This is a genomic window from Pseudomonas sp. PvP001, assembly GCF_040546375.1.
Lineage (GTDB): Bacteria > Pseudomonadota > Gammaproteobacteria > Pseudomonadales > Pseudomonadaceae > Aquipseudomonas > Aquipseudomonas coleopterorum.
The window spans coordinates 3,885,159-3,941,324 of the sequence record NZ_JBEPNQ010000001.1; the positions used below are offsets into that span (position 1 = coordinate 3,885,159).

General features: G+C 57.7%; 53 protein-coding genes, 1 tRNA gene and 5 pseudogenes (2 of these 59 running past the window's edge). 30 read left to right on the forward strand and 29 right to left on the reverse strand.

All coding sequences use genetic code 11. The features are described from left to right. Positions 1–535 carry the 5' portion of an alpha/beta hydrolase gene (locus tag ABMD26_RS17815; protein WP_354310996.1) on the reverse strand. 419 nt of this gene lie to the left of the window's left edge, so only the first 535 of its 954 coding nucleotides appear in the window; the start codon lies at positions 533–535; the stop codon falls past the left edge of the window. 139 nt (positions 536–674) lie between these two features. Between ABMD26_RS17815 and aroC the strand changes: the two genes are divergently transcribed. The 3 genes from aroC to ABMD26_RS17830 are packed head-to-tail and all read left to right on the forward strand — an operon-like array spanning position 675 to position 3,516. Further along, positions 675–1,766, forward strand: coding sequence for a chorismate synthase (aroC, locus tag ABMD26_RS17820; protein WP_056843750.1), 1,092 nt, complete (start codon positions 675–677; stop codon positions 1,764–1,766). Between the two features lie 5 nt (positions 1,767–1,771). Next, positions 1,772–2,950 (forward strand): MFS transporter, encoded by a 1,179-nt coding sequence (locus ABMD26_RS17825; RefSeq protein ID WP_320522762.1) that lies wholly within the window; start codon positions 1,772–1,774, stop codon positions 2,948–2,950. Between the two features lie 20 nt (positions 2,951–2,970). Then, on the forward strand, positions 2,971–3,516 hold the full coding sequence (locus ABMD26_RS17830) for an acireductone dioxygenase (RefSeq protein WP_354310999.1): 546 nt from the start codon (positions 2,971–2,973) through the stop codon (positions 3,514–3,516). A gap of 137 nt (positions 3,517–3,653) precedes the next feature. On the opposite strand, the gene ABMD26_RS17835 is transcribed toward ABMD26_RS17830, so the two are convergent. After that, a complete protein-coding gene (locus tag ABMD26_RS17835) occupies positions 3,654–3,932 on the reverse strand; it encodes a DUF3509 domain-containing protein (protein ID WP_043185483.1) in 279 nt (92 codons plus the stop codon). 355 nt (positions 3,933–4,287) lie between these two features. Here ABMD26_RS17835 and ABMD26_RS17840 point away from each other — a divergent pair, with 355 nt between their 5' ends. The 10 genes from ABMD26_RS17840 to ABMD26_RS17885 all read left to right on the forward strand — a co-directional run bounded on the left by ABMD26_RS17840 (position 4,288) and on the right by ABMD26_RS17885 (position 13,802). Beyond that, on the forward strand, positions 4,288–4,809 hold the full coding sequence (locus tag ABMD26_RS17840; protein WP_049862127.1) for an ankyrin repeat domain-containing protein: 522 nt from the start codon (positions 4,288–4,290) through the stop codon (positions 4,807–4,809). A gap of 64 nt (positions 4,810–4,873) precedes the next feature. Further along, on the forward strand, positions 4,874–5,404 hold the full coding sequence (locus ABMD26_RS17845; RefSeq protein WP_122743653.1) for a hypothetical protein: 531 nt from the start codon (positions 4,874–4,876) through the stop codon (positions 5,402–5,404). A gap of 90 nt (positions 5,405–5,494) precedes the next feature. After that, on the forward strand, positions 5,495–5,686 hold the full coding sequence (locus tag ABMD26_RS17850) for a PLDc N-terminal domain-containing protein (protein ID WP_043185491.1): 192 nt from the start codon (positions 5,495–5,497) through the stop codon (positions 5,684–5,686). Positions 5,687–5,885: 199 nt separating this feature from the next. Further along, entirely contained in the window at positions 5,886–7,985 is a 2,100-nt protein-coding gene (locus ABMD26_RS17855) for an LTA synthase family protein (RefSeq protein ID WP_354311003.1), read from the forward strand. A gap of 177 nt (positions 7,986–8,162) precedes the next feature. After that, positions 8,163–8,399, forward strand: coding sequence for a hypothetical protein (locus ABMD26_RS17860; protein WP_049862124.1), 237 nt, complete (start codon positions 8,163–8,165; stop codon positions 8,397–8,399). A 220-nt stretch (positions 8,400–8,619) separates the two neighbouring features. Further along, positions 8,620–8,961, forward strand: a complete 342-nt coding sequence (locus ABMD26_RS17865; RefSeq protein ID WP_049862123.1) for a ribonuclease E inhibitor RraB — start codon at positions 8,620–8,622, stop codon at positions 8,959–8,961. Positions 8,962–9,337: 376 nt separating this feature from the next. Continuing rightward, positions 9,338–10,747: a circularly permuted type 2 ATP-grasp protein gene (locus ABMD26_RS17870; RefSeq protein WP_049862122.1), complete on the forward strand. Its 1,410-nt coding sequence runs from the start codon at positions 9,338–9,340 to the stop codon at positions 10,745–10,747. A 12-nt stretch (positions 10,748–10,759) separates the two neighbouring features. Then, entirely contained in the window at positions 10,760–11,710 is a 951-nt protein-coding gene (locus ABMD26_RS17875) for an alpha-E domain-containing protein (RefSeq protein WP_049862121.1), read from the forward strand. After that, positions 11,707–12,540, forward strand: a complete 834-nt coding sequence (locus tag ABMD26_RS17880) for a transglutaminase family protein (RefSeq protein ID WP_049862120.1) — start codon at positions 11,707–11,709, stop codon at positions 12,538–12,540. Before ABMD26_RS17875 ends, ABMD26_RS17880 begins: the two co-directional genes overlap by 4 nt. Positions 12,541–13,076: 536 nt before the next feature. Continuing rightward, positions 13,077–13,802 carry an amidotransferase gene (locus ABMD26_RS17885; protein ID WP_354311007.1) on the forward strand — a complete coding sequence of 242 codons (726 nt, stop codon included), beginning with the start codon at positions 13,077–13,079 and terminating at the stop codon, positions 13,800–13,802. A 37-nt stretch (positions 13,803–13,839) separates the two neighbouring features. On the opposite strand, the gene ABMD26_RS17890 is transcribed toward ABMD26_RS17885, so the two are convergent. The 3 genes from ABMD26_RS17890 to ABMD26_RS17900 all read right to left on the reverse strand — a co-directional run bounded on the left by ABMD26_RS17890 (position 13,840) and on the right by ABMD26_RS17900 (position 16,368). Further along, on the reverse strand, positions 13,840–14,811 hold the full coding sequence (locus ABMD26_RS17890; protein WP_056843743.1) for a magnesium and cobalt transport protein CorA: 972 nt from the start codon (positions 14,809–14,811) through the stop codon (positions 13,840–13,842). A gap of 60 nt (positions 14,812–14,871) precedes the next feature. After that, positions 14,872–15,594 (reverse strand): lysophospholipid acyltransferase family protein, encoded by a 723-nt coding sequence (locus ABMD26_RS17895; protein WP_354311009.1) that lies wholly within the window; start codon positions 15,592–15,594, stop codon positions 14,872–14,874. Positions 15,595–15,678: 84 nt separating this feature from the next. Next, positions 15,679–16,368 carry a crotonase/enoyl-CoA hydratase family protein gene (locus tag ABMD26_RS17900; RefSeq protein ID WP_049862116.1) on the reverse strand — a complete coding sequence of 230 codons (690 nt, stop codon included), beginning with the start codon at positions 16,366–16,368 and terminating at the stop codon, positions 15,679–15,681. A 213-nt stretch (positions 16,369–16,581) separates the two neighbouring features. On the opposite strand from ABMD26_RS17900, the gene ABMD26_RS17905 reads away from it, so the two are divergent. Next, positions 16,582–16,671 (forward strand) — tRNA-Ser (locus ABMD26_RS17905). Positions 16,672–17,078: 407 nt separating this feature from the next. On the opposite strand, the gene ABMD26_RS17910 is transcribed toward ABMD26_RS17905, so the two are convergent. Together ABMD26_RS17910 and ABMD26_RS17915 are read right to left on the reverse strand one after the other, a co-directional pair. After that, positions 17,079–18,047, reverse strand: a complete 969-nt coding sequence (locus ABMD26_RS17910; RefSeq protein ID WP_354311011.1) for a DUF932 domain-containing protein — start codon at positions 18,045–18,047, stop codon at positions 17,079–17,081. 566 nt (positions 18,048–18,613) lie between these two features. Beyond that, the gene (locus ABMD26_RS17915) at positions 18,614–19,156 is read right to left on the reverse strand and encodes a hypothetical protein (protein WP_354311013.1); all 543 of its coding nucleotides are present in this window, start codon (positions 19,154–19,156) and stop codon (positions 18,614–18,616) included. A 1,462-nt stretch (positions 19,157–20,618) separates the two neighbouring features. On the opposite strand from ABMD26_RS17915, the gene ABMD26_RS17920 reads away from it, so the two are divergent. Further along, on the forward strand, positions 20,619–20,831 hold the full coding sequence (locus ABMD26_RS17920) for a helix-turn-helix transcriptional regulator (RefSeq protein ID WP_354311015.1): 213 nt from the start codon (positions 20,619–20,621) through the stop codon (positions 20,829–20,831). Between the two features lie 358 nt (positions 20,832–21,189). Continuing rightward, a complete protein-coding gene (locus ABMD26_RS17925) occupies positions 21,190–22,302 on the forward strand; it encodes a YagK/YfjJ domain-containing protein (RefSeq protein ID WP_354311017.1) in 1,113 nt (370 codons plus the stop codon). A gap of 78 nt (positions 22,303–22,380) precedes the next feature. Here the strand turns inward: ABMD26_RS17925 and ABMD26_RS17930 are convergent, their stop codons facing one another. Beyond that, on the reverse strand, positions 22,381–22,716 hold the full coding sequence (locus tag ABMD26_RS17930) for a toxin-antitoxin system YwqK family antitoxin (RefSeq protein WP_354311019.1): 336 nt from the start codon (positions 22,714–22,716) through the stop codon (positions 22,381–22,383). 91 nt (positions 22,717–22,807) lie between these two features. Between ABMD26_RS17930 and ABMD26_RS17935 the strand changes: the two genes are divergently transcribed. Beyond that, positions 22,808–23,970 (forward strand): IS3 family transposase gene (locus ABMD26_RS17935; RefSeq protein WP_354311021.1). Its coding sequence is split into 2 segments (ribosomal slippage): positions 22,808–23,060 and positions 23,060–23,970, totalling 1,164 coding nucleotides; the frame shifts between segments, so codons are not numbered across the junction. A gap of 388 nt (positions 23,971–24,358) precedes the next feature. Here the strand turns inward: ABMD26_RS17935 and ABMD26_RS17940 are convergent. Next, the gene (locus tag ABMD26_RS17940; protein ID WP_354311023.1) at positions 24,359–24,922 is read right to left on the reverse strand and encodes an AraC family transcriptional regulator; all 564 of its coding nucleotides are present in this window, start codon (positions 24,920–24,922) and stop codon (positions 24,359–24,361) included. 136 nt (positions 24,923–25,058) lie between these two features. On the opposite strand from ABMD26_RS17940, the pseudogene ABMD26_RS17945 reads away from it, so the two are divergent. Next, a pseudogene (locus ABMD26_RS17945) lies at positions 25,059–25,403 on the forward strand (SDR family NAD(P)-dependent oxidoreductase); the annotation flags it as partial. A 263-nt stretch (positions 25,404–25,666) separates the two neighbouring features. On the opposite strand, the gene ABMD26_RS17950 reads toward ABMD26_RS17945, so the two are convergent. From ABMD26_RS17950 to ABMD26_RS17970, 5 genes and pseudogenes are all read right to left on the reverse strand, one after another. Continuing rightward, on the reverse strand, positions 25,667–26,116 hold the full coding sequence (locus ABMD26_RS17950; RefSeq protein ID WP_354311025.1) for an SRPBCC family protein: 450 nt from the start codon (positions 26,114–26,116) through the stop codon (positions 25,667–25,669). Positions 26,117–26,182: 66 nt separating this feature from the next. Then, positions 26,183–26,516: pseudogene (locus ABMD26_RS17955) on the reverse strand (hypothetical protein). A 464-nt stretch (positions 26,517–26,980) separates the two neighbouring features. Then, a complete protein-coding gene (locus ABMD26_RS17960; RefSeq protein WP_354311027.1) occupies positions 26,981–27,502 on the reverse strand; it encodes a hypothetical protein in 522 nt (173 codons plus the stop codon). A gap of 279 nt (positions 27,503–27,781) precedes the next feature. Further along, positions 27,782–28,018, reverse strand: coding sequence for a hypothetical protein (locus ABMD26_RS17965; RefSeq protein ID WP_354311029.1), 237 nt, complete (start codon positions 28,016–28,018; stop codon positions 27,782–27,784). Positions 28,019–28,063: 45 nt separating this feature from the next. Next, the gene (locus ABMD26_RS17970) at positions 28,064–28,285 is read right to left on the reverse strand and encodes a PLD nuclease N-terminal domain-containing protein (RefSeq protein ID WP_354311031.1); all 222 of its coding nucleotides are present in this window, start codon (positions 28,283–28,285) and stop codon (positions 28,064–28,066) included. 449 nt (positions 28,286–28,734) lie between these two features. On the opposite strand from ABMD26_RS17970, the gene ABMD26_RS17975 reads away from it, so the two are divergent. Continuing rightward, a complete protein-coding gene (locus tag ABMD26_RS17975) occupies positions 28,735–29,025 on the forward strand; it encodes a hypothetical protein (protein WP_354311033.1) in 291 nt (96 codons plus the stop codon). A 44-nt stretch (positions 29,026–29,069) separates the two neighbouring features. On the opposite strand, the pseudogene ABMD26_RS17980 reads toward ABMD26_RS17975, so the two are convergent. Then, positions 29,070–29,234: pseudogene (locus ABMD26_RS17980) on the reverse strand (histone-like nucleoid-structuring protein, MvaT/MvaU family); the annotation flags it as partial. Between the two features lie 682 nt (positions 29,235–29,916). Between ABMD26_RS17980 and ABMD26_RS17985 the strand changes: the two are divergent. Next, a pseudogene (locus tag ABMD26_RS17985) lies at positions 29,917–30,347 on the forward strand (DUF3100 domain-containing protein); the annotation flags it as partial. Here the strand turns inward: ABMD26_RS17985 and ABMD26_RS17990 are convergent. The 4 genes from ABMD26_RS17990 to ABMD26_RS18005 all read right to left on the reverse strand — a co-directional run bounded on the left by ABMD26_RS17990 (position 30,321) and on the right by ABMD26_RS18005 (position 33,581). Continuing rightward, on the reverse strand, positions 30,321–31,304 hold the full coding sequence (locus ABMD26_RS17990) for an NAD(P)-dependent oxidoreductase (RefSeq protein ID WP_354311035.1): 984 nt from the start codon (positions 31,302–31,304) through the stop codon (positions 30,321–30,323). The pseudogene ABMD26_RS17985 and the gene ABMD26_RS17990 overlap by 27 nt on opposite strands. A gap of 10 nt (positions 31,305–31,314) precedes the next feature. After that, entirely contained in the window at positions 31,315–32,706 is a 1,392-nt protein-coding gene (locus tag ABMD26_RS17995) for an NAD(P)/FAD-dependent oxidoreductase (RefSeq protein ID WP_354311037.1), read from the reverse strand. A gap of 172 nt (positions 32,707–32,878) precedes the next feature. Beyond that, entirely contained in the window at positions 32,879–33,220 is a 342-nt protein-coding gene (locus tag ABMD26_RS18000; RefSeq protein ID WP_354311039.1) for a RidA family protein, read from the reverse strand. A 10-nt stretch (positions 33,221–33,230) separates the two neighbouring features. Further along, positions 33,231–33,581, reverse strand: coding sequence for a cupin domain-containing protein (locus ABMD26_RS18005; protein ID WP_354311041.1), 351 nt, complete (start codon positions 33,579–33,581; stop codon positions 33,231–33,233). Positions 33,582–33,811: 230 nt separating this feature from the next. Between ABMD26_RS18005 and ABMD26_RS18010 the strand changes: the two genes are divergently transcribed. The 6 genes from ABMD26_RS18010 to ABMD26_RS18035 all read left to right on the forward strand — a co-directional run bounded on the left by ABMD26_RS18010 (position 33,812) and on the right by ABMD26_RS18035 (position 40,458). Next, the gene (locus ABMD26_RS18010) at positions 33,812–34,729 is read left to right on the forward strand and encodes a quaternary amine ABC transporter ATP-binding protein (protein ID WP_354311043.1); all 918 of its coding nucleotides are present in this window, start codon (positions 33,812–33,814) and stop codon (positions 34,727–34,729) included. Positions 34,730–34,756: 27 nt separating this feature from the next. Then, positions 34,757–35,710 (forward strand): glycine betaine/L-proline ABC transporter permease ProW, encoded by a 954-nt coding sequence (gene proW, locus ABMD26_RS18015; protein ID WP_354311045.1) that lies wholly within the window; start codon positions 34,757–34,759, stop codon positions 35,708–35,710. 56 nt (positions 35,711–35,766) lie between these two features. Then, positions 35,767–36,795: a glycine betaine/L-proline ABC transporter substrate-binding protein ProX gene (proX, locus tag ABMD26_RS18020; protein ID WP_354311047.1), complete on the forward strand. Its 1,029-nt coding sequence runs from the start codon at positions 35,767–35,769 to the stop codon at positions 36,793–36,795. 86 nt (positions 36,796–36,881) lie between these two features. Beyond that, positions 36,882–38,222, forward strand: coding sequence for a dimethylsulfonioproprionate lyase DddP (dddP, locus tag ABMD26_RS18025; RefSeq protein WP_354311050.1), 1,341 nt, complete (start codon positions 36,882–36,884; stop codon positions 38,220–38,222). A gap of 29 nt (positions 38,223–38,251) precedes the next feature. Then, positions 38,252–39,448 (forward strand): formaldehyde dehydrogenase, glutathione-independent, encoded by a 1,197-nt coding sequence (gene fdhA / locus ABMD26_RS18030; protein WP_354311052.1) that lies wholly within the window; start codon positions 38,252–38,254, stop codon positions 39,446–39,448. A 71-nt stretch (positions 39,449–39,519) separates the two neighbouring features. Then, a complete protein-coding gene (locus tag ABMD26_RS18035; protein ID WP_354311054.1) occupies positions 39,520–40,458 on the forward strand; it encodes an ornithine cyclodeaminase family protein in 939 nt (312 codons plus the stop codon). Here ABMD26_RS18035 and ABMD26_RS18040 read toward each other — a convergent pair. After that, positions 40,451–41,014: a LuxR C-terminal-related transcriptional regulator gene (locus tag ABMD26_RS18040; RefSeq protein ID WP_354311056.1), complete on the reverse strand. Its 564-nt coding sequence runs from the start codon at positions 41,012–41,014 to the stop codon at positions 40,451–40,453. The two genes, ABMD26_RS18035 and ABMD26_RS18040, sit on opposite strands and share 8 nt — an antisense overlap. A 352-nt stretch (positions 41,015–41,366) precedes the next feature. Between ABMD26_RS18040 and ABMD26_RS18045 the strand changes: the two genes are divergently transcribed. Further along, positions 41,367–42,227: a DMT family transporter gene (locus ABMD26_RS18045; protein ID WP_354311058.1), complete on the forward strand. Its 861-nt coding sequence runs from the start codon at positions 41,367–41,369 to the stop codon at positions 42,225–42,227. Positions 42,228–42,326: 99 nt separating this feature from the next. Here the strand turns inward: ABMD26_RS18045 and ABMD26_RS18050 are convergent, their stop codons facing one another. The 4 genes from ABMD26_RS18050 to ABMD26_RS18065 all read right to left on the reverse strand — a co-directional run bounded on the left by ABMD26_RS18050 (position 42,327) and on the right by ABMD26_RS18065 (position 47,341). Then, a complete protein-coding gene (locus ABMD26_RS18050) occupies positions 42,327–43,454 on the reverse strand; it encodes an FAD-binding oxidoreductase (RefSeq protein ID WP_354311840.1) in 1,128 nt (375 codons plus the stop codon). Positions 43,455–43,459: 5 nt separating this feature from the next. Beyond that, positions 43,460–44,716: an aromatic ring-hydroxylating oxygenase subunit alpha gene (locus tag ABMD26_RS18055; RefSeq protein ID WP_354311060.1), complete on the reverse strand. Its 1,257-nt coding sequence runs from the start codon at positions 44,714–44,716 to the stop codon at positions 43,460–43,462. 131 nt (positions 44,717–44,847) lie between these two features. Then, positions 44,848–45,786, reverse strand: coding sequence for a LysR substrate-binding domain-containing protein (locus ABMD26_RS18060; RefSeq protein ID WP_354311062.1), 939 nt, complete (start codon positions 45,784–45,786; stop codon positions 44,848–44,850). A 103-nt stretch (positions 45,787–45,889) separates the two neighbouring features. Beyond that, the gene (locus ABMD26_RS18065) at positions 45,890–47,341 is read right to left on the reverse strand and encodes an aldehyde dehydrogenase family protein (RefSeq protein ID WP_354311064.1); all 1,452 of its coding nucleotides are present in this window, start codon (positions 47,339–47,341) and stop codon (positions 45,890–45,892) included. Positions 47,342–47,559: 218 nt separating this feature from the next. Between ABMD26_RS18065 and ABMD26_RS18070 the strand changes: the two genes are divergently transcribed. Further along, on the forward strand, positions 47,560–48,585 hold the full coding sequence (locus tag ABMD26_RS18070; protein ID WP_354311066.1) for a GlxA family transcriptional regulator: 1,026 nt from the start codon (positions 47,560–47,562) through the stop codon (positions 48,583–48,585). On the opposite strand, the gene ABMD26_RS18075 is transcribed toward ABMD26_RS18070, so the two are convergent. The 4 genes from ABMD26_RS18075 to ABMD26_RS18090 all read right to left on the reverse strand — a co-directional run bounded on the left by ABMD26_RS18075 (position 48,582) and on the right by ABMD26_RS18090 (position 52,776). Beyond that, positions 48,582–49,364 carry an NAD(P)-binding domain-containing protein gene (locus tag ABMD26_RS18075; protein WP_354311068.1) on the reverse strand — a complete coding sequence of 261 codons (783 nt, stop codon included), beginning with the start codon at positions 49,362–49,364 and terminating at the stop codon, positions 48,582–48,584. The two genes, ABMD26_RS18070 and ABMD26_RS18075, sit on opposite strands and share 4 nt — an antisense overlap. A gap of 10 nt (positions 49,365–49,374) precedes the next feature. Continuing rightward, entirely contained in the window at positions 49,375–50,694 is a 1,320-nt protein-coding gene (locus ABMD26_RS18080; RefSeq protein WP_354311069.1) for an NAD(P)/FAD-dependent oxidoreductase, read from the reverse strand. A 199-nt stretch (positions 50,695–50,893) separates the two neighbouring features. After that, positions 50,894–51,997, reverse strand: coding sequence for a mandelate racemase/muconate lactonizing enzyme family protein (locus ABMD26_RS18085; protein ID WP_354311071.1), 1,104 nt, complete (start codon positions 51,995–51,997; stop codon positions 50,894–50,896). After that, positions 51,994–52,776, reverse strand: coding sequence for a zinc-binding dehydrogenase (locus ABMD26_RS18090; protein ID WP_354311073.1), 783 nt, complete (start codon positions 52,774–52,776; stop codon positions 51,994–51,996). The genes ABMD26_RS18085 and ABMD26_RS18090 overlap by 4 nt, the downstream gene beginning before the upstream one ends. 38 nt (positions 52,777–52,814) lie before the next feature. Here ABMD26_RS18090 and ABMD26_RS18095 point away from each other — a divergent pair. Together ABMD26_RS18095 and ABMD26_RS18100 are read left to right on the forward strand one after the other, a co-directional pair. Continuing rightward, positions 52,815–53,426: pseudogene (locus ABMD26_RS18095) on the forward strand (MFS transporter); the annotation flags it as partial. A 57-nt stretch (positions 53,427–53,483) separates the two neighbouring features. Next, positions 53,484–54,461, forward strand: coding sequence for a dipeptidase (locus ABMD26_RS18100; RefSeq protein ID WP_354311075.1), 978 nt, complete (start codon positions 53,484–53,486; stop codon positions 54,459–54,461). Positions 54,462–55,453: 992 nt separating this feature from the next. Here the strand turns inward: ABMD26_RS18100 and chrA are convergent. Beyond that, positions 55,454–56,166: the 3' portion of a chromate efflux transporter gene (chrA, locus tag ABMD26_RS18105; protein WP_354311077.1), read on the reverse strand. The gene runs 505 nt beyond the window's last position; 713 of the gene's 1,218 nt are visible here — the last part of the coding sequence; the start codon falls outside the window, past its right edge; the stop codon is at positions 55,454–55,456.

Sequence of the window (56,166 nt, forward strand, 5' to 3'; positions counted from 1 at the left end):
GTTCGCGCAGCACTTCACCCAGGGGCCGGCCGCTGCCCGACAGCGACACCACCGCGTTGGCGCCGGCGCGTTGAGCCGCCAGAGTGGCGATCAGTGCACCCTCGCTGTGACCAAGAATGACCAGTGGGCCGAAACGCGGGTCGCGCTTGAGTAGCGCGCTCCAGGCCACCGCATCGTCGACGTAGCCCGTCACGCTCAGGTCGCGCTCGTCGGGCGTGGCCTTGCGGCCGGTTGCCACACCGCGTTTGTCGTAGCGCACGCTGGCGATGTTGTTCTGGGCCAGCAGCAGGGCAAGCTTCTTCAGGCTGTCGTTGCGCCCGGCTTCGGGATTGTTGCCGTCGCGGTCGGTGGGGCCGGAACCGGAGATCATCAGCACAACAGGGACCGGCCGGTCGGCGCGGGGCACCAGCAGCGAGCCGTACAACGTGCCTTGAGCCGTCTGCAACTCGATCGGGCGCCTGGCGATGTCGGGCGTGGCGGCCAGTGCAGCGGCGCTGCTGGCGAACAGGAACACGGCAAGCAATCGGAACATCATCTGCAACATCATCGAGCCACTATCCAGGGAAGTGCGATTTGGACTGGGGCGTCTGGCTAAGGTTCAGGGATGAACTGGCCGTCGACCCTGCGTATACTGGCGCCCTGTCTGATTCGGTTGATTTCGCGGAGCGCCCTGCATGTCCGGCAATACCTACGGCAAGCTGTTCACTGTCACCACCGCTGGCGAAAGCCATGGCCCGGCGTTGGTCGCCATCGTCGACGGCTGCCCGCCAGGCCTTGCGATCTCCCTGGACGACCTGCAGCGCGACCTGGATCGCCGCAAGCCGGGCACCAGCCGGCACACCACCCAGCGCCAGGAGCCCGACGAGGTCGAGATCCTCTCCGGCGTGTTCGAAGGGCGGACCACCGGTACCTCCATCGGCCTGCTGATCCGCAACACTGATCAGAAATCCAAGGATTACTCGGCAATCAAGGATCTGTTCCGTCCCGCCCATGCCGACTACACCTACCATCACAAGTACGGCGAGCGCGACTACCGCGGTGGTGGCCGCAGTTCGGCGCGCGAAACCGCCATGCGTGTGGCGGCCGGGGCGATCGCCAAGAAGTACCTGGCCACCCAGGGCATCCTGATTCGTGGCTACATGAGCCAGCTGGGCCCGATCCAGATTCCCTTCAAGAGCTGGGATGGCGTGGAAGACAACGCCTTCTTCAGCCCCGACCCGGACAAGGTGCCGGAGCTGGAGGCCTACATGGACCAGTTGCGCCGAGACCAGGACTCGGTCGGCGCGAAGATCACCGTGGTCGCCGAAGGTGTGATGCCCGGTCTGGGCGAGCCGATTTTCGATCGTCTGGACGCTGATCTGGCCCATGCATTGATGAGCATCAACGCGGTCAAGGGTGTGGAAATCGGCGCCGGTTTCGCCAGCGTGGCCCAGCGTGGCACCGAGCACCGCGACGAGATGACGCCCGAGGGCTTCCTCAGCAATCACGCAGGCGGGGTGCTGGGCGGCATTTCCTCGGGGCAGCCCATCGTCGCTCATCTGGCCCTCAAGCCGACGTCCAGCATCACCACGCCAGGACGCTCGATCGATGTGCACGGCCAGCCGGCCGACATCATCACCAAAGGCCGCCATGACCCGTGCGTAGGCATCCGCGCCACGCCGATTGCCGAAGCCATGATGGCCATCGTATTGATGGACCACCTGCTGCGTCATCGTGGGCAGAATGCCGACGTCAAGGTCGACACCCCGGTGCTGGGCCAGCTTTGAGCGCCGTGCCGTCGCCTGCGGGACATGCAGTCCCGTATTGGCGACTGTCCACCTTCTACCTGTTCTACTTCGCCCTGCTGGGGTCGACGGCGCCGTTCCTGGCGCTGTACTTCCATCACCTGGGCTTCGACAGCGCGCGCATCGGTGAGCTGGTGGCGATTCCGATGCTCATGCGCTGCGTGGCGCCCAATCTCTGGGGCTGGCTGGGCGACTACACCGGTCGGCGACTGGCCATCGTGCGCATCGGCGCGGTGTGTACGCTGGCCAGTTTCTCGCTGATCCTGCTGGACACCAGCTACGCCTGGCTGGCGCTGGTCATGGCGCTGCACGCTTTCTTCTGGCACGCGGTGCTGCCGCAGTTCGAAACCCTGACCCTGGGTCATCTGCAGGGCCAGACGGCGCGCTACAGCCAGATCCGCCTGTGGGGCTCGATCGGCTTCATCCTCACCGTCGTCGGCTTGGGCCGGGTGTTCGAAAGCCTTAGTCTGGATGCCTATCCTTATACCCTGCTGGCCATCATGGCCGGGATCGTCGTGGCCAGTGCCTGGGTGCCCGATGCGCCGGTTGGCGACGGCCCGCGTCGGACGCCGGGGGACGGTTTCATGAAGCAACTGGTTCGCCCTGGCGTACTGGCGTTCTACGGATGCGTGGGGCTGATGCAGCTCAGCCACGGTCCGTACTACACGTTTCTGACCCTGCACCTTGAACAGTTGGGATACAGCCGCGCGGTGATCGGCATGTTGTGGGCGGTCGGCGTGGTGGCCGAGGTGTTGATGTTCCTGGCCATGAGCCGGATCCTGGCGCGGTTTTCCCTGCGCCACGTGTTGGTCGCCAGTTTCCTGCTGGCTGCGGTGCGCTGGCTGTTGCTGGGCAGTTTCGCCGAGCACCTGTGGCTGCTGGTGCTCGCCCAACTCATGCACGCGGCCACCTTCGGCAGCTTCCATGCCGCGGCTATCCATTTCGTGCAACGCAGCTTCGGCATCCATCAACAGGGGCAGGGGCAGGCCCTGTACGCAACGTTGGCCGGTGTCGGTGGCGCTCTGGGTGCTCTGTACTCTGGTTACCTGTGGCAACCGCTGGGTGCCACCGGCACGTTTGCCCTGGCTAGCCTTGCCGCATTCGCCGCCGCCCTGATCATGCTCAAACGCTCGCCTGCGACGCTCCCGCCCGCAGCCAGCCACTGACACCCATTCGAGGATTCTGCATGAGCCGCCTGACCGTCTACCACCGTAGCACGCCCGACATCCCCAACAAGGTGTTGAGCCACCCTGAAGACATCGCCGCGACCCTGGCCGAGCTGGGCATCGGCTTCGAGCGCGCCGAAGCGACGCTTCCCGTGTCTTGGGAGGCGAGCGCGGAAGAGGTCATCGCGACCTGCCGCAGTGAAGTGGATGCCTGGATGGCCAAGGGTGGCTACATGAGCGTAGACGTCGTCAGCATTGACGAAGATCACCGTCCGCAGGCCTCGAGTCAGGCCGAGCTTCTGCGTGAGCACCGGCTGGAGGGAGAGTGGGTCCTGTGCGTGGTGGCCGGGCGTGCCCAGTTGAGCGTGCACGCCGGTGACTACGTGTATGCCGTGCTCTGCGAACGTGACGACCGGATCACGGTACCGGCAGGCGTGGCGCATTGGCTGGACCTGGGCGAACGTGCACGGTTCCTCGGCCTCCGTATCCTCTCCGATTCCCATGGCTGGCGACCCGATTACGTGGATCAGCCTGTGAATGACCTGTTTCCGCAGCTGGATCACTGATTCCGGTTTCGTCCAGGCAAAAAAAAACCCGGTACCAGGATGCGCCAGGTATCGGGTTTTGCAATAAACAGAGCAGAGGAAACAGAGGTGTATCAGTCAGGCCAAGCCAAGCTTGCCAGGTAGATCAGCTGCGCTGATCAGGCCGAATGGTAGGTCGGCAGGGCGAAGCGGTTCTGACTTTGCAGCATGTTGATCGCTGGCAGCTGACTGGCTTCACCGGCCAGATCGCGGCGGATGGCGCTGATGACCCAGGTCAGTTGCTCAGGGGTGTGCAGTTGAGCGTAGGAAATCGAACGCTTGATCTGTTTGCCATCGGTGTCACGCAGGGTCAGCAGGACCGCACCATCCGGGCGTGGCTGGGTGGTCACTTCGTACTCGGAGAAAACGGAAACGAATTTTTCGTGGAGGAAGTTCATGTGCAGCTCCTAGCAAGTTGGCAGGCATGTCTAGGTAGTTGCAGCGAGTGTGCCAAGTCTCTTTAAAAATAAAATCCTTATAAATCAGCAACTTGAGAATTAGGCTTTTTTTGCCCTCCGTGCAATTTGCATGAACGGCCATTTGGCATGCTGCATTTTGCGCGGCGGAGTAAGGCGAGCGATGAGTCGTTGCGAGGGAGTGAGGCGCGCGCGATGGATTTTTTCCCATGGCGCTACTGTCTATGACCACAAATCGCCAATAAATTCCCGATTCGCGGGTGATAGCCAGGCTCTGTTGCAGGCTTGAACCCAAGCGGGAACACTGTCTACCGTGATCCATTGCCAGGAGGTTTCCATGACCCAGCCCGAAGCTCGCCAAATGAACGATGAAGAAGCCGCCGAGTTCGCCGAACAGGTGTTCGATGTTGCCCGCAACGGTGACGCACAGATGCTCGAGCGTCTGCTGGAAAAAGGCCTTCCTCCCAATCTGCGCAACCATAACGGCGACACCTTGTTGATGCTGGCGACCTATCATGGTCACCTCGATGCCACACGGGTGTTGCTCAGGTACAAGGCGGATCCGTTGATTGCCAATGACAAGAACCAGTTGCCCATGGCCGGTGCCGCCTTCAAGGGTAACCTGCCGATCGTGCAGTTGCTGATAGAGGAGGGCGCCCCCGTCGATGGCGCTTCGGCTGACGGACGCACGGCGCTGATGATGGCGGCCATGTTCAACCGCACGGAAATGGTGGAGTACCTCTTGGCGCAAGGGGCCAACCCGGCTGCGGTGGATGCTCAGGGCATCAATGCGCTGGGCGCCGCACGCGCCATGGGTGCCAAGCTGACCATCGAACAGCTGGAGAAGCTGGCCGCCTGATACCCGTCTGGCTGATTTGCGGCTATCCTTGCGGCCATTTTTCCAGCGCCGCAGGGGTTGCCTCATGAAACAGTCACTTGTCGAACTCATCGGCAAAATCAGTTCCGGCTGCATGCGCGATGACGACATCGGTCGCATCGCCGATGAGGCCGCCCAGGCCTACGCCGACCCCCAGGCGTTCCTCACTGCCAATCCCGACATCAATTACGACGACAGCTTTCCGATTCCCCTGGGCGAATGGGTCGTGGTGGGCAGCCTGCCCGACACGGTGATCTTCCAGGCCGATACCTACCCCGAGCTGCTGCAGCAGATCATCGATTCGTTCGGGCCCGACGTCACGTTCAACATCAAGCCCAAGCAGCTGAACAAGATCGACGCGTTGACCGCACTCAATCGTATCCAGGTGCAACTGGCTGCCATGAGCAAGGATCAGGGAGGGTACGTGCTGTTCGATTTCAGCCAGCCACTGGATGATGAATTGCAGATGGTGCTGGTGTACGGCAAGGATGCCGATCGGGTCGCGGAACTGGGGGCCGAGTTGCACATCAGGGCCGTGCCCGCCCTGGAAGCGTTGCGCGTGGCGATGCACGTCTGAACGCAGCCTTCACCTTTCGCACGGCGGCCACGGAACCCCTGCGACACGCCGCTATCCTAGTTGATGCATGCCATCCACAAGGAGTATCACATGGGTTCCACTTTCAATAGCCTGATCGGCCTGATCATCCTCGCGCTGGACATCTGGGCGGTCATCAACGTCATCAAGAGTGGTGCCTCGACCGGGGCCAAGGTCCTGTGGGTACTGCTGATCATCCTGCTGCCGGTACTGGGCCTGATCATCTGGGCCATCGCCGGTCCACGCGGCAACGTGCGGGTCTGAATCAAACAGGTCGAACCCGCAACGGGTTCGACCTGCCTGCCCCGGCGACGTATCATCCTCGGCCCGACCGCCGTTTCGCGGCCGATGCGTAGCATCTGAACGGAATTTTCACCTGTCTTCACGGACAATCCGCGCCCAGATTTATCCTACGCACTTCCAACAGATCCCAACAATAGACCTCAACGGACCTTTCCTACACATGGCTACTCCGGACGCCTTGAGTCAAAAGCAGGCCGCGCGCGGCAAACTGCAACCGACCGTCAAATCGCACCTGGCTTACACGCTGCTCAGCGGCCTGGCGATCATGCTGATGCTCAGCGGATTGCGCCTGGCATTGCTGATGTACAACCGCGAGATGATCGGTGATACCCCAACCAGCACCTTCGTCGAAGCCTTCTTCAATGGCTTGCGCTTCGACCTGCGCCTGGTGGTGTACCTGCTGATTCCACTGCTGCTGGCCGTGCTCAGCGCCCGCGCCATGCGCTGGCGCGGGCTGTTCCGGGCATGGCTGACCATCGCGTCCAGCGTGGTGCTGCTGTGCGGCCTGATGGAAATGGACTTCTACCGCGAGTTTCACCAGCGCCTCAACGGCCTGGTGTTCCAGTACGTGAAGGAAGACCCCAAGACCGTGCTGAGCATGATCTGGTACGGCTATCCGGTGGTGCGCTACCTGCTGGCCTGGGCCTTCGTCACCTGGCTGCTGAGCCTGGTGTTCAAGGGCTTCGATCGCCTGACCCGTCCGCGGGTCGCGGCGCCCGCCAATGCCGGCCGTTCGGTCGCACCGTGGTACGCACGGGTGGGCGTGTTCGTGGTGATCCTGCTGATTGCCGTGGTCGCCGCTCGCGGCACCTTGCGCCAGGGCCCGCCGCTGCGCTGGGGTGATGCCTACACCACCGACTCGAACTTCGCCAACCAGCTGGGCCTCAACGGTTCGCTGACGCTGATCGCTGCCGCTAAAAGCCGTATGTCCGAGGACCGCGACAACATCTGGAAGGCGACCCTGCCGCAGGATCAGGCGCAGACCACCGTGCGGGACATGCTGCTTACCCCCCATGACACCCTGGTGGACAGCGACACCGCCGCCGTGCGCCGCAACTTCCAGCCGCCTCAGGGCAACACCCTGCCGATCAAGAACGTCGTGGTGATCCTGATGGAAAGCTTCGCCGGTCATTCGGTGGGCGCGTTGGGCGCCGAAGGCAACATCACGCCTTACTTCGACAAGCTGGCTCAGGAAGGCCTGCTGTTCGACCATTTCTTCTCCAGCGGCACCCACACCCATCAAGGCATGTTCGCCACCATGGGTTGCTTCCCCAACCTGCCGGGTTTCGAATACCTGATGCAGACCCCGGAGGGCAGCCACAAGCTGTCCGGCCTGCCGGAGATGCTCAGCGCCGCGCGCGGCTACGACGACGTCTACGTCTACAACGGCGACTTCGCCTGGGACAACCAGTCCGGTTTCTTCAGCAACCAGGGCATGACCACGTTCATCGGCCGCAACGATTACGTCAATCCGGTGTTCTCCGACCCGACCTGGGGCGTGTCCGACCAGGACATGTTCAACCGTGGCAATGAAGAACTGGCCAAGCGCGGCGCTGCCGGCAAGCCGTTCTATGCACTGCTGCAGACCCTGTCCAACCATGTGCCCTATGCCTTGCCGGCCGAACTGCCGGTGGACAAGGTCACCGGTCGTGGCAGCCTGGACCTGCACCTGACCGCCATGCGCTACTCGGACTGGGCCCTGGGCCAGTTCTTCGAGAAGGCGCGCAAGGAGCCATACTTCAAGGAAACCCTGTTCATCGTGCTGGGCGACCATGGCTTCGGCAACGAGCAGCAGATCACCGAGATGGACCTGGGTCGCTTCAACATTCCGTTGCTGCTCATCGGCCCCGGCATCCAGGAGAAGTTCGGCAAGGTCAACCACACCGTCGGCTCGCAACCCGACGTGGTACCGACCATCATGGGTCGCCTGGGCGGCGCCAGCCAGCACCAGTGCTGGGGGCGTGACCTGCTCAACCTGCCGGCAGGCGATCCCGGCTTCGCCGTGATTAAGCCTTCGGGCAGCGAGCAGACCGTGGCCATCGTCAAGGGCGACCGTATTCTGGTCGAGCCGCGCGACATGGACACCCGCTTGTATCGCTACCAGCTGGGCCGCGAGTTCGGCGCCCAGTTGATCCCCGATACCGACGCCAACGCCGCCGATGTGCCGCAGTTGCGGGCCAAGCTGGACTCGTTCATCCAGACCGCGACCAAGAGCCTGCTCGACAACACCGCAGGTGCCGTGGAGAGCAAGCAGGAGTAAGTACCCGACGCTCTGTTAAAAGGCCCTTCGGGGCCTTTTTTCATGGGGTGATCGAGCCCGTTCCGGCACACCTCCGGCAATCTGCCGTCCGGAACGAATGCCGGGCGTTGCGAGTCAACGTTGAGTGAGCCTATCCAGCAGCTTCCTGCCTGAATTGCGTCGAGGAGATGTACAACAATGAAAGAGTGGAAAATCAGCTTCTTCAACAAGGATGGCGTCCTGGACAGCATGGCGATCAATGCTGACACCTGCCCGTCGATCGAAGAGGCGGCGACCCTCGTGCGCTCCAGGCTGTACCCGGTCGCAGCCGAGCTGGATGAAGTCAACCTTCCCGATACCGTAGCCTCGCCGGTCGCCAAGACGCTCAAGTCTCAGCACAGCGTGGAAATCACTGCCATCACCGAAGTCGTGTGAACCGCGAGTGATCCGGGCCATTGGCACAGGCCCGGCCTTCGCGTTACTCTGCGCTCGAGGTCCTCGCGGATCTCGCTGCTCGTCTTTATATCCCGCTTCTTGCAACACGCTCGATTCCAGGCGCTGCGTCACTGACGCTGCACCGCACCCATTCCTTGTCCCGAGGAGGTTCTGGAAGTACTGAAAGTCTATCCGTCGTTATTGCTGAGGGAGACGATTCATGAGCACAACCTATCAAGAAGACATCAGCAGCAATGTATTACGCCGCATGAAAGAGGGCGGCTTCGATTTCGCCCGCATCCATCCCATCGAGTTCTACGCGGTCTTTCCCGACGAAGACCGGGCGCGCACGGCTGCCGGCAAGTTTCGCGGCGAGTCGCTCAACGCCCAGATCAGTGAGCGCGACGACGGTGCCTGGCACCTGGAATTGAGCAAACTGATGTACGCCACCCACGGTGGCATCGGTGAATTCGAGCAGGATTTCGAAGCCGTGGTCGAACCCCTGGGCGGTGAGATCGAAGGTTGGGGCGTCAAGCACGAAGTCAGGCGTCCTCAGGCCTGAGCCGGAGTGAACCACGGCGGTGCGGTGGTTCACTCTTTCCAGCGAATGACAGGCAAAAAAAAGCCGCTCTCAAGGGAGCGGCGAATGGGAATTCGATGGATTCCAGCAAGCGCCAAGCTTTTGCCGGTTTCGATGAAATAATTATCAGCTAACGCCGCAAGCTATTGAATTCAACTCTGTCTATGCTGGTCATAGAGTCAAGCCGCTTGAACAATCCGCTTCGCAATGAAGCGCAAGTCATCGGCGTTCGGACATTGCCGCACAAGAACGGTGCACGGTTCTCGATCAGGGATCCCAAGCACTTGATTTAATGGCACATATGCCGATGGCACGGGCCTTGCGAAGGCTCTTGGGTCCGGGTGACAAGGAGTACGGCATGAGCCGCACCTATTATGATGAGATGTACGATGCCGACGGCCAGGTTCGCCCGCATTACCGGGAGTTCGCCCGTTGGTTGGCCGAGACGCCGCAGGAATTGCTTGCCCAGCGTCGACGCGAGGCCGATTTGTTGTTTCATCGCGCCGGTATCACCTTCACCTTGTACGGCGACGAGCAGGGCACTGAGCGGCTGATTCCTTTCGACACCATTCCGCGCAGTATTCCTGCCAGCGAATGGCGGATCGTGGAGCGTGGCTGCATTCAGCGCGTCAAGGCACTGAACATGTTTCTGGCGGACCTGTACCACGACCAGCGCATCATCAAGGCCGGCATCATTCCTGCCGAGCAGGTACTGGCCAACGAGCAGTATCAGTTGGCGATGCAAGGCCTGGACTTGCACCGCGACATCTACTCGCACATTTCCGGTGTCGACCTGGTGCGCGACGGTGATGGCACCTATTACGTACTCGAAGACAACCTGCGCACGCCCAGCGGTGTGAGCTACATGCTCGAAGACCGCAAGATGATGATGCGCCTGTTCCCCGAGCTGTTCGCGGCGCAGCGCATCGCACCTGTTGATCACTACCCCAATCTGCTGCTCGACACCCTGAAAAGCTCCAGCGCCATCGACAACCCCAGCGTGGTCGTGTTGACGCCGGGTCGCTTCAACAGTGCATTCTTCGAGCACGCCTTTCTGGCGCGCGAGATGGGTGTGGAACTGGTGGAAGGGGCCGACCTGTTCGTGCGTGACGATAAGGTGTTCATGCGCACCACCGACGGACCCAAGCCGGTGGACGTGATCTACCGTCGCCTGGACGACGCCTTCCTCGACCCCTTGGCCTTCAACCCCGATTCCATGCTGGGCGTGCCAGGTCTGCTGGCCGCGTATCGCTCCGGCAACGTAGTACTGGCCAATGCCATCGGCACCGGCGTAGCCGACGACAAGTCGGTCTACCCCTTCGTGACCGACATGATCCGCTTCTACCTCGACGAAGAACCGATCCTCAAGAACGTGCCGACCTGGCAGTGCCGCAAGCCCTCGGAGCTTTCCCACGTGCTGGCCAACCTGCCGGATCTGGTGGTCAAGGAAACCCAGGGTTCGGGTGGCTACGGCATGCTGGTAGGCCCGTGTGCGAGTGCCGCGGAAATCGAGACCTTCCGGGCGCGCATCAAGGCCCGGCCCCATGCCTACATCGCCCAACCCACGTTGTCGTTGTCGACCTGCCCGACCTTCGTCGAGAACGGCATAGCGCCACGCCATATCGATCTTCGCCCCTTCGTCCTCGCCGGCCGCGAAACCCGCGTGGTGCCCGGCGGCCTGACCCGTGTGGCCTTGCGTGAAGGCTCGCTGGTGGTGAATTCGTCGCAGGGCGGCGGAACCAAAGACACCTGGGTGGTCGAGGATTAAGGATGCCTGCCAATGCTAAGTAGAACTGCCTCTGATCTGTATTGGATGTCGCGCTATCTGGAGCGCGTCGAAAACCTGGCGCGCATGCTCGATGTCAGCTATTCGCTGTCGCTGATGCCCCAGGACGGCCGGGGTGACGGCCTGGATGAAATCGCCATGCCGCTGTTGATCACCGGCACCCTGGAAGACTACCTGGCACGCCATGGCAAGCTGCACGCCGAGCGCCTGCTGCATTTCTTCGCCCTGGATCCGGCCAACCCGGCCAGCATCTACAGCTGCCTGGGGGCGGCGCGTGCCAGCGCCCATGCGGTGCGTGGACGCATCACCGCCGACATGTGGGAGAACATCAACTCCACCTGGCTGGAGATTCGTGGCATTGCCGAGCAGGGCGTGGGTCGCTACGGCATGAGCCGTTTCTGCGACTGGGTCAAGGAGCGCGCCCACCTGTTTCGCGGCGCCACCTACGGCACTTTGATGCGCAACGATGCCTTCCGCTTCATCCGTCTGGGTACCTTCATCGAGCGTGCCGACAACACCCTGCGTCTGCTCGATGCACGTTACGAAATGCTCGGCGATGAGGCCTATTCGGTCGACGACAGCTCGGCACGGGGTTACTACCAATGGAGCGCGCTGTTGCGTGCATTGTCGAGTTTCGAAGCCTACACCGAGATCTACCGCGACGCGCCGGCGGCCAAGCCGGTGGCGGAGTTGTTGCTGCTGCGTGCCGACGTGCCGCGCTCGCTGCGCGCCTGTACCGAGGAGATCAACCAGATCCTCGCCGACCTGCCCGGTGCCAACGGCCGCCCGGCCCAGCGTCTGGCGGCCGAGCTGGACGCGCGTCTGCGCTACACCGGCATTGGCGAGATCCTCGACGAGGGCCTGCATGAGTGGTTGAACGAACAGATCCCACTGGTGCGCCAGCTGGGCAACGCGATTCACAGTTCCTATCTGGAGGCTGTATGAGGCTCAACATCAGTCATGAAACCGCCTATCACTACGATGATGAGGTGCGGGCCAGCATCCAGTACCTGCGGCTGACACCTCACGACAGCGAGCGCCAGCGCATCCTGAGCTGGCAACTGGACCTGCCGCGTCCCGTGCGGGCCCAGCTCGATCCGTTCGGCAACATCCTGCACGTGCTGACCCTGGACGATCCCCATGATGCGATCATCATCGGCGCGCGTGGCCAGGTCGAAATCGATGAGACCCGTGAAGCCGAACACGAAACGCAATCACCTCTGCCGTTCCTGCGCTTCACTCGGCTGACCGACGCCGACGATGCCCTGCGTGCCTTCGCCGCCCAGCAGTGCCCCACCCGGCGCGATCGCAATGGCCTGATCGACCTGATGCAAGGCCTGCACCAGCGCATCGCCTACACCAGCGGCGCAACGGCCGTGGACACCAGTGCCGCCCAAGCTTTTGCCAGCGGTGCCGGAGTCTGCCAGGACCACACCCACGCGTTTCTTGCCTGCGCTCGTAGCCTCGGCATCCCGGCGCGCTATGTGTCGGGCTATCTGTTCACCGAGGACACCGAGCACATGGCTAGCCACGCCTGGGCCGAAGCCTGGCTGGACGACGCCTGGTACAGCTTCGACGTGACCAACCAACTCGCGCGTCCCGAACGTCACCTGAAGCTGGCGGTTGGCCTGGATTACCTGGACGCCTGCCCGGTGCGCGGCATGCGTCGCGGTGGTGGTTTCGAACAGATGCACGCCAAGGTCCTGGTCGCGCCGAGTGCGCCTGTCGTCAGCGTGGCCGGTCAGCCCCAATCGCAGAGCCAGACCCAAGGCTAGGCGTTCAATCGACGCCATCGCTGGGCTGCGGGCTCGAAGACGGTTTCATGCCTGGCTCCCAGCGTTCAACTGAACAACCTGCCCAGATTGGGCAGAATCAGTACCAGGGTCATGGTGAACACGATGAGTCCGGCCTGACGGATTTTCGGATGTTTGAACATGGCAGACTGCCTATGAGTTATGTTCTTCCTGGCGCCAACGCGTGCCACAACCTGGGTTGAGCTTGGCGAAAAGGTGCACCCCCACGACTCGATGCACGCAATCGGCGGCATCAATAGTCATGCTTTTACCTTAGAACCCTTGATTGGCGCGGCTTAGAACGCTTTGCTGCAATTGGGCGGGTTTTTCGAATCGAGTTCGACTAAGGAACTCTTCCGCTAAATTCGAACATGCCGGGCTAGACAGCCGAGATCGGGAATGCCCGTGTGCAGAGGCGATCTACCGTTCATCGGCTAAATTCGAAGCGGCTTCACTTGCCAGCGGAATCGATTAACGGGCAGGCTTGTCACCTGCGTTCCCTCTTCTTCGAGTGACCTATGACCCTCAACATCTGCATTCTGGAAACCGACGTCCTGCGGCCCGAACTGGTCGAGCAATACCATGGCTATGGACGAATGTTCGAAAGGCTGTTTGCCAGCCAACCCATTCCCGCCCGGTTCACTGTGTTCAACGTGATGAATGGCGAGTATCCGCCCGCCGATGTCCAGTACGACGCGTATCTGGTGACGGGCAGCAAAGCGGACTCGTTTGCCACCGACCCATGGATCGAGACGCTGAAGACGTTCTTGCTGGAGCGCTACCAGCGTGGCGACAAGCTGCTGGGCATCTGCTTCGGTCATCAGCTGCTGGCGCTGCTGCTGGGCGGCAAGGCCGAGCGCGCCACCCAAGGCTGGGGCGTGGGAACCCATCAGTACAGCCTGGCCAATCGCGCGCCCTGGATGACCCCGGAAATCGAGACCCTGACCCTGCTCATCAGCCATCAGGATCAGGTGACTTCGTTGCCCAAGGACGCATCGGTGGTGGCGTCGAGCGAATTCTGCCCGTTCGCGGCCTACCAGATCGGTGATCAGGTGCTGTGCTTCCAGGGTCATCCGGAGTTCATCCACGACTACTCCCGCGCGCTGCTCGACATTCGTCAGCAGCACCTGGGCGAGCCGGTGTATCAGCAGGCGATTGCCAGCCTCGACCGCGATCACCACGGCGTCACCGTGGCGGAGTGGATGATGCGTTTCGTGGCGCAGGGTACCCAGCCCGCCCAGTGAAGGGGAACGGGCTGCGGTGAAGGCTTTTTGCGCCGGGCTACAGCCAGCCGGCGCGCTTGAAGCCGGCGAACAAGCCGCTGCAGCCGGACACGATCACGCCCAGCACAATGTAGTAACCGTAGTGCCAACTCAGCTCGGGCATGTTTTCGAAGTTCATCCCGTAGATGCCGGCAATGGCCGTGGGGAAGGCCAGTATCGCAGCCCAGGCGGCGAACTTGCGCTGGGTGATGCTTTGTCGTGATGACTCCAGCAGCAGGCCGATCTCGATGGTCTGCGTGGCGATGTCGCTCATGGTACCCAGGTCTTCCATCTGCCGCGTCACGTGAATCTGCACGTCGCGGAAGTAGGGGCGCATGTTCTTGTCGATGAACGGGAAGTCCAGCCGTTGCAGCTCCTCGCTGATCTCGACCATGGGCGCCACGTAGCGCCGCATGCGCAGCAGCTCGCGGCGCAGCCCGTGCAGGTGCTGGATGTCGGCCTCGTTGAGCGAACCTCCGAGCACCCTGCGTTCCAGTGCTTCGATCTCGGCGTGGATGGTCTCACTGACTGGCTGATAGTTTTCGGTCACGAAATCCAGCAGCGCATAAAGAACGAAATCCTCACCGTGATCCAGCAGCAGTGGTCGGGCCTCGCAGCGCTTGCGCACCGAGGCATAGGACGCCGAATGGCCATTGCGGCAGGTGATGATGTAGCCACGCCCGGCGAAGATATGGGTCTCGACGAACTCCACCTTGTCGTCGCGGCGAATGGGCGAGTAAGTGACGATGAACAGCGCATCGCCGAAGGTCTCCAGCTTGGGCCGGCTGTGCACCTCCAGGGCGTCTTCGATGGCCAGTTCGTGCAGGTCGAACTGCTTCTGCAACTGGCTCATCTGCTCGGCGCTGGGCTGCTCCAGGCCGATCCACACGAAATGCCCCGGGCGCCGTGCCCACTGCGCGCCTTCGTCGAGATTGATATCGGTAATCTTCTTGCCCGCGCTGTATACGGCGGCGGCGACCACTCGGCCCATGATGTTCACTTCTTCGGTTGGCGGGGCGGCCCGGTATGGGTCTGCTGTGGATAGGAGTGTCTAGGCGCGGCGCAGTTCGTGGTCCAGTTCATCGATCGTCTGCTGCATCTGGGCGCGGCAGCGTTGCAACAGCTCGGCGGTGTCCTTGTGCGTCAGGCCTTGGGTGGCGATGGGCGCCAGCGCCCGTACACGCACCTGGCCACTGCGCCAGCGGCCCAGGCGCAGGGTGCGCCGATAGCGGCTGATGCACACCGGGACGATAGGCACGCCGGCATCGATGGCCATGTGAAAGGCGCCTTTCTTGAACGGCAGCAGTTCATCTGTGCCGTTGCGGGTGCCTTCGGGAAAGATCCAGATGGAGGTGCTGCGGTCACGCAGGGTTTTCGACGTGAGCTGCAACGAGCGGCGGGCCTCTCGGGCGTTCTCGCGATTGACCAGGATGTTGCCGCCCAGCCAGAACAACTGACCGAACAGCGGGATCAGCCCCAGGCTCTTCTTGCCGACCGCCACCGTGCGCGGCGGCACGATACCGCCGAGCAGGAACAGGTCGTAGTTGGACTGATGATTGGCAACCATGACGAAACCGGGCGGCTGCGCGTTCAGCGAATCCACTTGCGCCTCGACCTCTACACCCAGCACCCGTCTGGCGGGCAGTGAATAGAGCCGGGCAAACAGCCGGGTGTTGTCGGGATGAAACGGTCGACACAGCCCGAGCAACAATCCCAGCACACCCACTGCAATGAAATGCAGCCCCAACAACACGAGACGAACGGCGTAGAGCATCCTGCGCAATACCTTGAATGGAAAACATCAGTGTACGGTCGTGCACCCCTATCGGCAATTGCGGGTCTGGCGTGCCGCTCGCTGTCAGAAGCCTTGCTCCTGATCGAGCAGGATCGCTTCGTCGAGGGTTTCCAGAAACGCGCGACGTGCCTTGAGTTTGGTCTTGGCGTGAGCTTTCATGTTCAGCTTCTGCAACCGCTGGGCGGCAGCCAGCGCAGCTGCCTGCAACTGCTCGGGCGCGACGATCTGATCGAGAAAACCGGCCTGCAACGCGCCGGCCGGGTCGAACATTTCCGCGCCGATCACCGAGCGCTCGAAGGCCGCACGCCCCAGTCGATCCCGCGCCAGCTCGATGCCGGCATGGTGCATGGTCATGCCGATCTGCACCTCGTTCAGGCCAATATGGAAAGGCCCTTCGACGCCGATCCGGTAATCGGCCGACAGCAGCAGGAACGCACCTTTGGCCACCGCGTGCCCCGGGCAGGCGACGACGACCGGAAACGGATGGCTCAACAGTCGGCGGGCGAGGGTAGAGCCCTGGGTGACCAGGCTGATCGCATTCTGCGGGCTGGAGGTCATGACCTTGAGGTCGTAGCCCGCCGAGAGAATGCCGGGCTGGCCGGTGATGATCACCACCGCACGCGCCTGCACGGCCTGGTCCAGCGCGTCGTTGAACGCTGCAATGACCTCGGGCGAGATGGCATTCACCTTGCCGTTGTTCAGGGTCAAGGTGGCAATGCCGTCCTCGAATCGGTAATCGACCAGCTCGTTCATGCGTTATTCCTTTATGAGGTTGTGGCGCCGACGTTACCCAGCCTCGCCGGCTGGGTAAAGCGCCGTGACTGACTGCCCAGTCACGTCAACCCGTCTGCAGAAATCCTGCGCTATGCTTAAGCGCATGAAAAACTTGCAAAAAAGCTTTGCCATCACGAACGCTTTCGAATACATTAGCGCGCCTCGACAGATCGAACAGGTTTGACGAGAAACGGTGAAGTGTCCGAGTGGCTGAAGGAGCACGCCTGGAAAGTGTGTATACAGGAAACTGTATCAAGGGTTCGAATCCCTTCTTCACCGCCATATTATACCCAGAGAGCCCCGCTATGCGGGGCTTTCTGTTTTCCAAGGTTTGTTATTCCCCCATCCGGTCCCCCACTTCAATGTCGCGTCTCCGCGAACCTCTATGTGCTTACAGCGCTGCAGAGGAGCGAAAGTCCTCACAGGTTTCAGGTGGCGTGGACAGAGCGCTTATAAAGCTGCAGAGCAACGCGATCAGCATTGCGCAGCACATCACTGCGAGTGCTAGGTTGATCTTCACCGCTACGACCAGGGTCGCCGAGTACAGTGCGACTGCGAGCGTGAGCAGTGCGCATACGATTTTGAGTTTGTGCATTCTGGTTCTCACGTAATTGAGCTGATGTTCATCTGCAGCAGCCACATAGAGCCCGCCACATGGCGAGCAGGTATCGGTTGGTGGTCTGCTCTTGCTACGCCGCTAAACTTAATGCGCTGTAAAGAGCTCTTTGCTTGAGGGCGGCGCCTTGGCCGAACCAGGCGGAGTCCATCCGGTAGTCGGCGGATCGAGCTCGTTTTTCGTGATCAACGAACTCGGTCACCGCATTCAGCAGCCCCCATGCGGTGCCTTTGGCTGATGTCAGGTCTGATCCCTTGCCTTTACCGTCGAATAAACTGTTTGCTCTCGCAATGGCGTGGCGGTTGTTGTGTTGGCCCTGTGGAGAGGCGCTGGTGCTGGCGACGCTGAGTACCTGATTGAAGAACACCTCGGCTTCCTTGCGTGAGACTTTTCGCTCACTGAGGATCCGCATCTCGTACATGAATTCCTCCCAGCGTAATACTGCAATGCCTAACTGCTTCTTGACGAGGTCAGGGCTGAAACGTGTGTTGTGGGGGACTTTGATAGCGGTCGTACTGCCATTGAGCGATAATGCCAGCGTGTTATTGCAGACGACTCGAACGGTGGTGGGGGTCGCAGTGGTGGCGAGCGTGCCGTCACAAGATGTGGCGAGCAACAAATAGCCGCCCACCTCGTCACCCCCCTTCAAAGCGACTGACTGGCCAGTTCTCGCCAATGCCCAGAATTTCTTCCCCCCTTTGAGCACGCCTGCGGTCTCGAGCTCGTAGCCTGACTTTTCAGTCAAGTCCCGATAAAACTCTAATACCTCGTTAGGCTGAACGACCTGGTAACGTTGCGAGACGACTGAGAGTGGCTCTTGTGTATCAGAACGGTACAACACCTTCTGCTCAGGGAAAGTATGGATCGGAGCCAATAAACTTGATCCAGCAGACTTGAAATGAACGGCGCTGGATTCAATCCGCCAGTCCATACCTGCTTCGCGTTGCCATATCTCAAGCGATTGGTTGGGCGAGAGACGATTCCCCAAACCATGCCAAGGTGTTTCGCCGGCATACGCCATTTGCTTCACTTCATGAGCCATGATTAACTACCTTAGGCAGAGTTAGATTAATTCCGATTGTTTGGATATTGAACCGCTTTGATCACTGGATCGAACATGTACCCACAGCTTAGGCAAACATGGGTATGGAAGCCCACGCTCGGTATATTTCTAAGCTTGAGCTGAACGGAGCTCGCGAGCGGCGCCACTAGGTTCTGAGAAAGCTTCTCGAGCGTAATGTAAGCAGCGGACTTTGGTACGGCCGGATAACGCGCCTGGAGGCGGCTAAGAATGAGCACGTTAACGGCCTCGGCACACAACGCTAGACGTCGCGTAGTTTTTATAGAGGCGGTTTTTCGGGATTGGCATTGCGGGCATGAGATCGGCATGGCGACTCCAGAATGATTGGTCGCCTTAGTTATATAGATCTTATTTTTTTTGCTTTATAAGTATAATTGAGGTATATTTAATATTGTTATAGTCTAACTAGCGTCAATGGCTGCAGTCACAATTTGATTTGGGGTTTGCTTAATAATAACAATTCATCACCACGGATAATATGTGGTTAGGTAATTGAGCGTCGCAGAATCAAAAAAGCTATTGGATAATTAGTAAATTCGACCGCTGTATCCTGGGTTTCTATTCACTGCATCCTCTTCGATCGATTCTGGATGCTTGTATGGATAAGCCATGGCTTCAGATTTCAGTGTTAAGTTCTGAAGCCTGCAATTGGCCTTTAGTAGTTCTACTTCATAGTGCTTTTTATCAATTTGCGCAAAGATAACTGTGCGCTCATTTTGGCTTAATTGATCAAATTGGGAGATTAGTGACTCGATCAAGTGGCTTCTGTTAACTTTTAAGCACCGGCAATGTTTATCTATTTTTTTGATCGAGTCGTTTTTTAAGTAAACTTGCAGGGGTTTTTTATCTATTTCTTTAAGCTTCTGTGCTTTTTTGGCCTGCCGCCATGCAACTTTCGCTGCGTCAATGACTGATTTAGGGTTGCTGTGATACAAAATGTAAGAGGTCACATTATCGAGAGATAGTATCTGAGGGCCGAACTTTTTCTGAAAGTATTTTAGCGCCCAAGCTGCCTTTGCCGGACCGCCATCTCTGATCCAGCTTGACAGTGATTCATAAGCTGATCCCATAAGACCTCCGGCTGTGGAAAAAGCCTTGATAGCATCCGTAAGATACGCTCGTCAAAAGGGTTGGGTAAAAATCAGATAAATGGCGTGACATGTGCTGTGAGATAGATCGTGACATGTCACTATACCAGGCGGTATTTTGTGGTTTTAGGCGAGGTGGTCATGGACGCTGAATGGCTTGGGGCTGTCCTGCAAGGGATCTTACGTACGCCGATTTCCGCAACCAGCCGGTGCACAGCTCGGAAGCATCTATCTTCTGGTGACGCGAAGTGGTTAGCGTTAAGGCTTGCTTTGCTTCTCGGACAGCCCGGACCTGTAGGCCGGTCCCCAAGTGCAGAACTCTGTAAAAGCGTTGGCATCTCCCGGCGAAAGGAATTTCGCGCTTTTCGAGATCTGGAGCTTTGCGGATGGATCAGAGATGGCCGCTTTGACCCGGATGTAACGTTATCACCAATCCGAGTGCCCAACATCGATGCCATTAGGCATACGCTCACCTACAATGATCGTTTCGCAATGGTGTTGGTAGCTTTTGCAGGTCAGGTTTTGAAGCAAAACAACGCGCTGCTTTTGGGAATTCTATTGTGTCTAGCTGGGGCGGATGGGCGTGTGTCTGCAGTAAGTGACCGGATGCTCAGCAGGCTCACCGGTTTTAACCCTAAACATCAGCTGAAGACGCAAATGCAGCGATTGCAGGAGCTTGGGTTCGTTGGCCTCGTCGTACCTGGCGTTACGGGACGTAGTGTCTTTCGTACTACAAAAAGCTGTGTTTACCTAAATCTTCTTCATCCCTGCTGGCAGGGGCTATACCCATCTTGGAGTGGAGTTACGATTACTCGTGCAGATTGGAAGCGTGTTACCGGCGAGGGTGAGGCCGTTGGCCGTAGGTGGCTATGCCATACCGTAATAGGTGAGATCACCAGTAGGCAGGAAATACGGGCTTTTTGTGATAATTTTTTCCTATTAGTGATTTCGGAAATGATGTCGATGCCTAGCGCAATTCCTGTGGAAAGCCCTCGGCTGAGGGCTCGGGTGATTAGCGCTTTGGCACCCTCCGGCATCTCGGACGAAAATCTAACATGGTTTTTGAGAGAGCTTTTGAGGATTGCCAGCAATATCCTGGATGAACTTTTTAAGGGGCGTACGCCAGCATATGTCGAGGAGGGTGGATGGCTATTTTGTTTACGGCCAGCACACTTGACTGAAAGCTCGTTTTCTAAGACGAGGGATTCCGAAAATTATGCCGTGCTAACGACAAATGCCATGCACATCAATAGCCGCTACCCTAGCCTGATTCACCACCCTCTGACTTCGAAGCCATGGATAGTTACTGGCTATCTAGCCAATCCGCTTCGGGCTTGGCCGAAGTTTAGGTCTGGACTGCACAGTGCTTCAAAGGCGAGTAAGTGATCGTCCGGAAGAAATACTGCTGTACCTGATCCTCTGCGAATAACAGAGGATCGCAGCTATGAGAGTAATGCGCCTGAAAGACGTCATTGATACGACAGGGTTGTCCCGATCTACGGTGTACAAATACATAGCCGACGGGATTTTTCCACGGCCCGTGACGCTCGGCGACCGGTGCGTTGGGTGGGTAGACAGCGAGGTCTATGATTGGCTACTAGCTCGCATCGAAGAGCGAGACATTGGTATGGAGGCCGCCGTTCTGACGCATCAATAGCTTCTGTTTCAAATCCCTAAACTGTCCGATCCGTGCACCGGCGACGAACTCGTGGCCGGCTACGGCTAGCGTACTAGTTTCCAGCACAGAAATGTGCGTCAAAGCCAGACAGATCTTGGCTTTGGATCAGCTTGGATTTCGTATACCTAAAGAATCGAATCCGAAGTAGCAGAATAAATACAATCCAAAATCAACTCTACGCATCAGTCAGACGGGCTCTTTGATCGCTCGGATCTATCCCTAGCCCCCTGCAGAAATCTACTAGCCGCCAATTCCATATGGGTAACAGCACTCGCGCGAATACCGAGCCGACGACTGCTGCCTGCAAACCTATCATTCTGGTTATCAAGGTCAACCGATGAACCTATCTGACGACCATGGTGCGCTTGACGCCATGGAGGGTGCAATCCCCTCATTTCTTGCAGCAAGTTTAGCTTCTGACGAGCACGGGGTGCTGACACCCGATGAGGAGCATCAGGTCAGGATGACACTCGTGTATCGGGTGAAACCGATGCTCGAAAAGCTAAAGAAGACTGTGCATGATTTGTTCAGTGTCGAGAAAGCCCGCGTTGGAGAGCATAAGGTGAAGGTAACCCGCTTCGGTGGATGGTTTCTTCGCTGCCTAAGAAGTGAGATAATGGACATCTTCGAGATGTTCCCGCTGTCGAAATTCAACCCCTATTTCGACACCTTCCTTATGGCCGTGAACCGCCATGGCATGATGTTGGGTGAATTTCATATCCGAACTGCCCGGGGAGAGAACGTACCGCATTTGGTCAACCGGCTCAACCAATGCGTGGGTGAGATCCGTCAAGAGTTCCTGAGTCCTGATTTCCGAAGACGCTTGAGGGATTACCGAAGGCCCATCAAGAAAAATTACGAGAGCCTCATGCAGTACTTCAAACGTCTCTTTGGCAGGCATTCGAGGATGATGATCATCCGTCTAGACCTCTCCTACAAGCAACAGTACCGGCGTGGAATGACACCAGAGACAGTCATCCAGCACCGACAGGCTATGCTAAGGGACCTCAACGCAGGCACGTTCGGTCCTATGCAAGGTTATGCCGCTAGGCTAGAGATGGGCATGCGCAAGGGCTATCACAGCCACTGGGTTATCTTCTTCGACGGTAACGGAAACTGGATGGATACTGAGGTCGCCATGCAGATCGGCCAGCATTGGGACAAGGTCATCACGGAAGGCATAGGAAGCCACTACAACTGCAATGCCCGCAAGGAGCGATACCAGGAAAAGAATATTTGTTTTCTAGGACTTATCCACCACACCGACGGCGATGCCCGTGTGGGTCTGGAGAAATTTGCGAAGTACATCACCGAACCGGATGAATTGTTGAGGCTCTCAGTCCCGGGCATCAGATCTCTTTGGAAGGGACACGCTTCAGAGCCACCATCGAGGCCGAGACCCGGGCGGCCTCGCTCCCCTGGCAAAGGTGACAGTCAATGGTTGAGCTAATACCGGCGGGGGCTTTAGTGACCACCAATCAACGCCTGCATGAATGCCAGCGATTTCGCTGGCTTCTAGGTTGATAGCTCAGTTCGAGCGATGTCCTTTGCTGCACCACTTTTCCCATTCTCCAAGCTGCTCATTATTGATCGGGGCATCCGCGCCGTTAGTGGATTGGAACTTGTCGATGTAGTCACTAACGCAGCTATCAATCTCGCTGCTGTCCGGTTGGCTGATGGCGGGAGCAGCGTAGAAAACGTTATTTCTGTACTCGCCGACCTTCATCACTTCGCCATTCTCAAAACATTCCTTGGTAGGGCCGTCCGGAGATCCATCTTTGAATGTGGTTTCCTTGATCAAATGACCGGTGCCAGCATCCCATACCCTCACTACCCCGTTAACACGCCCGGCGTGATACGGCACCTCACCGGTCTTCCTTCCATCAGGCGCTGTAGTGGTCTAATGAAACCGGACACCCATTTAGGCGAGAATGCTCGCCACAGAGAGGTGTCTGATGACCAAGCAACGTCGTGCCTTTACCCCTGAGTTCAAGCGCGAGGCGGCGTGCCTGGTGCTCGATCAAGGCTACAGCCATACCGAAGCAGCCCGTTCGCTTGGGCTGGTTGAGTCGGCTCTGCGTCGTTGGGTGAACCAGGTCCAGCAGGAGCGTGGCGGTGTTACTCCGACCAGCAAAGCCCTGACGCCTGAGCAGCAAAAAATCCAGGAACTCGAAGCCCGTATCAATCGGCTAGAACGGGAAAAATCGATCTTAAAAAAGGCCACCGCGCTCTTGATGGCCGAGGAACACGAGCGTTCGCGTTAATCGATCAACTGCGGGCTCAAGAGCCGATTGATCTGTTGTGCTCGGTATTTGAAGTAACCCGATCTTGCTACTACGCGTACTGCCGAAAACGTCGGTATCCGGATGCCGAACGGGTGGTTTTGCGTAGTCGCGTGAACGAGCTGTTCACGCAAAGCCGAAGCGCTGCGGGCAGCCGAAGCATCATGCTGATGATGAAAGAGGACGGCATGCAGATCGGGCGATTCAAGGTACGTAGGTTGATGCGCGAGATGAACTTGATCAGCAAACAGCCGGGCTCACATGCCTACAAAAAGGCTACTGTGGAGCGGCCTGATATTCCGAACGTGCTTGATCGGGGCTTCAACGTTACATCCCCGAACAAGGTCTGGTGCGGTGACATTACGTACGTTTGGGCTGAGGGTCGATGGCACTACCTGGCGGCTGTCATCGACCTTTGTGCCCGCCGTGTTGTGGGTTGGGCGTTCTCATCCAAGCCCGACGCCGACTTGGTGATCAAGGCGTTGGACATGGCTTACGAGCAGCGGGGCAGGCCGCAAAACGTAATGTTTCATAGCGATCAGGGCAGCCAGTATGGCAGCAGGAGTTTCCGCCAAAGACTATGGCGATACCGCTTCACACAGAGCATGAGTCGGCGCGGCAACTGCCACGATAACGCGCCGATGGAGCGGCTATTTCGCAGCCTGAAAACTGAATGGATACCGACGGTCGGCTACATGAGCGCTGCGCTAGCGCAACAGGACATCGGCCGGTTCCTGATGGAGCGATACAACTGGCGGCGACCGCATCAGTTCAACGAAGGGCTAGCGCCTGCGGTCGCTGAGGAAAAACTCAATTTAGTGTCCGGGAATTGTTGACCACTACAATTCCGCTAACGTGGCGGGTATGGCTGTCACCTAGGAAGCCACAACTGTACTCGCAGTAATCCTAGGCTTTGTCGCTTCGAGGATTCTGCCCGCGTCCCTCGCTGCAGGTAATCCGAACACTCGTACGTAATCTCGACTGAACTGGGTCGCACTTTTATAACCCACCTCGAATGCCCCCTACGTGACGCTTTTGGCACTGGCGATCATCAGCATGCGCGCTTGCAGCAGGCGTAAGCGCTTTTGATACTGTAAGGGCTTAACGTAGTCACTACCTTGAAATGACGATGGAGCGCCGAGACGCTCATAGCTGCTCGCTGCGCCAGGCTCTCGACGTTGATGGGTTCGGCGTAGTCACGACGAATCCATTGGATGGCCTGGTTTACCCTGGCCATGGCCGTGTCGGGCGCCGCGATATCCCGCAACATCGAGCCATGGGGCCCTTGCAACACGCGATACAGAATCTCGCGCTCTTATGCAGGAGCGAAGGCCTCAATGTCGTCAGGCTTGCCATCAAGCGCAGCATCCGCACCCAGGCGTCCATTAACTCGGGTGTGGTAGCGGCGACCGAAAAGCCTGGATCGTTATCGTGTCGCCCGGCAGGTTTGAGCAGGTCCGCCAGCAGTGTCGTAAGCACCATGGGATCGAGCGTAAAGCTGACCGCCAGGTATGGCTCGCCGGTGACGGCAGGGTGGACAGCGCCCACGGCTGGTAGCTTGATGGACATGACGAAATTAAGTGGCCGGGTCGTACCGCAACGTACGGTCGCCACCTTCATGGTTTTACTGCCCCGCAAAATTAGGTTGATCATCGGGTCGTAGACCGCAGCGAGCATGTGCTCCGGGATCTTGCCCTTAACCATAGCAACGCGCGGGATGCCCGTCTTGGTGCGACGGTTTTCGGCAATGGCGGCGAGGGTGCGCAGTTCATTCAGTTTGCTGTTCATGCCGGGCATGCTGACGTGGCTCTGCGCGCAGTCTAAGTGAAAGCAGAAACAGGCAGGTTTGAAGCAGGAACCGTCGCGCTCATCAAGCCCCAGTCCCTTACCGTGGAGGCTCATTCAACGAGCAGCGGAGATGGTCATGGGCGTAATCGTCATCACCGGTGGCAGCCGAGGTATAGGCCAGTACAGCAGAACACGCAGCGTAACGCGGCATGGGCCTCGTCCTCACTTACAACGCTCACCCAGAGGCTGCGCAGGCGGTCATGCAGCGCATTGAGCAGTCTGGCGGTAAAGCCGTTGGGCTCAAACTCGATGTCGCCGACGTTTGCAGCTTCCAGGGTTTTCGCAGCACTTTGACACGGTCATTCAGGAAGTCTGGGGCCCGACAGTGCTCGCAGGCTTGGTGAACAACGTGGGCTACGGCCTGCTTAGTCCGCTGAAGTCAGTCACCGAGGCAAAGTTTGACGGCCTTTTTAACGTTCACCATCTGTTACACCTATCGAGGAAAGCGCGTGGTTACGCGTTTAGTCGTGGATCACCTTACTGGTCATGCGGCGGTTCGTATGCCCTCCTGCAGTTTGGCGCAGCGAAAAAAGCGGATCAGCTAAGATGGACACGAGATCAGCAAGACATAAAAGGGGTCGCTCGCGGCCTTGGACTAACGAATATCATATTTCACCGAACGTTGGGATCCAAGGCGACAAGCTGACCAGACGACGTTAGACGTCACATGTCAAATTCATGCCTTCAGTCTGTAATTGTTATGCTAGCCATAAGCTTTGAGGCCAAGCTTTGCTGGCCCTCGATAATGAAGGCACTGACAATCGAATGATAGGTTCCGTCCTGATCGATCATATCGAAATGCGCTTGCCACGTTACCGTACTTCGTGAGCCATTTCCTTCTGGCCTAACCTTTACGGCAGCTAGAAAATCGATAATACAAAGCTCTGATTCCTCGTGGCCATATGAAAATTCCATCAGGTCATTATCGACGGACAGAAGTCTCTGACGTACAAATCCCCCGTCGGCAAGAGTAAGCTTTCTGATGGAGCCACCAATGTCCGCAGATTTCCCACCCTCAACAGTGCAGTGTGCTACTCCAGTATGCCACTCAGCGATACTGTCAAACTTTCTGAGGACGTGCCAAATTGTCTGAGGGTCTGCGTCGATGATGGCAGTGTGTTTGACTGAAGCCACGTTGGTTTTCCTTGTCCTGTATGGCACGCCTGACGGTGGCGCAGGCGTGCAGTTGGCTTGATGGAATCAGATAGGCTTAACTGAAACCACTTCGACATACTTGAAATTCTTTTCTCGCCAGTTTGGTAGCTTCTTGTTCTGCCAGGAGCGTGCTCAGGGTATCAGCCTCATGGGTCATCTCTTGGGTATGGCCTTCGAAATCATTCCCTACTCGCAGGATGACTCTAAGCCTAGGTGTGAAAGCATTTGCTGATGTCCTTTTGGTTGAGGATTTTGGAGGAAGCTCGACCCCGATCTCTGGAGCAGGGTCTGACGCTTCTGCAGACGTCGCAGGCGCAGAGACCTCGGCGCCGCCGAATAGCGCACGTCTCATCTCTTCTTCTGTAAGTTCTGAGCTCATGTAAAGTCTCGGATTTCTTAGGTTACAAATGCTTATGCCATTCTACCAGATTGGTGAGATTAGCCAAAGTTATGGGATACGGAGTTACTTACCTTCGTGTGAGCAAGACGCTGCAATTGGTCGTGCTTACCGTCACTGCGGCTGGGAGTTGGACGGGCCGCGTCGAACAGCTGTAGTAAACCGAGCTACTGCATGTCTCCAGCCTATCGGGCTTCCATCTTCCGTTCTTCAGTGTCAGTGCCCTGTGCGCCTGGTTGGCAACGACAGACCTTTTTTTCCACCAAGGCGGAGCCGTTGCTATGGACTTTGGTAATAGCTGCAAAGTGTTCTTACGAAAATCCATCCGTGGTGGAGTGATTGCAACCCTGCTTCTCAACCAGTAGGTAACAAAATGCCTTTAGATGAACGTTCGAGATTGTTTTAGAAAAGCGCAGGCCCAGCATGCGTCACTAGTTATTTAGATTTCAAAAATGCACATACACTGAAAAGCAACCTAGTAAAACCCATAAGCTACCGAAGATCCATGGCGTGCGCATTGAAAAGGCGAGAGCTTTGTTGTTTCCGTTTTTCATTGTTTCTCTATAATGAAAAAGAGGAGCGCCATCGCGATCAAGACTTGCTAGCGGTTCGTTGCGCAACATGAATGTTTGCTTGGAGTACCAATGGTCGATAACGTCGTAAGACGATTTGAGTCCCGGCCAAGCCTGAATCGAAAGCAACACTCCAAACAAGGCTAAGAGAACGGGTAGCACCAGTGTGAAGAATTTGCCCCATTCTGAATTCAAGTTCGCCATAGTCGACGCATAGACAACTACCAAAAACGACTGTGCACCTAGGTAGGCATTACTGCGGTCAGACAGAACAGTTGTTTCACATTGTATTTCGTTCCGATAGAAATCCAATCGGTCGCGTACCGTCACGAATATTTTAGATGGGTCTTCAGGATGTACATCCTTGGGGGTACCACCCGTGATGATTCGCTTCAATGATCCATTCCTTGCAAGATGCGGCGAAAAAGCCCCTACCCAAATCAAGTCGTTCTGAAGCCCTGAAACCTGCATCGAGCAGACATTCCGCTACGCGTTTTAAGCGTCACCGCTGTGTAAACACAGGCTCTAGGGCAACTGTTTCAGCCCTTGAGGGCACCTTTGTGAATCGTCGGAGTGCCCCGGTTAGGGACGTTCCTTACCGCTCGGCTAACGATCCACATTTCTAGTATGACCCCGAATTCGGATCACAGCGGGACATTCAGTGAGCCGATCAAGTTATCGGGGGTTTGGCTGGTCATCCATTTCAGCGTTGTTGGGATCGATATCAGGTACGCCCTTCTCGTAGGGATTGGTTGACTCATCGCTTGGCGCATCGACTTCGTTGTGAGGCAGCTCATCAATGCCTGCCTCATCACTCGGATTCAAGTCAGTACGACCGGGGCTAAGAGGATCAGTATTTTCAGGACGGAACTGGTTACTATCGGCTATATCTTTCAAATTTGAATCTGACATGGTTACCTCCAATGAAAGCTTTTTACAGGTTTGAGGTGATTGGTTTCAGCCCTTGCTATGACTATCAGATGTTGGGGGGATAGCAACACCTCTCGGCCCCGCAATGCCCCAGATAGCGAGTCCAACAACCGGCAATATGAAGATCAACACCGTCCAGCCTAGCTTCGTACCAGAGCTTTTGGTGCTTCGCCACACGCTTGTCAGTACCCAGATGTCTAGCAGCAAGACGATCACAGCGGACGCCGTCCAGAAAGTTGAGGTTTCCACGGTTCATCACTCCTTAGGGATCACCTACAGAAGAAAGTCACCGGTCTGCGCAAGTTCCCGATCATTTCAGGTTGGCGATTGACTGTTCATCCCTATGCCCGGAAGGCAGGATCAATCAAGCTATCTGCCTTTACCTCTGCAGGGCCAATGTACCTATGAGAGGGAAGATGTCCGCGTTCTACCAGGCACTATGCCTGTGGGTGGTGATAGCAAGATCTTGATACGCCCACAAATTTCTTACGTTGGTCATCGCGGTGGCTCTCACAACCGAATGTCTAGACAGAAGATAGCGAAACTGAGTTCGTCACACGCCTAGCAGGGGCGGATGGCCATGACCTTGACGGAAAGAAAACCTATAGACTAACCTTGTTAGTTGTTGTTTAAGGCTTGGAGCAAATGTCTAAAGGACGTAGCAAGCGTGCTGGTTACACGTTGATCATAGAGGGTTTATGTCGTTACCGATCACAGCTAGGCAACTAAACGCCCTACGCGCCTTGCCCAGAGCGAACCCGGATTTAGGGGAGCTGGCTAGCGCGGTTGCCTTAGCTTTTGACGCGTCAAAAATCGACAATCCAGAGCTCGCCAGGTTGATTTTGGAGAAGACCTGCAGACGTATTGTCAGCGGCCAACCGGGAAGCCGCGAGATCATGGTTCAGCACCTTCAACACTTCGGGAGCCTCGAATGCTTATCTTCCGAGCAGGTCACCGAGTTCTCAACCCGCATTCGGAAGCTGGGCTGAGCCCGTAGGTGCACTGACAGCGCCTACGGGCCTAGAAGATGCGATCAGGACAACCAGGACTCGACTGTGTCCGAGCCATGTTCAGCCTTCCATTCTTTGAGGGTCTTGTGATTACCGCCCTTGGTTTCGACTACCTCACCGTTGTGCGGGTTCTTATAGACCTTCAGCGCTCGAGCTTTGCGACTAGCCTTGGCTGGGGCAGCGTCAATGCGGCTAGATTGTTATACTGAACGCTCTGGTATCCAGCGGGTGGAAGTCCGTAAGTGCCGGATTCGTATGGCGAAGTTTCCTTCCCGCTTGCCTATGTACTGATTAATGCTGCCGTTGGTCGAATGAATGTTCCCAAAGCTGCTATCAGCATTTGAGTACATGTGTCTTTGCACATATGTGCCATTCGAACGAGTGTATCTGCCGACGTATTTGTCCGCGAATCAAAGTGTAGAAAGGATAGCGAGGCAGCAAGCCAAGACGATCCCTTATTTCATGCGCATGATCCACTTCACAAATTGTGTCCCTAGCTCTGCCTTCATATTTGAGGTATGTCGATACGCCATCATTAACTCGCTAGAGCTGCAACCTCGCTGCTTTCAGTGTTCACCCAAGCGCAACTATAAATAAAATCGGTGGTGTTGGTTCGCTCTTATACCGGATGCATACTCCACTCACGCCGGTAGAGCCGGTGTTGAGAAATGAGTGGTTATGTGACGCTGCTGCTATGCGGCGGGCCGTCGAATTACCTTGAGGTAATCGCGCCTTCGAAACTAAAATCGCCTTACGCGTGAACATCGATCAGATGGACTCTGAATCTGCCCTGGATGTCTTCGACACACCCTGAAAACACAAAAACTCTTGATTCGGCCGCCACGGCTATCAGCAGGCTAGGGGAGAAACATGCAATACACTCATGCGTCATTTCTAGGTGACAACGGAGCAGTGTCAGCTACAGCCAAGCTCTACATCTGGGCTGCAATTATCCTCATCTTTTCCGAATTGATCGGATCAGTCAGCATTCCTCTCGGTTCTAGAAAGATCGTGTTGCTACCCATGGTGTGGTCTCTACTGCTAGGGGCAGCAGTGGGAATCGCAAGTAAGCGACTGCCGAACGCTATTGGGATCGACACCAGAACTCAGCTACGCGCAGCATCCATCCTTCAACCCGCGCTCTTGATTTTCATTGCTAAGCTCGGTTTGGTAGTAGGGGGTCGCTCCCCGTAATATTTGCTTCTAATTGGGCGTTAATCTTCCAGGAATTCGGTCACTTCGTCGGCACCGTAATTCTAGGGCTTCCAGTAGCCTTAATGCTCGGTATCAAGCGGGAGGCTAACCTTTTTGGCCGACCATTGCCGGGCAGCGAAATCACTGATGTTGTCCACCGCACTGTCCATCAGCTCCTGCATGGCATCCTCACTGCTCCAGGCAATGTGCGGATTAAGCAGAAAATCATCTCGATCAATTAATGAGAAAAGAGGATTACTAGGGTGTAACGGCTCATGCTCGACCACGTCCAGCGCCACGCCCCCCAACCTGCCGTTATGCAATGCATCGATCAGCGCCGCTTCATTGATGACTCCACCCCGACCGGTGTTCACCACCACTGCATCTGGCTTCATCAGCGCCAGCTCTTCTGCCGCAATGAGGTTGTGCGTCTCAGGCGTCAATGGGCAGTTGATGGATAACACATCACAGCTCTTCAGCAATTCAGCCAGTGGACGGCAGTCCGGGCCAAGGCGTTTGCCACCCCGATCCTCGAACAGCACCTGCATGCCAAAGGCTCGCGCTACATGCGCCAGGCGCATGGCAATCGGTCCGCTGCCGATGATCGCCAGTTGTTTGTCACGTACATCACGGATGCGATGGTTGAAGTAGATATTCTGGTAGGGCGCCTCGCCGACGCTCACCTGGCGCATCAGCCGGGTGAATGCGGCTGGGCGACGAAAAAGTTCCAGAATCATCGCCAAGCTGTGTTCAGCCACTGTATTGGCAGCGTATCCAGGCACGCTGGACACCTCGATGCCATGCGCGTCGCAGTAGTCGACATCGACAATGTCTCGCCCGGTCAGGGCCAGTGAAATCATTTTCAGCCTGGGCAAATGTCGCAGGTGTTCTTCGCGCAGCGGCACGCTGCACGTTAGCGCAACGGTCGCGTCCTTGAGGTGCTCGATGACCTGCTCAGGGCGGGTGTAAGCGAATTGCTGCCAACTGTGCTCGCAATCCGGGCGTTTCAGGCGCGTGGAGGACGCCAACCCCTCGTCGTCGAGGAAGACGATCTGTTCAGTCATGATCACATCCTTATTTCTTTTGTGCCGGCACGTAGCCGGCTGGGGCCATGGCGACCAATTGGCGAGTGACGAAGCCGGCGTCCTGATCGTGATCTTCCAGAGACTCTTTGCGTACCAGCGCGTCACGCACCATGTGAGCACCGAAAAAGCGGAACGGCTCGGGCGGCAGCAACTTCATGCTTTGGTTGACCAGGCCGCAGTTGGACCATTCGTCATTGGCATGTTCGACCAACGACTTGATGATACGGCTGGCGAATACTGTGGTAGCCACGCCATTGCCGGAAAACCCGATTCCGTAGGCGACGTTCTGGTGGTGGTCGAGGTAGCCGAAGTTCGGCAAGCCTTTCATCGCGCGGTCAATCGGGCCGGTCCAACTGCTGACGATCGGCACGTCGGACAGCTGTGGGTACAGGCGACGCATCTCGGCGGCTACCCTGCTGGCCGCCGGCGAAGGTTTTTCATAGAGGTTCCCAATACGCCCGGCGTAGGCGAACTGCCCCAGAGGCTTGCCAAAAACGATACGGCCATCCGGGGTGTTGCGCCAATAGTTGAGCACCGTGCGCGAATCCGTCATGCATTCACCGCCACTGAAGCCGATGGCATCCAGCCTGGCCTTCATTGGTGCAGTGGCCACCATGTCGCTGGACATGATCGCAATCATCCGACGCAACTCAGGGAAGCGTGCACCCCAGGCATTCATCGCCAGCACCACGCGTTCGGCTCGCACGGTGCCATGCTCGGTGTGTACCACTGGGTTCGCGCCTTGCTCCAGGCGGGTGAGCGGAGTCTTCTCGTAAATCTTCACGCCCAATTTCAGTGCGACACGGCGCAGGCCACGGGCGAGCATTGCCGGCTGTACCGTGGCGGCGTTCGGGTCGTAGATACCGCCCAGCACCAGAGGCGAGCCGACTCGACTCTGGATGGTCTGCCGTTCCAGTTCCTGGAATGGGTTGACACCCAGGCTCTGCAGGCCGTCAGTCAGGACCCGCCAGGAGTTCATCTGGCGTTGGTTGGTAGCCGTCCACAGCCAACCGTCCTTGCGATACTGCGCGTCGATGTCGTGCTCCTTACAGAAGCTGCCGATCTCGTTGATCGCCGACTCCGCCGCTTCGCAGATACGCCGCGCCTCGACGTCACCGCAAATGGTTCGCAATGAAAGGTACTTGCCCCACCAGTTGGTAGCGATACCGCCGTTGCGGCCGCTGGCCCCGGCCCCACAGCGGTCGCGCTCGACGATCACGATAGCTTTTTCCGGATTCGCCTGTTTCATGCGAATGGCGGACCACAGGCCGAGGTAACCACCGCCGACAATGCACACGTCCGCTTTAACAGATTCCTGCAGGGCAGGGGCCAGATCGTTGTCCAGGTCCAGCGCCTGGGCATACCAGAGTCCACGGTACATAAGGGGTGCCTTCGAGCATGTTGTTTTGTGATCGTATGGTGCGCAGTGGTGCCGACAATCCGCTATGACGCAGGAGACAATTGATAGAAGAACGCTGACGCGGGTTCACATAATGAAAAAGCTGACGCAAGCCAATAGGTCCGCGACAGCTTGAAGGATGTAAAAGGCGGCGTCAGATCTGGCCGAACGCCTGGATCTCGATGCGGTAGTGCGGCGTGGCAAGCGCGGCCCCGACACACGCGCGCACGGGCGGCTGTTCGCCAACCCAAGCGTCATACACTTCGTTCATCGCAGCGAACTCGCTCATGTCTGCCAGCCAGATCTGCATGCGTGTCAGGTTTGCCTTGCCCGCACCGACCTGGGCCAGCGACTGCTCCAACTGTTGCAACACACAACGGGTCTGCTCGGCAATCGCCTCCTGGGGCGCCAGGGCGACGATGCCACTGGTTTCGATACGGCCGTCCACCAGTACCAGTTGGCTGGATCGTGGGCCAATGTTGATACGTTCAATCATCACTCGCTCCTTAAAACAGTACGTAAGTCTTGCGCAAGGCTTCGCGGATGTCCCATACGCCTTCGCAGTTCTCGGGGAACAGCACCGCATCGCCGGCGCGCAGTTCCACCGGTTCGCCGCCGTCGGGCGTGAAGATGCACCAGCCGCTGACGATGTGGCTGAACTCACGGTTCTTGAGGTGACGGCGGAACACACCTGGGCTGCTTTCCCAGACACCAATACTCGCGCCAACGGCGTCATCGCTTTGTGCCTGGCCCGTAGCGGCGAGGGCAATCGGTTCGCCGATCGGCAAGCGTGCCGGTGCGGCTTCCCCTAGAGGGGAGGCCGCAGCGTTGCGCACGACAGTCAGAATGTGGCTCATGGGTTCCCTCAGGCGTTGTGTTTGGATTAGGGGTAATGGCGACACGGGCCACTTTTGCACTGGAGCGGGCAGCGTGCATATAACAGAAAGGACCCGTCATCGGGCGTAGCGCAGCGCGTCACGGTATTCCGGTGCCGGGATAATACAAATTGACCCTCTCATACAATTCAGGGCGTAACGACCAAGATAGAGTTCAGTCTGTTCGGTTAAAAATATAAGAAGAGGGTTGTATGAACCATACCGATGACATTCTTTCGGTGAAGAACATCTACAAGGTCTTTGGTCCTGATTCGGACGTTGCCATGAAGATGTTGAACAGCGGAGCCGACAAGGAAGAGATATTCAGGAAAACGGGTCATGTCGTCGGCGTGTTCGATGCCAGCTTTTCCGTCAAGCGTGGCGAGATATTCGTAATCATGGGCCTCTCCGGTTCCGGCAAGTCTACTATGGTGCGCTTGTTCAACCGCCTGATCGAACCCACTTCCGGCAGCATTCATCTCAATGGTCGGGAAATCACCGGGTTGAGCGACAAGGCCCTGCTCGATGTGCGCCGCAAGGACATGAGCATGGTGTTTCAATCCTTCGCCCTGATGCCGCACATGAGCGTGCTGGAAAACACCGCATTCGGTCTTGAAATCTCGGGTGTGGGCGAACTTGAGCGCCATCTACGCGCCCGGGAGGCCCTGGCCCAGGTAGGCCTGGCCGGTCAGGAATACTGCTATCCCCATCAATTATCAGGCGGCATGCAGCAGCGTGTCGGCCTGGCTCGGGCCTTAGCCAATGACCCGACTATCCTCCTGATGGATGAAGCGTTTTCCGCTCTCGACCCGATGATCCGTCACGAGATGCAGGGCGAGCTGATCCGATTGCAGGCCGAGCAGCAAAGGACCATCATTTTCATCTCTCACGACATCGAGGAAGCTACTCGCATCGGCCATCGCATTGCGATCATGGAGGGCGGACGCATCGTCCAGATCGGTACTCCGTTGGAGTTGATCAACCAGCCCGCCAACGATTATGTGCGCGCGTTTTTCAAAAGCTTCGACGTGTCGAGGTTACTCAAACCCGACGACGTTGCGCAGGTCGATAGCGCCGCGGTTTGCGGTATCTGTCAAAAAGAACTGAAACAAACGCCGAGCTTTCACTGAGCGACCTGGCACAAGAGGTACGTCCCGATGTCCGATTTCAGTTTTCTCGATCCCTTCCAGTCAGCGACGATCCCCCTAGGTACGTGGGTTGAAAGCGTGCTGAATTACATGGTTCACAACTTCCGCGATGTATTCCGGGCCATTCGCTGGCCTATTGACCAGGTGCTCAATGGGATCGAGTTCACCTTGCAGAGCATTCCGCCGACTATTGGCATTCTGCTGTCGTCACTCCTGGGCTGGCAGCTTGCCGGCAAACGTATGGCGCTGCTGGCCTTCGTAACCCTGACCCTTCTGGGCATGATCGGAGTCTGGTCGGAATCAATGACAACTCTGGCGTTGGTGCTCACCGCGGTGTTTTTCTGCGCGCTGATCGGCATCCCATTAGGCATATTGTGTGCGCGCAGTGACAGGCTGGAGCGGGTAACCAGACCGCTGCTTGACGCCATGCAGACCCTCCCTGCGTTCGTTTACCTGGTGCCAGTGGTGATGCTCTTCGGTATCGGCAATGTGCCGGGCGTGCTGGTCACGATCGTCTTTGCCCTGCCGCCCCTGGTGCGGTTGACCAACCTTGGTATCCGCCAGGTGCCAGAAGACAAGATCGAGGCCGCCCGCGCCTTCGGTTGCACGCCGCGGCAGATGCTCACTCGCGTGCAGTTGCCGCTGGCCAGTTCGACCATCATGGCTGGGCTCAACCAGACCCTGATGCTGTCGTTGTCCATGGTGGTGATCGCGTCGATGATTTCCGTCGGTGGCTTGGGCCAGATGGTCCTGCGCGGCATTGGTCGGCTCGACATGGGCCTGGCGACGGTGGGCGGTGTCGGCCTGGTGCTGCTGGCGATCTTCCTCGACCGACTAACGCAGGCCATGGGCGCCCGCACAAATGCCGACCCAAGCCTTCGCTGGTTTCACACCGGCCCTGCAGGCGTGTTCATGCGCCTGGTCGGGGCCGGGAAGCCCACAACGCCGCGCGAGCCCGCCTGAGATTTTCCGCTTCAGCTGACGCCACCCACACAATAACCAGAAAAAGGTACGCGAAGATGCACGCATCTACATTCACCCGGAGTTTTCTGCAAAGCGCCTGTGCGCTGGCCCTCAGCATCGTTTGCCTGGGCGCCAGCGCTTCGGTGGACAAACCGGGGGATGGCGTGAAGATCACCCCGGCGTTCCCGTCTGTCGATGAAGAGCGCTTCCGTGGCGAGATCGCTTTGGCCGGATTACGTGAGCTGGGCTACCAAGTGCAGACTCCAAAGGAAACCGAATATGCCACGATGGTCCTGGCGGTCGGTTTCGGTGACGCGGACTTCACAGTCAGCTTCTGGGACAAACTGCATGCGAGCTTCTATCAGAAAGCAGGTGGCGACGAAAGCATGCTGAAAGTCGGCAATATTCTGCCGGGCGTGTTGCAGGGTTACGTGATCGACAAGAAAACCGCAGATAAATACAACATCAAGTACATCACCGACATGAAGAAGCCGGAGATCGCCAAGCTGTTTGATACCGACGGCGACGGCAAGGCGGACATGACTGGCTGTAACCCGGGCTGGGGCTGTGAACTGGTGATTGAACACCATATGAAAGCCTACGACTTGCAGAAGTCGATACACGTCAACCAGGGCTCGTACTTCGCCTTGATGGCCGACACGATTACGCGTTTCAAAGAAGGCAAGCCAGTGTTCTATTTCACCTGGACGCCGCAATGGGTTGCGGGGGTGCTGGTTGATGGCCGGGACGTGGTTTGGCTGGAGGTGCCCAAGACTGATCTTCCGGGCGGCGACAACACGGTCAGCACAATGTATCAGGGTAAAAACCTGGGCTTCGCGATCGACACCGTGCAGGCGCTCATCAACCGCAAATTTGCCGAGAAAAACCCGGCTGCCGTGAAATATCTGTCGCTGGTACAGATTCCTGCAGCCGACGAAAGTGCGCAAAACCTGAAAATGCAGCAAGGCGAGAAATCCAGGGCGGATATCCAGCGTCATGCTGAAGAATGGATCTCTGCGCATCAGGTACAGTTCGATGGCTGGGTCAAGGCTGCGCGGGCAACAGGAGCACAGGCGAGAAACTGACTCTCACCGCCGACGGAACGGTATTCTGAGTTGACAGAAGCCCGTTCCGTACCTCGCCAAACAGACGTCAGAGTGACCGGACTAACATGAACAGCTCTTCACTCCCCATCACCGCTCACATCCGTCGAATCGATCCATCTCGCCGCTGCTCCCTCAAGGCCGACGGGTCACCTGATGACAACGACCGCACCGAAATCGGCCCGAACCCACTGGCTTTCGCGGAATGGTCCGAGCTGGGTCTCGAGGCACCTCTGCTAACAGCGATGCGCGAGTATCGTCTGCAGCGTCTCAAGGACCAACTGGTCGCCCGCGATGTTGCAGGCATCCTGTTGTTCGACCCGTTGAACATCCGCTACGCCACCGACACAACCAATATGCAGCTGTGGACCACTCATAACCCCGCGCGTGCCTGCTTCGTCGCGGCCAGCGGGCATGTGGTGCTGTGGGACTTTCACGGCTGCGACCATCTTTCCAGGCACCTGCCATTGGTGAGTGAACTGCGCAGTGGCGCTTCGTTCTTTTACTTTGAAACCGGCGAGCGCACTGAGCAGCACGCCGCACGCTTCGCCGCACAGATAGATGATTTGCTGCGAACCCATGGCGGCGGCAACCGCAGGCTGGCCGTGGACCGTATCGAAATCGCCGGCCTGCGCGCGCTCGACGCCCTGGGTGTGGAGGTCCAGAGCGGCCAAGAAATCACCGAGCTTGCGCGAGTGATCAAAGGCCCGGACGAGATTAAGGCCATGCGCTGCGCGGTGGCTTCCTGTGAGGCGTCAATCGCCGAAATGCGCCTGGCGATGCGCAGCGGCGCTACCGAGAACGATGTCTGGGCGGCACTTCATGCTGGCAATATTCGTCGCGGAGGCGAGTGGATCGAAACGCGCATTTTGAGCTCCGGCCCACGCACCAATCCCTGGTATCAAGAGTCCGGCCCGCGGGTGCTCAGCGACGGCGACCTGTTGTCGTTCGACACCGACCTGATCGGCGTCTACGGCATGTGCGTGGACATGTCGCGTAGCTGGATTTGTGGGGATCGAGAACCCAGCGCTGAACAGAAGCGCCTGTACCGCATTGCCCACGAACACGTCAGCTTCAACTCCGGGCTGGTCCGCCCTGGCATTGGCTTCACCGAGCTGACGGCCCTCGGCCACCGGCTGCCTGAGTCCTGTCGCGCCCAGCGATACGGCGTAATGTTCCACGGTGTGGGGCTGTGCGATGAGTATCCGTGCATCCGCTACCCGGAAGATGTCGATTCGTATGGCTATGAGGGCGTGCTGCAACCGGGTATGGCACTGTGCGTCGAGGCCTACATAGGCGAAGTGGGCGGTCGCGATGGCATCAAGCTGGAGAATCAGTTACTGGTGACCGAGAGCGGTTGCGAGGTGCTGACCCGCTACCCGTTCGAGAGCAGTTTTCTGCAGGATTAAACACGTAGCTGTCACAGGAGTAGACAAACATGAGTGCATACAACAGAGGTGTGGTTTATCAGGGCGCCGGCAAGGTTGAGGTGCAGAACATCGACTATCCCAAGATGCAGGACCCGCGTGGCAGAAAGATCGAGCACGGGGTGATCCTAAAGGTGGTCGCTACCAATATTTGTGGCTCCGACCAGCACATGGTCCGCGGCCGTACCACCGCCCAGGTTGGCCTGGTGCTGGGGCATGAGATTACCGGTGTTGTCATCGAGAAGGGCAATGACGTCGAGCACCTGCAGACCGGCGATCTGGTCTCGGTGCCGTTCAACGTCGCCTGCGGTCGTTGCCGTTCCTGCAAGGAAATGCACACCGGTGTGTGCTTGACCGTCAACCCGGCGCGCGCCGGCGGTGCCTACGGTTATGTCGACATGGGTGACTGGACCGGCGGGCAGGCCGAATACGTGCTGGTGCCGTATGCCGACTTCAACCTGCTGAAGCTGCCCGACCGCGACAAGGCCATGGAGAAGATCCGTGACCTGACGTGCCTCTCGGACATTTTGCCGACCGGTTATCACGGTGCCGTAACGGCCGGCGTCGGTCCGGGCAGTACCGTTTATATCGCGGGTGCCGGCCCGGTCGGGCTGGCGGCCGCGGCCTCTGCGCGCCTGCTCGGTGCGGCGGTGGTGATTGTGGGTGACTTGAACCCTGCGCGTCTGGCCCACGCCAAGGCCCAGGGATTCGAGATCGCAGACCTGTCCCTGGACACGCCACTGCACGAGCAGATCGTCAGCCTGCTAGGCGAGCCGGAAGTCGACTGCGCGGTCGATGCCGTGGGGTTTGAAGCCCGTGGCCATGGCCATGAAGGTGCCAAGCACGAAGCCCCGGCCACCGTACTCAATTCGTTGATGGGTGTGGTACGGGTTGCCGGCAAGATCGGTATCCCCGGCCTGTACGTCACCGAAGACCCAGGTGCGGTCGACGCAGCAGCAAAAATCGGTGCACTCAGCATTCGCTTTGGTCTGGGGTGGGCCAAGTCCCATAGCTTCCATACGGGCCAGACGCCGGTAATGAAATACAACCGCGCACTGATGCAGGCGATCATGTGGGACCGCATTAACATTGCTAAAGTAGTCGGTGTGCAGGTTATCAGTCTGGATGACGCGCCGAAGGGTTATGGTGAGTTCGATGCGGGCGTGCCGAAGAAATTCGTCATAGACCCACACAAGACGTTCTCCTGAAACCGGTCCGGGCCGTGTTACTCGCGGCCCGGATCTCACCACCTCCAGAACAGACGGAGCGTTTGCCTGAGATGAAGCTTGTTTCTGCCGAACAGATCAATGCCGTTCTGAACTGGGCCGGTGTGCTCGATGCATTGTGGCGCATGCATTTTGGCTCACGGCCACAGATTGACGATTTTTTCCTAGGTGACGGCGAGTGTGGTCTGTTCAGCAGGGGTGTGATCTTGCCGGGCCTTGGCGGCGGCGTGAAAATTGTCTCGATCTTTCCCGGCAACCACCAGGCAACGCCATCCTTGCCGGCCGAGCAGGCGCTGTTCGTAGTGATCGACGAGCATACAAAGGCACTGGTCGCGATTTGCGATGGTTCGGCGATTACGGCTTGGAAGACCGCCGGGGATTCTGCGCTCGCGGGGGAGCGTCTGAGTCGCGAGGACAGCAGCGGTTTGCTGGTGCTTGGCGCGGGGCCAGTGGCGCGTGCGTTGACCGAGGCCTATTTGCACATCCGGCCGGGCATCCGCCAGGTGATGTTGTGGAACAGGACGTTGCCGAAACTAGAGCCCTTTGCTGCCAAACTTCGTGAGCGGGGTATCGAGACCACCCTGGTCTCGGACCTGGACGAGGCTGTCGCTCGTGCGGATATCATTGTCTCGGCGACGGCGTCGTCTGAGCCTCTGATCAAGGGTCGTCTGGTACGCCCCGGCACGCATGTCGACCTGGTCGGAGGCTTCAGGCCTGACATGCAGGAGGCCGACACTGATCTGGTCAGGCGTGCCAGGCTGTATGTGGATGATCGCAAAAGTGCGCTTAACTCAGGTGACCTAAGTATTCCCTTGCTGGCCGGGCTTATTGGCGAAGAAAGTATCGATGCCGACCTTTTCGAGATCTGTCAGTCGGGCGAAATCCTGCGCGGTGCGGACGATATCACTCTGTACAAGAATGCTGGCGGTGCGCATTTGGATTTGACAATTTGTCAGTACGTACTGCGATGCCTGGCGTCACAGGTTAGTTGACGATCTGCCGGATCAGTTCGGGTGTGGAATTGACGGCGTATTTGCGCAGCAAACTGGCGCGGTGAATATCCACAGTCCGGGGGCTGATGCCCAGGCTTTTCGCCGCTTCCTTGCTGGTCAAGCCGTCTACAAGTAGTGCAGCAACTTCACGTTCACGTGCGGTGAGGCTCACTTTCCCTCTCAAACCCTCGCGTCCCGGGGAGTCCGCCTCGGTGAACACCCAGGCGGCCAACTCATAAGGATTACTTCGGTTGAAGCCGTAACCCCGCACGGTCACCCAGAAGTGCGTGCCGTCCAGGCGGCGCATCAAGCGGTCGTCATGGAAATCGGCATGTCGCGAGAGCAGGGGGGCGAAATGCTCGGCAGCCGTTTCGAAGTCTTTCTGTTGGGGGTACAGCATCGCGAACGACGCGCCGACGAGTTGCACGTCGCTGGCGCGAAACAGGGTCAGTGCGAGGGCATTGCAATTCAGGATCACACGATGGCGAGCAATGATCACGGCGACGGGTAAATGATGAAGAAGATATTCGGAATCGAGGCAATCTTCTTCGCGCATAACGATCGTTTCTCTCCGAGCTTTATGAGTGTAAAAACGCCGATTACCTAGGTGATCAGCAAGTCTGGTCGCCCTGAATCAGCGTGCTTATGATGATATTCAGCTTATCACTGCGCGCGCTTGTCCTGCGTGGCAACTGGACCACATTTACATAAAAAAAGGACACACGGGATGAATGCGCGTGACGTGCACGACGGTAGTAGTGTGAGTTATGGTCTGGTCATTGCCAGATCATTGATAGATGGGACTAGGGGTCGTTCGAAGATATGCGCATGGATGCGAGTGTTCGGCGAGGTGTGGGGCTAATGAATCTGCCTGGGGGGGTGCTATCATGAATACAACGGTTCAACTAATGAGTGATGCCGTGCGGGCTAACGGGGCACGTATTGGCATCATCCTGTGCTTGCTGTCGATGTTCATCTTCGCAGCCCAGGATGGGATTACCAAGACGCTGGTAAGAGACCTGCCGGTGGCGCAGTTGGTCATGGTGCGGTATTGGGTGTTCCTGCTGTTCGCGTTATGTTTTGTGCAGATGAAGGGTGGCATTGGCAGCGCGCTGAAGACCGCTCATCCCTGGCTGCAAATGGCACGCTCGCTGCTGGGCGTTTTCGAGATCGTCGTCTTCGGCTTGGCGCTACGCTACTTGGGGTTGGCCGAGACCCACGCGATTTACGCGGTTTTCCCGCTTTTGACCATGGCCATGGCCGCCGTGTTGTTGCGTGAGCGACTCAACCTGCGCCAGTGCCTGGCGGGGGTAATCGGCTTCGTCGGCACTTTGATAATCCTCGAGCCCGGCATGGGTGTGTTCAGCCCCGCTTCGCTGATTCCACTGCTGGCGGCATTGATGTTTGCCTGCTTCAGTGTGCTCACGCGCAGGATCAGCGGCGCCGACAGCTTTGGCACCAACATGTTGTATATGGGCTTATGGGGAGCGGTCGCGTCGACGGTGATCGGTCTGCCTCAGTGGGTGACGCCGACTTCGCAGCAAGCGGTCCTGATGCTGGTGCTCTCGATCAGTGGGGTAATGGCCCAGATGTTACTAGTCCAGGCGCTGAACTTTACGGCGGCGATAACCTTGCAGCCGTTCAACTATTCGCTGCTGGTGTTCGCATCAGTGCTGGGTGTGGTGTGGTTTGGCGAGGCGGTGGAGACCACCTTGGTAGTGGGCGCGGTGCTGGTGGTGCTGGGTGGGCTCTACTCGCTCCGGCGCTGATGTCGCGAAGGCTGGCGTATTGTTACGCCGGCCGCGGGTGTTCATCAGGGCAAATGCGGCGCGAAGGTGATATCTGACAAGACGCCCGAAGGCGCCATCTCAAAGGTCGATAACCAGATCTGAAGTCGGACGACTGCAGCATAGCAAGCGCAAGCCTTTGTCGATCTCGCGCTGGCGGATGCCGCCATTGTGTTTCATCTCGACGCTGCCTTCGAGCACGGCAGTTTTGCACGTGCCGCACACACCCTGGCTGCAGGAAGAGGGCACCACCGCGCCGGCTTTTTTTGCCGCCGATAGCACGGTCTGTTCGGCGGTCATGGTGAATTCTTTACCCGAGCGGGCCAGGCGTACGGTGAAGGTGTCCTGTACCTGAGCGTGGGCAGTGATTGGCGTCGGTTCGACCACGATTTCGGCGTTTATGTCGAAGCTTTCCTGGTGATAACTCGTCATGTCGAAACCAGCATTGCCAAGCAGTGCCTTGGCCGCATCCATGTACCCTTTGGGGCCGCAGGTGAAGACTGCGCGCTCCATGAAGTCGGGGATTCGCTGCTCAAGCTCATCGATCGACAAGCGTCCGATTGGGCCGGCCCAGTTCGGCTCATCGCCAAGGCCCTCACAGAAGAACAGGGTGCGCAGGCGCGGCATGGAGCGTTCGAGGCGGGCCAGCTCTTCGCGAAAGATAATGTCTTTGGGCGTGCGCGCGCTGTGCACGAAGACAATGTCCAGGTCTGCGTGCAAGTCGCCCGCGGCACGGGTCATTGCCATCAGTGGAGTAATCCCCGAACCGGCGGAAAGGTACAGCAACTTGCGCGCCGGCCCTGCCACAGGCGTAAAAATACCCGCCGGGCCGGAGGCCGCCAGTGCATCGCCCGCCTGGAGATTGTCGTGCAGCCAGTTGGACACTGCACCACCCGGTACACGCTTAACGGTGATCGAGAAGGTGAACGGCCGGGTCGGTGTGGATGACAGCGTGTAGCAACGCGAAATGCTCTGGCCCTCGATGACGGGGGACACGGTCAGGAACTGGCCGGGTTCGTAGGCGAGGGCAGGGTAATCTGGGGAATGGAAAACGAACGTCTTCACGTCGTGGGTCTCGGCCACCACGCTCAGGCATTCGATGCGTTTGCTCTCGCCGCTGGCCCACTGGGCGCCGTGGGCGGCCCAGTGATCAGTGTCGACGAAGCGCTGGTCAGCACGCAGGCTGGCGATGTTTTCACGCATGCTCATCATCGTTAAACTCCATGCACTGCAAGACGGGCGTCGTACCAGCGGACGAACTGGTCAACGTACGTCTCGGTGAACTCTGAATAAGGGCCGGGGATGTAAGCAGGGTCCTGAGTGCCGCTATGGGTAATCGCAACCAAGTTGGCATCCTGCTGGGTGGTGGCAACCCAGACCTCGGTCAGGCGCTGGAGATCGTAATCGACGCCTTCGACAGCATCCTGATGCACCAGCCACTTGGTGCGCACCAAGGTTCGATCCGGCGCCAGGGGGATGATCCAACTGATCATCGCATGGTCGCTCATTACGTGAGCCCAGCCATTATTGCCCCACAGGTGCGTGTCGCCGAGGTCGCGACGGGCGAGGTTGCCCAGCAGTTTGGTGCAGGCGACCTTGGTGTCGAGCGTCTGGGACTCTCCACTGCCGGCGATAATCATGCGCTGGGTGCGGAACTGGGTAGCAGTATCGCCGTCCAAGTGCTCCACAGTGGTATGGAGATGACCTTCGCTTTCCCAGTTGGCTTCGATCCCCGCTTTGCGAATCTGATAGGCATCATAGGATGCGCGCGCGTCTTCGCTCATTTCTTCAAAACTGACGCCGAGATCTTCGGACTGATAAGAGACGATCAGTTCCGGGTGAGTGGCCGCGCAGTGATAACATTCGCGGTTGTTTTCCATCACCAGTTTCCAGTTGCCGTTCTCGATATAGTCAAGTTCGTAAGCGATGCGCGTCTTGGTCAGCTCATATGGCGCAAAGCGTGCACCAATGACCTCTTCCTGAATGGCAATATCTGCTGGGGCGTCCTCGCTCAAGCACACAAATACATGCGCACCGATGACTTTACAGTGCACAGGGATCAGGCTGCGGCATGTTGGATCGAAGCCCTTGCCCATATGCGCGGCGTGCTTGAGGCTGCCGTCGAGGTCGTAGGTCCATTGATGGTAGGGGCAAACTAGCATGCCGACAGTTGATTTGCCGGGCGCTTTCAAGCGCGCACCGCGGTGGCGGCAGACGTTGCGGTAGGCGCGAATCTGTTCATCATCGTCGCGCAGCACCATGATCGACGATTTGCCGATATCGGTGGTGAAGACATCGCCTGGCTCGGCAACGTCTGCGGTCACCGCCACCAATATCCAATGCCGGGTGAAAAATATATCAACGTCGGTTTCGAATATATCCTGTCGACTGAAGATTTCACCCGGAAGACCACAATTGGGTTCTCGAGACTCGATCACTTCACGGTGCGTTTTAATCGGCGCAGTGCTCATCATTATTCCTCAGGCATTTTTATTTTAAGTATTACCAATGCGTGTGGAAGGATTATCTGAGTGGCTAAAAATACCGTCAATGCGCCTATTTTTACGGCTCGCATTACATTAAGTTATGAGCGTGCTTTCGATTATTCCGACAAGGGTTTACGGTCCTGTAACCAACGGATCACTGCCCAGACTTCAGGCGTTGCGATGCGCCCGTCCGGGATGACCGCATAGTAAGCATCGGTGGGGCGGACAAAATAAGGCTCGAGTCGAACCAGCTCGCCACTGGCTATTAGATGTTCAACTGCACGCCCCCAGCCGAGGCCGATGCCGTAGCCGTGGAGTGCAGCGTGTACCACATCGGCATGCAGGTTACAGCGCAGGGTATAGTGCAACTTGTGTGTGATCAGCCCTAATTGTTTGAACCAGCCTTGCCAGGTCATCCAGCCTTCGGTGGTAGAGTCGGAGTCCAGCAGGCCGGTGGCAGCCAATGCTTCGAGGGTTTCGGGCCTGGGGTTTCGGGCCAACCATTCAGCCGAGCAAACGGGAAAGATTTCTTCGTCGAACAACAGGATCACTTCGCCGTCATCCCACTGACCATTGCCGTAGCGTACGTACAGATCAGCTTCCTGGGTGCGCAAGTCACCGGTAAACATCTGCGTGACCAGACGCAGCTGGATGTCCGGCAGCCCATCGCGCAGGCGGGACAGGCGAGGTAGAAGCTGAAACTGCGAAAAGGACGAAGTGACGCCAAGAATGATTTCCCGTCGACCGCCCTCCTGGTTGATCTGGTCGAATACTGTAGCGATTTTCTGCAGCGATTCGGAAATGGTCGCGAACAAGGCCAGACCCTCATTGGTCAGTTGGATGCTGCGGTGCAAGCGGTGAAACAATTGAGCCCCGACGTTTTCCTCAAGCACCTTGACCTGTTTGCTAACGGCCGCCTGGGTGACCCCCAGTTCCTTCGCTGCCTGGGTGAAGCTTTTCAGGCGGGCGACGGATTCAAACTGGAGAAGGGCGGTCATCGACGGAATGATCCGCCGGTAACCTTTGTGTCGGGGGCTGGCTTCTTGAGCTTTCATTGTTTCTCTTACTCATGTGCAGGCAAGCCGGTCACACGACGAGCTCGTTCCATAGAGTGTACGCGTCACTGATTTCTATGAGCAGGCTCGTCAGCGTCAGTTCTTAAGCCAACTGGTAAGTAGTCTTGACCCGGGTAAAGAATTGCCGCGCATGGGTGCCTTGCTCGCTCGACCCCAGGCTCGATGCACCATTGCCCCCAAACGGCACGTGATAGTCGACTCCGGCGGTCGGCAGGTTGACCATCACCATCCCCGCCGTACTATTGCGCTTGAAGTGTTCGGCATGACGCAACGATGTAGTGACGATGCCCGCAGACAAACCGAACACGGTGTCCTCGGCAGCGGCGAAGGCCTCTTCGTAATCGCGTACCTTCAGCACACTCAACACTGGCCCGAAGATCTCCTCGCGGTAAATGCGCATGTCAGGGTTCACGTCGGTAAACAGCGCAGGCGTGAAGAAGTACGCACCTGTCGGGTTTTCAACGCGCTGGCCACCGCATACCAGCGTTGCGCCTTGCTCAAGGCCGCTGGCCACGTACGCTAGGTTCTGCTCCAATTGTCGTGCATCCACCACCGGGCCGATGTCGGTGGCGGATTCTAGCGCGTCCCCGACTTTCAGGGCACGGGTGCGCTCGGCCAGCCGCGCCACAAATGCATCATAAACACCTGCAGTGACGATCACCCGTGAACTTGCAGTGCAGCGTTGGCCGGTGCTGTAGAACGAACCGTTGAGCGCCACCTCGACCGCCTGTTCCAGATCGGCATCATCGAGAACGATCAGCGGGTTCTTGCCGCCCATCTCCAGTTGTACCTTCTTCATGCCTTGCGCCGCGAGCTGAGCGATTTGCCGGCCGGTATGTTCGGAGCCGGTAAAGCTGATGCCATCGATCTGTGGAGAGCGAATCAGGGTATCGCCGACACTGCGCCCCGGCCCGATCAGCAGGTTGAACACTCCTGCTGGCAGGCCGGCTCGGGAGATGATTTCTGCCAATGCCCATGCCGAGGATGGCACCAGCTCCGCGGGTTTGAACACTACACAGTTACCGAAGCAGAGTGCTGGCGCAATCTTCCAGGCAGGGATGGCAATCGGAAAATTCCACGGTGCGATGATGCCGATCACGCCCAACGGCTGGGTGATGACGTCGATGCCCACATCCTTACGCACCGATTCGTATTTCTCGCCAGAGGCTCGCAGCGCTTCCTGCGCATAGAACTTGAACGAGCGACCGGCGCGGTCCACTTCCCCCAGCGCCTCGCGCACTACTTTGCCCTCTTCGCGCGCGAGCAGGATGGCCAACTCTTCGCGGCGGGCGAGGATTTCGCTGCCGATAAAGTCCAACGCGTCGGCGCGTAGCTGCGGGTTGCTGCGCGCCCATTCTGGCTGGGCCCGGCGAGCGGCGCCGATGGCGTGTTCGGTCAGGGCCTGGTCGGCGCGTACAAATCGCTCGATCACTTCCTGCGGATTGGACGGGTTGCGGTTTTCCAGCAACTCGTTGCTGTTGTCGAGAGGAGCGAAGGCGCCGTTGACGTAGCTGCTTTTGGTGACGGGGTTCATGCAGACCGAATCCTTTATTCTTGGGTTTGCCTGCATGATGCTTAGCGCACGCCGGTGCCCGCTATCACGGGCAAGACAATTGATAGAACACTGGGACCGTTCAGCGCCTGGCTTGTCTTGAATCTAGGATATAGCTGTCTTTGTATTATATTTCGGACGCATTGCCAGTCGTATACTGAGCTTGCCGAACATTCCCCGGCTGCACTGGAGCGCGAGACATGATCACTCAGCCCGCCGAGATCAAGCCGGACCTGCGTGTCGGGTTCGTGCTGATGAATCAGTTCACGCTGGTGCCGGTGGCAGGTTTGGTCGATTCCTTGCGTTTTGCCGCTGATAAGTCGTTTCGCAGCCAGCAGGTGTACTGTCAGTGGGATTGGATGACCTGCAATGATCAGCCGATCCACGCTAGCTGTGGCATGCCGATCTCGCCTACCCGCCCATTGAATCTATTTGCCCGGTACGACTACATCGTCATCGCCGGAGGTCTGCTGGGAGAAACACGCAACCCGCCCGATTGGCTGCTTGATGCGTTGCTTGATGTGCATGCTGCCGATATCCCGATAATTGCGCTGTGTTCGGCATCCTTCGTATTGGGTAAGGCCAAGCTGCTAGATGGCCGGAGGTGCGCCGTGCATTTTACCATTCGCGAAGAGTTCGAAGCGTTGTTTCCCTTGGCGAACTCGGTGATCGACAAGAGTTACGTGGAAGACCGCGGCATCATCACCTGCCCGGGCGGCACCGCCATCGACCTGGCTGCCAGCCTGATCCGCCGTCACTGCGGTGAGGTGCGGGCGCAGAAGGGCCTGGAGTACCTGTTGGTGGAAGATCGCGCCGAAGATCACGAGCAGACTCATCGGATCTACCAGAACGAGCGGGTGGAGCAGGCCATCGCATTCATGCGTGACAATTTGGATGTGTCGCTTTCACTCAAGGCAGTGGCAGAGGCGGTGGGTACACATCCCCGGCAACTGCACCGTGAATTCGTGGCCAATACTCAGGAAGCTCCGGCCAACTACTGGCGCAAGTTGCGTCTGGATCACGCCCGTCGCCTACTGGTGAATACCAGCCACAACGTCACCACTATCGCTTTGGCCAGCGGTTTCTCCGACGCTTCGCACTTCATTCTGTGGTTTCGCAAGCAGTACGGTGAAACGCCCTACAGCTTCCGCAAGCGCCGGCATGAAGTGGAACGTTTCAACAGTGACAGCCTCGGTAAGAGCGTCAGGGCGGACCCGGAGCTTTAAGGCGATGGGGGCGGCGAGCGAGTGAGCAAAGCATCGAATACGACCTCGCAGGCAGCGCCCCATGTAGCGCTGCCTGGCTGGTGATTGAGCACTTCGAGACCGGTTGCCGTGAATGTACCCGGTGTGGCGATTGCCCGGCCCAACGCCTTGAGACTCCGCTCCGGATGCGCGCGGGCGCTGAACAGACAGTCCTCCAGATTACCCAGCACCAGCGTGCGCGCCTGTTCGGCAGGCATGCCTTTGTCGACGAGCCAGTGTTGCAGGTCATGGAGCAGGAAATAGAACCAGCCATTCATACAGGCTGCCACAGTGGCCAGCTCAAACGCCGGTTCATTGTCCACCAACACTAGCGAACCCAGCGGGCCGAGACACTGCTGGGCGGTTTCGTCGGGCGGATAGACGACCACCGTCGACTGGTTGAACTGCGCGGTGTAGGAGAGCATCACCCGTATACACACAGCTGTGGGAAAGGTCGCCTGCAGCGTGTTCAAGTGCAGCCCGGCGACCAAGGATAGCAAGTGCTGGCCGGGTTTGACGGTGATCTCTGCGGCCAACTGCGCAACGCTGTCTGGCCGTACCCCGAGCAAGAGTATGCCGGCCTCTTCCACCAACGCCTGATTGCTCGGCATGACCTCACAACTGCATTCAGTGGCAAGTGCCTGAGCACGCTCAGTGTTGCGCGGTGACAACAGGATAACGCCGTCGAAGCCGCTACGGCGCAGGCCGTGCACGACTTTTTCGGTCAACTCACCCACTCCCAGGATGCCCAGACTCTGCATGATGTCTCCTTCAGGCTTCCAGGCCAGCACGGTGCTGGCCCCAGTTGAGGTTCAGATTCACTCCCAGGCTGAGTAACGGTTCTGGCGGATTGCGGTTGGGGCCGCGCGAGGCGAGCAGGAAGGCCGTCAACTCGTCCTGCTCTCCTGCCAGCCAGTTGGCCAGCAGTGTGCCCGTTGCGGTGCCACGCGTGATACCCAGACCGTTGCAGCACAGAGCCCCGTAGACGTTCGGCGCCAAACTGCCGAAGTAGGACGAATGGTTGCGCGACATGCACATGGACCCGCCCCAGGTGTAGTCGAAGGGCATGTTCGCCAGCATTGGAAAGCGCCGGTCAAACGACGTGCGGTGGTGACGTGCGGCGCGGTCCAGGAAGCGCTGCTGTGCCTGCCCATTGGCGTTGAAGCTGAAGCTGTTACGCACCAGCAAACGCTGATCGGGTGTACGCCGCAACGTGGTGCCGAAAGGGTCGGCAGGGATGATGCCCCAGGTCTGCTTGCCGCCCAGGCGTGTCTGCTCCTCGATGGTCAACGGCCGGGTCATACTGGCATACGTGAAAACCGGTAGCAGACGGCCCGGCAAGAATCCGAAATGTGAGGCGAAGGCGTTATTGCAGAGCAGCAGTTCGTGCGCCACAAATTCACCGTCGGCGTGGCGCAGCGTGATTTTGTCTCCCCGTTCGATACCGGTGATGACGGTGTTTTCGTACAGGCTGACGTTCGCTGGTAAGTTGTCGGCGAGCCCTCTCACCAATGCCGCTGGCTGCAACAGCATCGTGCCAGGGGTGTAAAGCGCCTGGCGATAGAACGACGTACCAAGATGCTCCGGTAAATCGCGGGAATCGATGATTTCGTAGGGCTGGCCGAGCTTGTCCAGGCCGCTCCGGTAGGCTTGCAATACCGCCAGACCTTTGTCTTCTACGGCGGCCTGGTACTTGCCGTCCGAGCGCAATTGGCAGTCTATAGAACAGTCCGCGACCAGCGTGCGAATCATTGATTGGGCGAAGTGATTGAGCTTCAGGTTCATCCGCGCCGTGGCTGGATCGCCGATATAGTCCGGGGCGCCGATGTCATGGGGCAAGTCGATGGCGAAGCCGGAATTACGCCCAGAGGCACCGTAGCCGACCTGCTGCCCGTCGATCAGCACGATCTCGTCCTGGGGGAATTTAAGGGCCAATTGGCGCGCGGCGGCGAGCCCGGTGAAGCCCGCGCCCAATACCACCCAGCGTGCGTTGGTGCGGCCGCTGTGGGCGGGCCGCGGGTTGCGTGACGGGCTGAGGTGAAACCAGCCACAGCCATTGTCGTCGGCCGGAGTGGATGTATTTCTGTACATTGATGCCACTTCCTTCTTTTTCCGCACTATCGCATCGGCAGGATGATGAGCCCTATAACGATCGGGACAACTCATGGAAGGTTTGGCCATTGCGTATGTGCCGAGTTGGCAATTAAGGAACAGCCTGCAGGCAATGATTACTGCAGGCTATTTCGCCAGACGCTTGGTACTGCCGCCAAGCGTCTGCAGGGGAGTGAATCTAAAACGACGCTACTGGTTCGCCAAAAATGCCATCTTCTGGCACAACGCCCAAGCCGGATCCTGAGGGGCGCCTGATATGGCCATCTTCTATGCATACACCATTCTTCGAGTCGAAGTTACCTTCGATCATGGGCGCGGCGATCCAAACGCCATCCAACAGTTCGGGAGAGACGGTAGCACCAATGTGCGTGCAGGCGGCTGCCATCAGGTCTCCGCCCCATGAATCGTCGCAGGTATGAGGTAAGTTGCGGGCCGCACAGATGTCGCGAAACGCTCGCATCGGATGTAAGCCACCCAAAGCAGTGACCTTCATGCCGAAACCATCGACCAATCCCGTTCCCGCTACAGTGACCGTCGTATTTATACTTGTGCAACTTTCGTCCATGTACATGGCATGACTGATTTGCGGACGGATTTTCTGGAAGTCTTCAATGGTTTCACAAGGCTGTTCCAGGACGAAAGGCACGTGTGCGCACTCGCGGCAGAGCCTCAATGTATCGCGCGTGTTCAGACCTCGATTGGCGTCCACGGCGAGCTTGATACGTGAACTTCCCACGGCTTCCCAGACTTTATTGATTGCCGCGATATCCTCTTCGATTGGCCTACCCCCTAGTTTCATTTGAATACGGGGAAACCCTTGGTCGCGTTTGTCGATAGCCAGGCGAACGGATTCGTCGGGATCGTTGATCCCAACAACAGAGTAGGAGGGCACGCGATCGGTCAGCGCCCCACCCAGCAGGTCAGAAACGCTCAAACTCAGATGCTTGCCCAACACGTCGTGCGCGGCAATATCGATCGCCGCCTTGGCGTAGTGATGACCTTTGAGCAGCTTGTCCATGCGGCGGTGCAGGGGCACTGGGAGCAGTTCAGTGCCAATGAGCCCCTTGGCCATTTCGGTCAGGGCCGCTACGGCACCCAGAGAATGGGATTCGGCGAAAATGGGGCCGACAGGGCAGGTCTCGCCCCACCCGACAAGTCCGTTGTCTGCAACGATTTTGACCAGTGTGGTCGTCAATGAATAGACGATGCGGTTGGCCATTGTGTAAGGGCCATCCACGACAGGCAATTCGTGGGTGTAGACATCAATACTGGCAATTTTCATGGCGTTACCTGCGGAATGATCAGTACCAATTTGCCCATGTGCGCTTTATTCAAGAAGTCTTGCTGCGCTTGATGGATTTCACTTAGCGGATACGTTTTGGCTACAGCCGGACGTATTTCACCCGACTCGACGTATGAAATCAGATTGGTGAAAACTTCATCGTCCTGGAACGTGCAACCGAAGAGCGTCAGGTCTTTGAGGTAAAGAGTTCTGAGATCGATCTCTGCGATGGGACCCGCAATTGCGCCAGCGATGGCGTAGCGGCCGCCCAGCCGGAGCACGCGTAATAGGTCCGACCAATGATCACCACCCACCACGTCCACCACCGCATCCACCGAGTTTTCGCCCAGTACCGAGACCAGGTCGGCGCTGCGATCAATGATGCGATCAGCGCCTAACGACCTGACCTCATCCGCTTTAGAGGCAGAGCAATGCGCGATTACCGTTGCGCCACGGCGTTTGGCCAGTTGGACTACTGCAGAACCCACGCCACCCGAGGCGCCAGTGACCAAGACGGTTTCTTTGCCCAGTTTCAGTCTGTGAAGCATGTTTTCCGCGGTGAAATAGGAGCAGGGTAGCGATGCCAGTTCCGCATCGGTCCATTCGCACTCCACCTTGAGCGTCTCTCTGGAGGGGGCCACGGCAAACTGTGCAAACCCGCCGTCGCATTCGCTGCCAAATGTCCAGCACTCGAAGGGCCGGTAGTCCACATAGGTACGCAGAAGATTGCTGACGATCACGCGTTCGCCAATGCGTGAAGTTGCAACGTCTTGTCCCACGGAAACGATGTAACCGCAGCAGTCGGCACCTTGAATCCGCGGGAGCTTTTATCTCACTGACTGCGCTGTCCTTCTACATGTTCACCACGTACTTCGCTACATACTTGCAGGTCGTCGGGCATCTGAGTCGTGCGCAGTCATTGATGGTTTCAACGATGGCGTTGCTGTTTGCGGCCGGGGCATGCCCGGCGGCAGGGGCTTTCTCTGATCGATTCGGCCGGCGCCGGACAGTAGCCGTCACCTGTTTTTGGGTGATTCTAACGGTGTTTCCGGCTTACTGGCTGGCTAGCTCCGGTCAATTTTACGCGGCGATCGTCGGGGTAATTTTGCTAGCGGTAGGCGCTGTGCTGTCAGGAGTAGTCACGGCCGCTTTACTTTCCGAGGTTTTCCCTACTCGTACCCGGTACACCGCCTCGGCAATCACATACAACATTGCCTACACGCTGTTCGGCGGTACTGCGCCGCTGGTGGCTACATGGCTGATCGACCACAGCGGTAGTAGCTTGGCGCCGGCCTTTTACCTTGTGTTAATCGCCCTGCTGGCGTTACTAGGCGGGTTGTCCTTACCGGAAACCTCGCGTATTTCCTTGCACGAAGAGCCGGGAGAGAAGCCGGTGTGTGGATTGAAGGTTATTAGCCGTGCAGGTTGATTTTGAGCAACGATGCGCGCGATTGGTACGCGTATCCATTGAAAAGGAGGATGCGGCATGAACGCGCGCCAATTACACGATGAGAGCATTGTGATCGATGGCTTGGTGATCGCTAAATGGAGTCGTGAGTTGTTTGAGGATATGCGCAAAGGCGGTCTGACGGCTACTAATTGCACGGTTTCTGTGTGGGAAGGTTTCCAAAAGACTATAGATACCATCGCTGCTAGCCAGAAGCTGATCCGGGAGAACAGTGACTTGGTCATGCAAGTGCGGACCACTGCGGACATCCGCAAGGCGAAGACACTGGGCAAGACTGGCATCCTTTTTGGCTTCCAAAACGCCCACGCTTTCGAGGACCAGATCGCCTATGTGGAGATATTCAAGCAGTTGGGCGTGGGTATCGTACAACTGTGCTACAACACGCAAAACTTGGTGGGGACGGGTAGCTACGAGCGTGATGGTGGACTATCGGGATTCGGCCGAGAGATCGTCGCTGAGATGATCCGCGTTGGGATCATGTGCGATTTGTCCCACGTTGGCTCACGTACTAGTGAGGAGGTAATTCTGACTTCGAGCAAGCCGGTGACGTACTCGCACTGTTTACCCATGGGACTGAAGGAGCATCCCCGGAACAAAACCGATGCGGAATTAAAGTTTATTGCGGATCACGGTGGTTTTGTTGGCGTGACTATGTTTACGCCGTTCCTGGCCAAGGGCGTGGACGCCACCATAGATGATTTCGCTGAAGCCATTGAGTACATCATGAATATTGTCGGCGAAGATGCAGTTGGTATTGGCACCGATTTTACTCAGGGTCACGGTCAGGACTTCTTCGAATACCTGACCCATGACAAAGGGTATGCAAGGCGCCTGACTCGCTTCGGCGAGATCATCAATCCGCTCGGTATGCGTACCGTGGGCGACTTCCCTAATCTCACTGAGACGTTACTCAAGCGTGGTCATTCGGAGCGAGTAGTGGGCAAGATCATGGGGGCGAACTGGATGCGGGTGTTCGAGGAGGTATGGGATAAGTGATCAGTATCGAAAGCCAACAACTAAGCACAGCGGTCCAGCCTATCAGTCAATCGAGGCGGCGTGCTATTGGCATGATGCTTTGCCTATTGTGATGTTCATCCTCGCCGCCGGGAACGGCATCACCAAGATCCTAAGCGCTGCCGGTGATGCAGTTGATGATGGCACGCTACTGGGTTTCTCTGCTGCTGCGGTATGTTTCGAGCGGATCATGAGGGGGGGCGCGAAGCTCTGAAAACTGCTCATCCCTGACTACAGATGAACCGTCGCTGCTCGGGCGTTCGAGATATCTTCATTTGGCATAGCGCTACGCTACTTAGGCTTGGCCAAGGCGATACCAATTGGGCCATGCCGGCGCTGGTGCCGTGCGAGCAGTTCAATCTTTGCCAGTGCCTGGACGCGATGCTCAGTTTTGTTGGCACGCTGATCACCCGCAAATCCTGTGTGGGGCGTTTTGAGTCCGACACCGTTGATGGTTCGGGTGGCTGCTTTAGGTTCACCTGCCTCATCGTGCTCATTCGCAAGAACAGCTGCGCCAATACGCCCGGTACTGACATAATATTGAAGGCGGCCAATTGCAACATATAGATCGATTGTTTTGGCGGCTAGCCGACATCGTTGCAAAGACGTAAGGCGCTAGCTACACGCAGTTGGGTGACGTTACTGGTGATAAAATACGTTACCTAAATTTATTTATTCATAAATATCAGTGGCTTAAGAGTTTTTCTATTGCGGTTTAGGTTTAGCCTTACCGGGAAGAAGCGAGGAGAGAGAAGCCTGTTTTCTCTGATCAATATAACCAGGGTGGTGCAGCGATCTGTCACAGAGGCAGGCTCATGACGAAGACACGGTGGCTAGATGCAGCTGCGGTTATGGATTTGATAGGGGTATGGATGGATACGATTTACGTATGCTTGGGGATTTTCCGAGTCCAAGAGGCACCAATAATCGATATCTCGGGCTCCTTCGACGCATCGCAAGGCTCAGCTTGATGCTTATAGGACCAGTGCTGATAGCCTTCCGATTAAGCCGCAACCCAAGACAACCAGCCAAAGTGGGGCCCTCCAGAACATCAGGGCAACAAAAGCCATCAGCGCCAATCCGAAGTCCGCGGGTTTTGATATGGCACTTGTCCAGACCGGGTTGTACAAAGCCGCCAAAAGTAGCCCGACCACTCCCGCGTTGACGCCTACAAGCGCGGCCTGGATGCGAACGCTATGCTTCAGTCGTTCCCAGAATGGCAACACGCCGAGTATGAGAAGGAATGAAGGCGCGAAAATAGCGATGAGGCATATTGATGCGCCCGTCCAACCTGAGGGCTGGACGTTCATAGACGCACCGAGAAATGCTGCAAAGGTAAAAAGCGGACCAGGTACCGCCTGCGCTACGCCATATCCTGCCAGGAACGCATCGTTGGCTACCCAGCCGTTGGGTACCGTTGCCGCCTGCAGCAACGGCAAAACCACGTGCCCGCCGCCAAATACCAATGAGCCAGCCCGGTAAAAGTCGTTCGACATGGCGAGTGTTTGGGAGGGCAAGGCCTGCAGTAGTAATGGAAGGCCTGCCAATAGGCTGAAAAACAAAGCCAATGAAACCACACCCACTTTCCGGCTGATTGCGATCGGTAACGATTCTGTAACTAGGCCTTGAACAGGTTTCAAAAACACCAAACCGACTCCAGCCGCACAGACCATCACACCAAGCTGTC

What these genes read in the sequence shown, in the direction of transcription:
- ABMD26_RS18035 (WP_354311054.1), top strand. Translation starts at nt 39,520, where the DNA reads ATGAAGCTTGTTTCTGCCGAACAGATCAATGCCGTTCTGAACTGGGCC.
- ABMD26_RS17885 (WP_354311007.1), top strand. Translation starts at nt 13,077, where the DNA reads ATGACCCTCAACATCTGCATTCTGGAAACCGACGTCCTGCGGCCCGAA.
- ABMD26_RS18045 (WP_354311058.1), top strand. Translation starts at nt 41,367, where the DNA reads ATGAGTGATGCCGTGCGGGCTAACGGGGCACGTATTGGCATCATCCTG.
- ABMD26_RS18055 (WP_354311060.1), bottom strand. Translation starts at nt 44,716, where the DNA reads ATGAGCACTGCGCCGATTAAAACGCACCGTGAAGTGATCGAGTCTCGA.
- ABMD26_RS17895 (WP_354311009.1), bottom strand. Translation starts at nt 15,594, where the DNA reads ATGCTCTACGCCGTTCGTCTCGTGTTGTTGGGGCTGCATTTCATTGCA.
- ABMD26_RS17850 (WP_043185491.1), top strand. Translation starts at nt 5,495, where the DNA reads ATGGGTTCCACTTTCAATAGCCTGATCGGCCTGATCATCCTCGCGCTG.
- ABMD26_RS17835 (WP_043185483.1), bottom strand. Translation starts at nt 3,932, where the DNA reads ATGAACTTCCTCCACGAAAAATTCGTTTCCGTTTTCTCCGAGTACGAA.
- proW (WP_354311045.1), top strand. Translation starts at nt 34,757, where the DNA reads ATGTCCGATTTCAGTTTTCTCGATCCCTTCCAGTCAGCGACGATCCCC.
- ABMD26_RS18100 (WP_354311075.1), top strand. Translation starts at nt 53,484, where the DNA reads ATGAACGCGCGCCAATTACACGATGAGAGCATTGTGATCGATGGCTTG.
- ABMD26_RS17865 (WP_049862123.1), top strand. Translation starts at nt 8,620, where the DNA reads ATGAGCACAACCTATCAAGAAGACATCAGCAGCAATGTATTACGCCGC.
- ABMD26_RS18000 (WP_354311039.1), bottom strand. Translation starts at nt 33,220, where the DNA reads ATGATTGAACGTATCAACATTGGCCCACGATCCAGCCAACTGGTACTG.
- ABMD26_RS18085 (WP_354311071.1), bottom strand. Translation starts at nt 51,997, where the DNA reads ATGAAAATTGCCAGTATTGATGTCTACACCCACGAATTGCCTGTCGTG.
- fdhA (WP_354311052.1), top strand. Translation starts at nt 38,252, where the DNA reads ATGAGTGCATACAACAGAGGTGTGGTTTATCAGGGCGCCGGCAAGGTT.
- ABMD26_RS18040 (WP_354311056.1), bottom strand. Translation starts at nt 41,014, where the DNA reads ATGCGCGAAGAAGATTGCCTCGATTCCGAATATCTTCTTCATCATTTA.
- ABMD26_RS17975 (WP_354311033.1), top strand. Translation starts at nt 28,735, where the DNA reads ATGTCGTTACCGATCACAGCTAGGCAACTAAACGCCCTACGCGCCTTG.
- ABMD26_RS17910 (WP_354311011.1), bottom strand. Translation starts at nt 18,047, where the DNA reads ATGGCTCATGAAGTGAAGCAAATGGCGTATGCCGGCGAAACACCTTGG.
- ABMD26_RS17870 (WP_049862122.1), top strand. Translation starts at nt 9,338, where the DNA reads ATGAGCCGCACCTATTATGATGAGATGTACGATGCCGACGGCCAGGTT.
- proX (WP_354311047.1), top strand. Translation starts at nt 35,767, where the DNA reads ATGCACGCATCTACATTCACCCGGAGTTTTCTGCAAAGCGCCTGTGCG.
- ABMD26_RS18065 (WP_354311064.1), bottom strand. Translation starts at nt 47,341, where the DNA reads ATGAACCCCGTCACCAAAAGCAGCTACGTCAACGGCGCCTTCGCTCCT.
- aroC (WP_056843750.1), top strand. Translation starts at nt 675, where the DNA reads ATGTCCGGCAATACCTACGGCAAGCTGTTCACTGTCACCACCGCTGGC.
- ABMD26_RS17890 (WP_056843743.1), bottom strand. Translation starts at nt 14,811, where the DNA reads ATGGGCCGAGTGGTCGCCGCCGCCGTATACAGCGCGGGCAAGAAGATT.
- dddP (WP_354311050.1), top strand. Translation starts at nt 36,882, where the DNA reads ATGAACAGCTCTTCACTCCCCATCACCGCTCACATCCGTCGAATCGAT.
- ABMD26_RS17840 (WP_049862127.1), top strand. Translation starts at nt 4,288, where the DNA reads ATGACCCAGCCCGAAGCTCGCCAAATGAACGATGAAGAAGCCGCCGAG.
- ABMD26_RS17940 (WP_354311023.1), bottom strand. Translation starts at nt 24,922, where the DNA reads ATGAACAGCAAACTGAATGAACTGCGCACCCTCGCCGCCATTGCCGAA.
- ABMD26_RS17925 (WP_354311017.1), top strand. Translation starts at nt 21,190, where the DNA reads ATGAACCTATCTGACGACCATGGTGCGCTTGACGCCATGGAGGGTGCA.
- ABMD26_RS17900 (WP_049862116.1), bottom strand. Translation starts at nt 16,368, where the DNA reads ATGAACGAGCTGGTCGATTACCGATTCGAGGACGGCATTGCCACCTTG.
- ABMD26_RS18060 (WP_354311062.1), bottom strand. Translation starts at nt 45,786, where the DNA reads ATGAAAGCTCAAGAAGCCAGCCCCCGACACAAAGGTTACCGGCGGATC.
- ABMD26_RS17855 (WP_354311003.1), top strand. Translation starts at nt 5,886, where the DNA reads ATGGCTACTCCGGACGCCTTGAGTCAAAAGCAGGCCGCGCGCGGCAAA.
- ABMD26_RS17880 (WP_049862120.1), top strand. Translation starts at nt 11,707, where the DNA reads ATGAGGCTCAACATCAGTCATGAAACCGCCTATCACTACGATGATGAG.
- ABMD26_RS18005 (WP_354311041.1), bottom strand. Translation starts at nt 33,581, where the DNA reads ATGAGCCACATTCTGACTGTCGTGCGCAACGCTGCGGCCTCCCCTCTA.
- ABMD26_RS17845 (WP_122743653.1), top strand. Translation starts at nt 4,874, where the DNA reads ATGAAACAGTCACTTGTCGAACTCATCGGCAAAATCAGTTCCGGCTGC.
- ABMD26_RS18070 (WP_354311066.1), top strand. Translation starts at nt 47,560, where the DNA reads ATGATCACTCAGCCCGCCGAGATCAAGCCGGACCTGCGTGTCGGGTTC.
- ABMD26_RS18010 (WP_354311043.1), top strand. Translation starts at nt 33,812, where the DNA reads ATGAACCATACCGATGACATTCTTTCGGTGAAGAACATCTACAAGGTC.
- ABMD26_RS17965 (WP_354311029.1), bottom strand. Translation starts at nt 28,018, where the DNA reads ATGTCAGATTCAAATTTGAAAGATATAGCCGATAGTAACCAGTTCCGT.
- ABMD26_RS18075 (WP_354311068.1), bottom strand. Translation starts at nt 49,364, where the DNA reads ATGCAGAGTCTGGGCATCCTGGGAGTGGGTGAGTTGACCGAAAAAGTC.
- ABMD26_RS17860 (WP_049862124.1), top strand. Translation starts at nt 8,163, where the DNA reads ATGAAAGAGTGGAAAATCAGCTTCTTCAACAAGGATGGCGTCCTGGAC.
- ABMD26_RS17830 (WP_354310999.1), top strand. Translation starts at nt 2,971, where the DNA reads ATGAGCCGCCTGACCGTCTACCACCGTAGCACGCCCGACATCCCCAAC.
- ABMD26_RS17915 (WP_354311013.1), bottom strand. Translation starts at nt 19,156, where the DNA reads ATGGGATCAGCTTATGAATCACTGTCAAGCTGGATCAGAGATGGCGGT.
- ABMD26_RS18080 (WP_354311069.1), bottom strand. Translation starts at nt 50,694, where the DNA reads ATGTACAGAAATACATCCACTCCGGCCGACGACAATGGCTGTGGCTGG.
- ABMD26_RS18050 (WP_354311840.1), bottom strand. Translation starts at nt 43,454, where the DNA reads ATGAGCATGCGTGAAAACATCGCCAGCCTGCGTGCTGACCAGCGCTTC.
- ABMD26_RS17875 (WP_049862121.1), top strand. Translation starts at nt 10,760, where the DNA reads ATGCTAAGTAGAACTGCCTCTGATCTGTATTGGATGTCGCGCTATCTG.
- ABMD26_RS17920 (WP_354311015.1), top strand. Translation starts at nt 20,619, where the DNA reads ATGAGAGTAATGCGCCTGAAAGACGTCATTGATACGACAGGGTTGTCC.
- ABMD26_RS17990 (WP_354311035.1), bottom strand. Translation starts at nt 31,304, where the DNA reads ATGACTGAACAGATCGTCTTCCTCGACGACGAGGGGTTGGCGTCCTCC.
- ABMD26_RS17995 (WP_354311037.1), bottom strand. Translation starts at nt 32,706, where the DNA reads ATGTACCGTGGACTCTGGTATGCCCAGGCGCTGGACCTGGACAACGAT.